55 protein-coding genes and 1 pseudogene (2 of these 56 running past the window's edge) are annotated in these 57,013 nt (G+C 59.4%); 30 read left to right on the top strand and 26 right to left on the bottom strand.

Annotated features, from left to right (window positions below):
* Positions 1-28: the 3' portion of a hypothetical protein gene (locus tag ACHZCU_RS08420; RefSeq protein WP_319518409.1), read on the top strand. The gene continues 527 nt to the left of window position 1, outside the view; 28 of the gene's 555 nt are visible here — the last part of the coding sequence; the start codon falls outside the window, past its left edge; its stop codon occupies positions 26-28.
* Positions 29-142: 114 nt separating this feature from the next.
* Positions 143-1,180 carry a DNA polymerase III subunit delta gene (gene holA / locus ACHZCU_RS08415; protein ID WP_319518408.1) on the top strand — a complete coding sequence of 346 codons (1,038 nt, stop codon included), beginning with the start codon at positions 143-145 and terminating at the stop codon, positions 1,178-1,180.
* Positions 1,181-1,416: 236 nt separating this feature from the next.
* Here holA and ACHZCU_RS08410 read toward each other — a convergent pair whose 3' ends face one another.
* From ACHZCU_RS08410 to hemE, 8 genes are all read right to left on the bottom strand, one after another.
* Positions 1,417-2,301, bottom strand: a complete 885-nt coding sequence (locus ACHZCU_RS08410) for a ParB/RepB/Spo0J family partition protein (protein ID WP_319518407.1) — start codon at positions 2,299-2,301, stop codon at positions 1,417-1,419.
* Positions 2,302-2,337: 36 nt separating this feature from the next.
* Complete coding sequence (locus ACHZCU_RS08405; RefSeq protein WP_319518406.1) at positions 2,338-3,129, bottom strand: ParA family protein; 792 nt, start codon at positions 3,127-3,129, stop codon at positions 2,338-2,340.
* An 18-nt stretch (positions 3,130-3,147) separates the two neighbouring features.
* Positions 3,148-3,771: a 16S rRNA (guanine(527)-N(7))-methyltransferase RsmG gene (gene rsmG / locus ACHZCU_RS08400; protein ID WP_319518405.1), complete on the bottom strand. Its 624-nt coding sequence runs from the start codon at positions 3,769-3,771 to the stop codon at positions 3,148-3,150.
* Positions 3,772-3,778: 7 nt separating this feature from the next.
* Positions 3,779-5,641, bottom strand: a complete 1,863-nt coding sequence (gene mnmG / locus ACHZCU_RS08395; protein ID WP_319518404.1) for a tRNA uridine-5-carboxymethylaminomethyl(34) synthesis enzyme MnmG — start codon at positions 5,639-5,641, stop codon at positions 3,779-3,781.
* Positions 5,642-5,760: 119 nt separating this feature from the next.
* Complete coding sequence (mnmE, locus tag ACHZCU_RS08390; RefSeq protein WP_319518403.1) at positions 5,761-7,080, bottom strand: tRNA uridine-5-carboxymethylaminomethyl(34) synthesis GTPase MnmE; 1,320 nt, start codon at positions 7,078-7,080, stop codon at positions 5,761-5,763.
* Between the two features lie 258 nt (positions 7,081-7,338).
* Positions 7,339-8,604, bottom strand: coding sequence for a transcription termination factor Rho (rho, locus tag ACHZCU_RS08385; protein ID WP_106309308.1), 1,266 nt, complete (start codon positions 8,602-8,604; stop codon positions 7,339-7,341).
* A 199-nt stretch (positions 8,605-8,803) separates the two neighbouring features.
* Positions 8,804-9,346, bottom strand: coding sequence for a protoporphyrinogen oxidase HemJ (gene hemJ, locus ACHZCU_RS08380; RefSeq protein WP_106309306.1), 543 nt, complete (start codon positions 9,344-9,346; stop codon positions 8,804-8,806).
* Between the two features lie 32 nt (positions 9,347-9,378).
* Positions 9,379-10,404, bottom strand: coding sequence for a uroporphyrinogen decarboxylase (hemE, locus tag ACHZCU_RS08375; RefSeq protein ID WP_319518402.1), 1,026 nt, complete (start codon positions 10,402-10,404; stop codon positions 9,379-9,381).
* A gap of 410 nt (positions 10,405-10,814) precedes the next feature.
* Here hemE and ACHZCU_RS08370 point away from each other — a divergent pair, with 410 nt between their 5' ends.
* Genes ACHZCU_RS08370 through dnaQ form a run of 5 tightly spaced genes read left to right on the top strand, consistent with a single transcriptional unit; the run spans position 10,815 to position 14,458 of the window.
* Entirely contained in the window at positions 10,815-11,636 is an 822-nt protein-coding gene (locus ACHZCU_RS08370) for a pyruvate, water dikinase regulatory protein (RefSeq protein ID WP_106309489.1), read from the top strand.
* Between the two features lie 39 nt (positions 11,637-11,675).
* Positions 11,676-12,287 (top strand): Maf family nucleotide pyrophosphatase, encoded by a 612-nt coding sequence (locus ACHZCU_RS08365; RefSeq protein ID WP_319518401.1) that lies wholly within the window; start codon positions 11,676-11,678, stop codon positions 12,285-12,287.
* The gene (locus ACHZCU_RS08360; RefSeq protein ID WP_319518400.1) at positions 12,280-13,140 is read left to right on the top strand and encodes a shikimate dehydrogenase; all 861 of its coding nucleotides are present in this window, start codon (positions 12,280-12,282) and stop codon (positions 13,138-13,140) included. The genes ACHZCU_RS08365 and ACHZCU_RS08360 overlap by 8 nt, the downstream gene beginning before the upstream one ends.
* Positions 13,137-13,745, top strand: a complete 609-nt coding sequence (coaE, locus tag ACHZCU_RS08355; RefSeq protein ID WP_319518399.1) for a dephospho-CoA kinase — start codon at positions 13,137-13,139, stop codon at positions 13,743-13,745. Before ACHZCU_RS08360 ends, coaE begins: the two co-directional genes overlap by 4 nt.
* Positions 13,745-14,458 carry a DNA polymerase III subunit epsilon gene (dnaQ, locus tag ACHZCU_RS08350; protein WP_319519768.1) on the top strand — a complete coding sequence of 238 codons (714 nt, stop codon included), beginning with the start codon at positions 13,745-13,747 and terminating at the stop codon, positions 14,456-14,458. Before coaE ends, dnaQ begins: the two co-directional genes overlap by 1 nt.
* Before the next feature lie 49 nt (positions 14,459-14,507).
* Here dnaQ and ACHZCU_RS08345 read toward each other — a convergent pair whose 3' ends face one another.
* Positions 14,508-15,398, bottom strand: coding sequence for an NAD(P)-dependent oxidoreductase (locus ACHZCU_RS08345; protein ID WP_319518398.1), 891 nt, complete (start codon positions 15,396-15,398; stop codon positions 14,508-14,510).
* A 172-nt stretch (positions 15,399-15,570) separates the two neighbouring features.
* On the opposite strand from ACHZCU_RS08345, the gene ACHZCU_RS08340 reads away from it, so the two are divergent.
* The 8 genes and pseudogenes from ACHZCU_RS08340 (at position 15,571) to ahcY (ending at position 26,033) form a co-directional block, all read left to right on the top strand.
* The gene (locus ACHZCU_RS08340; RefSeq protein ID WP_319518397.1) at positions 15,571-16,524 is read left to right on the top strand and encodes a sugar-binding transcriptional regulator; all 954 of its coding nucleotides are present in this window, start codon (positions 15,571-15,573) and stop codon (positions 16,522-16,524) included.
* Between the two features lie 586 nt (positions 16,525-17,110).
* A pseudogene (locus tag ACHZCU_RS08335) lies at positions 17,111-18,321 on the top strand (ABC transporter substrate-binding protein).
* A gap of 198 nt (positions 18,322-18,519) precedes the next feature.
* On the top strand, positions 18,520-19,392 hold the full coding sequence (locus ACHZCU_RS08330) for a sugar ABC transporter permease (RefSeq protein WP_319518396.1): 873 nt from the start codon (positions 18,520-18,522) through the stop codon (positions 19,390-19,392).
* A gap of 2 nt (positions 19,393-19,394) precedes the next feature.
* The gene (locus tag ACHZCU_RS08325) at positions 19,395-20,225 is read left to right on the top strand and encodes a carbohydrate ABC transporter permease (protein WP_319518395.1); all 831 of its coding nucleotides are present in this window, start codon (positions 19,395-19,397) and stop codon (positions 20,223-20,225) included.
* A gap of 11 nt (positions 20,226-20,236) precedes the next feature.
* A complete protein-coding gene (locus tag ACHZCU_RS08320; RefSeq protein ID WP_319518394.1) occupies positions 20,237-21,235 on the top strand; it encodes an ABC transporter ATP-binding protein in 999 nt (332 codons plus the stop codon).
* Between the two features lie 49 nt (positions 21,236-21,284).
* Positions 21,285-22,766: a mannitol dehydrogenase family protein gene (locus tag ACHZCU_RS08315; protein ID WP_319518393.1), complete on the top strand. Its 1,482-nt coding sequence runs from the start codon at positions 21,285-21,287 to the stop codon at positions 22,764-22,766.
* A gap of 127 nt (positions 22,767-22,893) precedes the next feature.
* Positions 22,894-24,498, top strand: coding sequence for an FGGY-family carbohydrate kinase (locus ACHZCU_RS08310; protein ID WP_319518392.1), 1,605 nt, complete (start codon positions 22,894-22,896; stop codon positions 24,496-24,498).
* Between the two features lie 134 nt (positions 24,499-24,632).
* A complete protein-coding gene (gene ahcY / locus ACHZCU_RS08305; RefSeq protein WP_319518391.1) occupies positions 24,633-26,033 on the top strand; it encodes an adenosylhomocysteinase in 1,401 nt (466 codons plus the stop codon).
* Positions 26,034-26,289: 256 nt separating this feature from the next.
* Here the strand turns inward: ahcY and ACHZCU_RS08300 are convergent, their stop codons facing one another.
* The 12 genes from ACHZCU_RS08300 to ACHZCU_RS08245 form a co-directional block, all read right to left on the bottom strand.
* Positions 26,290-27,633: a folylpolyglutamate synthase/dihydrofolate synthase family protein gene (locus ACHZCU_RS08300; RefSeq protein ID WP_106309261.1), complete on the bottom strand. Its 1,344-nt coding sequence runs from the start codon at positions 27,631-27,633 to the stop codon at positions 26,290-26,292.
* A gap of 129 nt (positions 27,634-27,762) precedes the next feature.
* Entirely contained in the window at positions 27,763-28,719 is a 957-nt protein-coding gene (accD, locus tag ACHZCU_RS08295; RefSeq protein ID WP_319518390.1) for an acetyl-CoA carboxylase, carboxyltransferase subunit beta, read from the bottom strand.
* Between the two features lie 42 nt (positions 28,720-28,761).
* On the bottom strand, positions 28,762-29,601 hold the full coding sequence (gene trpA, locus ACHZCU_RS08290; RefSeq protein WP_106309258.1) for a tryptophan synthase subunit alpha: 840 nt from the start codon (positions 29,599-29,601) through the stop codon (positions 28,762-28,764).
* Positions 29,598-30,059, bottom strand: coding sequence for a hypothetical protein (locus tag ACHZCU_RS08285; protein ID WP_319518389.1), 462 nt, complete (start codon positions 30,057-30,059; stop codon positions 29,598-29,600). The genes trpA and ACHZCU_RS08285 overlap by 4 nt, the downstream gene beginning before the upstream one ends.
* Before the next feature lie 41 nt (positions 30,060-30,100).
* Positions 30,101-30,385, bottom strand: coding sequence for a hypothetical protein (locus ACHZCU_RS08280; RefSeq protein ID WP_106309252.1), 285 nt, complete (start codon positions 30,383-30,385; stop codon positions 30,101-30,103).
* Between the two features lie 5 nt (positions 30,386-30,390).
* Positions 30,391-31,611: a tryptophan synthase subunit beta gene (trpB, locus tag ACHZCU_RS08275; RefSeq protein WP_319518388.1), complete on the bottom strand. Its 1,221-nt coding sequence runs from the start codon at positions 31,609-31,611 to the stop codon at positions 30,391-30,393.
* A gap of 11 nt (positions 31,612-31,622) precedes the next feature.
* On the bottom strand, positions 31,623-32,285 hold the full coding sequence (locus ACHZCU_RS08270; RefSeq protein ID WP_106309245.1) for a phosphoribosylanthranilate isomerase: 663 nt from the start codon (positions 32,283-32,285) through the stop codon (positions 31,623-31,625).
* 43 nt (positions 32,286-32,328) lie between these two features.
* Positions 32,329-33,066: a SprT family zinc-dependent metalloprotease gene (locus ACHZCU_RS08265; protein WP_319518387.1), complete on the bottom strand. Its 738-nt coding sequence runs from the start codon at positions 33,064-33,066 to the stop codon at positions 32,329-32,331.
* Positions 33,067-33,199: 133 nt separating this feature from the next.
* Positions 33,200-33,631 (bottom strand): DUF2852 domain-containing protein, encoded by a 432-nt coding sequence (locus ACHZCU_RS08260; protein WP_319518386.1) that lies wholly within the window; start codon positions 33,629-33,631, stop codon positions 33,200-33,202.
* 162 nt (positions 33,632-33,793) lie between these two features.
* A complete protein-coding gene (locus tag ACHZCU_RS08255) occupies positions 33,794-34,522 on the bottom strand; it encodes an anaerobic ribonucleoside-triphosphate reductase activating protein (RefSeq protein ID WP_319518385.1) in 729 nt (242 codons plus the stop codon).
* A 118-nt stretch (positions 34,523-34,640) separates the two neighbouring features.
* Positions 34,641-34,829, bottom strand: a complete 189-nt coding sequence (gene nrdD / locus ACHZCU_RS08250; protein WP_106309471.1) for an anaerobic ribonucleoside-triphosphate reductase — start codon at positions 34,827-34,829, stop codon at positions 34,641-34,643.
* A gap of 11 nt (positions 34,830-34,840) precedes the next feature.
* Positions 34,841-36,886, bottom strand: coding sequence for a ribonucleoside triphosphate reductase (locus ACHZCU_RS08245; protein WP_319518384.1), 2,046 nt, complete (start codon positions 36,884-36,886; stop codon positions 34,841-34,843).
* Between the two features lie 732 nt (positions 36,887-37,618).
* On the opposite strand from ACHZCU_RS08245, the gene ACHZCU_RS08240 reads away from it, so the two are divergent.
* The 6 genes from ACHZCU_RS08240 (at position 37,619) to ACHZCU_RS08215 (ending at position 41,799) form a co-directional block, all read left to right on the top strand.
* Positions 37,619-38,362 carry a glycosyltransferase family 2 protein gene (locus tag ACHZCU_RS08240; RefSeq protein WP_319518383.1) on the top strand — a complete coding sequence of 248 codons (744 nt, stop codon included), beginning with the start codon at positions 37,619-37,621 and terminating at the stop codon, positions 38,360-38,362.
* Between the two features lie 167 nt (positions 38,363-38,529).
* Positions 38,530-38,994: a phosphodiesterase gene (locus tag ACHZCU_RS08235; protein ID WP_319518382.1), complete on the top strand. Its 465-nt coding sequence runs from the start codon at positions 38,530-38,532 to the stop codon at positions 38,992-38,994.
* Positions 38,991-39,641, top strand: a complete 651-nt coding sequence (locus tag ACHZCU_RS08230; RefSeq protein WP_319518381.1) for an HAD family phosphatase — start codon at positions 38,991-38,993, stop codon at positions 39,639-39,641. The genes ACHZCU_RS08235 and ACHZCU_RS08230 overlap by 4 nt, the downstream gene beginning before the upstream one ends.
* Complete coding sequence (locus ACHZCU_RS08225) at positions 39,638-40,378, top strand: NTP transferase domain-containing protein (protein ID WP_319518380.1); 741 nt, start codon at positions 39,638-39,640, stop codon at positions 40,376-40,378. The genes ACHZCU_RS08230 and ACHZCU_RS08225 overlap by 4 nt, the downstream gene beginning before the upstream one ends.
* Positions 40,375-40,716, top strand: a complete 342-nt coding sequence (locus ACHZCU_RS08220) for a hypothetical protein (protein WP_319518379.1) — start codon at positions 40,375-40,377, stop codon at positions 40,714-40,716. The genes ACHZCU_RS08225 and ACHZCU_RS08220 overlap by 4 nt, the downstream gene beginning before the upstream one ends.
* 96 nt (positions 40,717-40,812) lie before the next feature.
* On the top strand, positions 40,813-41,799 hold the full coding sequence (locus ACHZCU_RS08215) for a WavE lipopolysaccharide synthesis family protein (RefSeq protein WP_319518378.1): 987 nt from the start codon (positions 40,813-40,815) through the stop codon (positions 41,797-41,799).
* 210 nt (positions 41,800-42,009) lie between these two features.
* Here ACHZCU_RS08215 and choV read toward each other — a convergent pair whose 3' ends face one another.
* The 3 genes from choV to choX all read right to left on the bottom strand — a co-directional run bounded on the left by choV (position 42,010) and on the right by choX (position 44,954).
* The gene (gene choV / locus ACHZCU_RS08210) at positions 42,010-43,044 is read right to left on the bottom strand and encodes a choline ABC transporter ATP-binding protein (protein WP_319518377.1); all 1,035 of its coding nucleotides are present in this window, start codon (positions 43,042-43,044) and stop codon (positions 42,010-42,012) included.
* A complete protein-coding gene (gene choW, locus ACHZCU_RS08205) occupies positions 43,037-43,879 on the bottom strand; it encodes a choline ABC transporter permease subunit (RefSeq protein ID WP_319518376.1) in 843 nt (280 codons plus the stop codon). Before choW ends, choV begins: the two co-directional genes overlap by 8 nt.
* A gap of 136 nt (positions 43,880-44,015) precedes the next feature.
* The gene (gene choX, locus ACHZCU_RS08200) at positions 44,016-44,954 is read right to left on the bottom strand and encodes a choline ABC transporter substrate-binding protein (protein WP_106309217.1); all 939 of its coding nucleotides are present in this window, start codon (positions 44,952-44,954) and stop codon (positions 44,016-44,018) included.
* A gap of 194 nt (positions 44,955-45,148) precedes the next feature.
* Here choX and betI point away from each other — a divergent pair, with 194 nt between their 5' ends.
* The 4 genes from betI (at position 45,149) to betA (ending at position 50,813) form a co-directional block, all read left to right on the top strand.
* The gene (gene betI / locus ACHZCU_RS08195; RefSeq protein WP_227023729.1) at positions 45,149-45,739 is read left to right on the top strand and encodes a transcriptional regulator BetI; all 591 of its coding nucleotides are present in this window, start codon (positions 45,149-45,151) and stop codon (positions 45,737-45,739) included.
* The gene (gene betC / locus ACHZCU_RS08190; protein ID WP_319518375.1) at positions 45,736-47,253 is read left to right on the top strand and encodes a choline-sulfatase; all 1,518 of its coding nucleotides are present in this window, start codon (positions 45,736-45,738) and stop codon (positions 47,251-47,253) included. Before betI ends, betC begins: the two co-directional genes overlap by 4 nt.
* A gap of 49 nt (positions 47,254-47,302) precedes the next feature.
* On the top strand, positions 47,303-48,760 hold the full coding sequence (gene betB / locus ACHZCU_RS08185; RefSeq protein WP_394706037.1) for a betaine-aldehyde dehydrogenase: 1,458 nt from the start codon (positions 47,303-47,305) through the stop codon (positions 48,758-48,760).
* Between the two features lie 439 nt (positions 48,761-49,199).
* On the top strand, positions 49,200-50,813 hold the full coding sequence (gene betA, locus ACHZCU_RS08180) for a choline dehydrogenase (protein WP_394706103.1): 1,614 nt from the start codon (positions 49,200-49,202) through the stop codon (positions 50,811-50,813).
* Positions 50,814-50,869: 56 nt separating this feature from the next.
* Here betA and secB read toward each other — a convergent pair whose 3' ends face one another.
* Positions 50,870-51,352 (bottom strand): protein-export chaperone SecB, encoded by a 483-nt coding sequence (gene secB, locus ACHZCU_RS08175; RefSeq protein WP_106309203.1) that lies wholly within the window; start codon positions 51,350-51,352, stop codon positions 50,870-50,872.
* 147 nt (positions 51,353-51,499) lie between these two features.
* A complete protein-coding gene (locus tag ACHZCU_RS08170; RefSeq protein ID WP_319518373.1) occupies positions 51,500-52,060 on the bottom strand; it encodes an FxsA family protein in 561 nt (186 codons plus the stop codon).
* Between the two features lie 141 nt (positions 52,061-52,201).
* Here ACHZCU_RS08170 and ACHZCU_RS08165 point away from each other — a divergent pair, with 141 nt between their 5' ends.
* The 5 genes from ACHZCU_RS08165 to gyrB form a co-directional block, all read left to right on the top strand.
* Positions 52,202-52,903 (top strand): Tim44/TimA family putative adaptor protein, encoded by a 702-nt coding sequence (locus ACHZCU_RS08165; RefSeq protein WP_319518372.1) that lies wholly within the window; start codon positions 52,202-52,204, stop codon positions 52,901-52,903.
* 66 nt (positions 52,904-52,969) lie between these two features.
* Positions 52,970-53,563, top strand: coding sequence for a Smr/MutS family protein (locus tag ACHZCU_RS08160; protein WP_106309194.1), 594 nt, complete (start codon positions 52,970-52,972; stop codon positions 53,561-53,563).
* A complete protein-coding gene (locus tag ACHZCU_RS08155) occupies positions 53,535-53,897 on the top strand; it encodes a helix-turn-helix transcriptional regulator (protein WP_319519766.1) in 363 nt (120 codons plus the stop codon). Before ACHZCU_RS08160 ends, ACHZCU_RS08155 begins: the two co-directional genes overlap by 29 nt.
* 217 nt (positions 53,898-54,114) lie before the next feature.
* Positions 54,115-54,321, top strand: coding sequence for a hypothetical protein (locus ACHZCU_RS08150; RefSeq protein WP_146132340.1), 207 nt, complete (start codon positions 54,115-54,117; stop codon positions 54,319-54,321).
* A 325-nt stretch (positions 54,322-54,646) separates the two neighbouring features.
* Positions 54,647-57,013: the 5' portion of a DNA topoisomerase (ATP-hydrolyzing) subunit B gene (gene gyrB, locus ACHZCU_RS08145; protein ID WP_319518371.1), read on the top strand. The gene runs 69 nt beyond the window's last position; only the first 2,367 of its 2,436 coding nucleotides appear in the window; the start codon lies at positions 54,647-54,649; its stop codon lies beyond the right edge, outside the window.

The following is a 57,013-nucleotide window of genomic DNA, read 5'->3' as shown; positions in this document are numbered from 1 at the left end:
GGAGCTGCCCAAACAGCCGGTAAAATAGGGCTGTACGGCGACAATGCGCGTGTGACCGCCCGGGCCTGATCGATATCCGCAGGCCCGGGTTTTAAAGCAACAGGCCTGAACGTCCGCAGCAACGATCGGAACCGGTTGAGCGATGACGGAAATCAAATCCTACAAGTTCGATGAGTTCCTCCGGCAGGACGCCTCACGTTACCGGTTGTTCCTGATCTATGGTCCCGACCGCGGACTTGTGAGCGAACGCGCAGGCCTGATTGCCAAAAGCACCGGTGTTCCGCTCGACGATCCGTTTTCCGTCATGAAGCTCGATATCGGCGATATCGAAGGGGATGCCGGCCGGGTCGTTGATGAAGTCAACGCAATCGGGCTTTTCGGCGGATCCCGCCTTGTCTGGGTGCGTGCCGGCGGCAATGACAAGGCGCTGACAAGCGCGCTCAACACCCTTTCCGAACGCCCGCCTGAAAGCGCCTGCCTTATCATCGAGGCCGGAGAGCTGCGCAAGGGCACGGCCATGCGCAAGGCCGCGGAGACCTCACGCCAGATCGCTGCAATCCCCTGCTACGCCGACGATGCGCGGGCGCTCAACGCGCTGATTGACCAGACGCTTGGCGAAGCCAATCTGCGAATAACACCGCAGGCGCGCCAGCTTCTTGTCTCCATGATCGGCGGCGACAGGCTGGCCACCCGCAATGAAATCGAAAAGCTTGCGCTTTATGGCCGCGGGCTCGAGGTCATCAATGAAGATGACATTACCGCCGTTATAGGTGACGCCAGCGCGATTTCCGCCGATGATGCCGTCGACGCCGTGCTTTCCGGTGACGTGGCCGCTCTCCGTCACTCCATGGCGAAGATTTCACAGTCCAAAACGCCGATTTTCCTGATCCTCAACGGCTGTATCCGACAGTTTCACCTTCTTGACCGCATGCGTGCCGACATGGAAAGCAAGCGTCAGCCGGCAAGTCAGGTGATGCAGACCCATGGAAAGCAGATATTCTTCCGCCGCAAACCGGTGTTTGAAAAGGCGCTGTCGGCCTGGGACGGCAATGCCACCGAGCGCGCGCTGCGTATGCTGTCGGAAGCCGTCCTCAACACGCGCCGTTATCCCGCCCTCGAGGAGAGCATCGCCATGCAGACCTTGCTGGCCCTCACGCTGAGATCGAACCGTCGCAAATAGAACGCTGCACAGCCTCCCCAGGCCTCAGACAGCCTGACTTCGATTTCCAGATCGATATTGAAACATAATAATAATAGGTGCGCTTACCGGTTCTCTCACTACAGATCGGCCGCAGGCACGATGTACAATCGTTCAGCGCCAGCAATCCGAACCAGAGTGAAAAACAAAGCACGCAGCATTAAGAGGCTGATGATAAATGATAAAATTGTATCACTTCAATTTGACATGATACAATTTTACGGGTTTCGCTCCAACCGCCTGCAGATATCATCCAGCTGATCCAGAGATGTATACGAAATACGAACCTGGCCACCGCTGCTCTTGTGATCGATCGTGATGGCAAGACCAAGCCGGTCTGACAGCGAACGTTCGAGCGCCAGTGTATCGGCATCTTTCTGCTTCTGCGGCCTGGAGGCGCGGGTGCCGCCGCCTTCAATTGCTCTTTGCGCCAGCTTCTCGGCCTCACGCACCGAAAGCCCCTTTTCAACAACGGTCCGCGCCAGAGCATCCGGATCCGGCGCTGAAATCAGGGCGCGGGCATGACCGGCGGACAACACTCCTTCCCCAAGCATGTCGCGCACGCTTTCCGGCAGTTTCAACAGACGCAGGCTGTTTGCAACATGGCTGCGGCTCTTGCCGATAATCTCGCCGAGGTCATTCTGGGTATAACCGTGTTCGGCCATCAGAAGCTCGTAACCATTCGCTTCTTCAAGCGGGTTGAGATCAGCGCGCTGCACATTCTCGACAATGGCGATTTCCAGCGCCGTTCTGTCATCGACATCCCGGATCAGCACCGGCACTTCCGAAAGACCGGCCAGCTGCGAAGCGCGCCAACGACGCTCACCGGCGATGATCTCGAAGCGGTTTTCGCCAATCGTACGCACCACAACCGGCTGAACAATCCCGTGCTGACGAACCGATGCAGCCAGATCGCGAAGATCATCCTCTTCAAAATGACGGCGGGGATTTCGCGGGTTTCGCGAAATGAACTCGACAGGGATACGCCTGTCTGCGGTCACCGGCGTTACGGACGCCTCCTCGGACGGCTCAGTCTTTTCAATATCACCGATCAGGGCTGCAAGGCCGCGCCCGAGCCGCCGTTTTGAAGTGTCTTCGCTCATATCATCACCTTACCGACAAATACGCATTACGGCCTGTCAGGCCGCCGCCAGCGCCCGTTCACGCTGGATGATTTCCGAAGCCAGCTGAATATAGGCCTGACTGCCCTGGCACTTCAGATCGTAAAGAATGACAGGCTTGCCGAAAGACGGCGCCTCGGAAACCCGAACATTGCGCGGAATCAGCGTCTTGTAGACCTTGTCCCCCATATATTCGCGCACATCCGAAACCACCTGCTGGGCCAGATTATTGCGCGAATCATACATGGTCAGAACCACGCCCTGAATTTCCAGCCCCGGATTGATTGTGCTGCGCACCTCCGAAACCGTGTCCAGAAGCTGGCTCAATCCTTCAAGCGCAAAAAATTCACACTGCAACGGAACGAGAACAGCCTGAGCTGCCCCCATGGCATTCATCGTCAGCAAATTGAAAGAAGGCGGGCAATCGCAAAAGACATAGCGATACCGACCAACATCGGACTGCCCCAAGGCATCACGCAGTTTGAAGACACGGCGCGGGTCTGTTGCGATTTCAAGTTCGAACCCCAGCAGATCAAGTGTCGAGGGGACAAGATCGAGATTGGGAACCGCCGTGGGTATTGCAGCCTCGGAAATTGTCTTGTCGCCGACCAGAACATCATAGGCCGATACGTCTCGCTGATCACGTTCGATGCCCAGACCGGTGCTGGCATTGCCCTGCGGATCGAGATCGAGCACCAGAACCTTCTCGCCGATCGCGGCAAGTGCGGTGGCCAGGTTGATAGCAGTGGTGGTTTTTCCGACGCCGCCCTTCTGGTTGGCAACCGTGATAACACGCGTTTTACGATTCATTAACCATTCCGCCATTGTCTAGAAGGCTGATGATGACGCAAGGCGCGAAATTTCCAGAACTACGGAGCCGGGTTCAACCTTGCTTTCATGTTTTACCAGATCGAAGTCCCACTGGTCACGCGCTTTGTCGATTTCGCGCTGATAATCCCGACCTTTGTGGAAAAACGCCTGAAATTCGGGATCAGCTTCAAACCATGGCTGCGCATAACCCAGCAAAAGCGAGAGATCGGCCAGCGCCCGTGCCGACATGGCTTTCGCACTTTCGATTTCAGCGAATGCCGTCTCTGCCCGAATAGCGTGGACGCTGGCGCGCGCCTCGGTCTGCCGGATCGCGGTGCGCAAAAACGAGGCTTTTTTATTGTTGCTTTCGACAAGATGAACCCAGCCATCGCCCTGTTCGGCCAGGAAAATAGCGGTAATCATCCCCGGAAACCCGCCACCGCTTCCAATATCGATCCATGTTTTTGGCGTTGGCGAGAGCTGATGTATCTGAGCACTGTCAGCAACATGGCGATCCCAGAACTGCTGGCGCGTTGATGGCGCTACAAGGTTGATGGACCTTGCCCATTTTTCAAAATGAGCCGCAAAGCGCTCAAGCCGTTCCTGTGTTTCACGTGAAACAGTTTGTCCGTTCAACTTCATTCTTAGCTCATGCCGCCGCTGAACGCGCGGTTTTCAAACGCACCAACAGCAGCGACAGCGCTGCAGGGGTCATGCCATCGATACGGCTGGCCTGGGCAATTGTTGCAGGACGCGCCCGTTCCAGCTTGCCTTTCAGTTCGTTGGAAAGGCCGGGGAGTACCGTATAGTCAAAATCCTCTGGTATCGCCCTGCCCTCATCCTTGCGAACCTGGGCAATATCGGCTGCCTGACGATCCAGATAAACGGCATAGGCCGCCTCGATCTCAATCGCATTGCGCACAACATTGCGGGTTCCGCCTAGTTCCGGCCAGATACCGACCAGCGATTGGAAGTCCTGATCCGGATAGGCCAGAAGATCATAGGCCGTCCGGCGTTGGCCATCCTGATTCAGTTTCAGCCCGTAAGTCGCCGCCTCATTCGGTGTCAACGAGCGCGCCTTCAATGCTTCCCGCGCCTCGCTCAACTCCGTTGTATAACGCTCGAAGCGTTTGCGGCGATCTGGCGAAGCGATACCAAGCGACAGCGCCAACGGCGTCAACCGTTCGTCGGCATTGTCGGCTCTCAGTGTCAGGCGATATTCAGCGCGCGATGTGAACATTCGATAAGGTTCGGCAACACCGCGCGACGTCAAATCATCGATCATCACGCCGATATAGGAATCCGTCCGCGACAGAATGACGGCTTCGGCATCGCCCGCAAGACGTGCGGCATTCAAGCCAGCAACAAGGCCCTGCGCGCCGGCTTCTTCATAACCGGTGGTGCCGTTGATCTGTCCGGCGAGAAACAGTCCCGGCATCTTCTTCAGTTCAAGCGACGGCTTCAGCTCCCGTGGGTCGACGTGGTCGTATTCAATCGCGTAACCAGGCTGTAAAATTTCGACCTTTTCCAGGCCGGGAATAGCGCGAATAAACGCCTGCTGGACATCTTCCGGCAACGAGGTGGAAATCCCGTTGGGATAGACCGTATCATCATCGAGCCCCTCCGGCTCAAGAAAAATCTGATGTCCGTCGCGATCGCCGAAGCGCATGATCTTGTCTTCAATCGAAGGACAATAGCGTGGCCCGACACCCTCGATCTGCCCCGAATACATTGCCGACAGTCCGATATTATCCCGGATGATTGCATGGACCTCGGGTGTCGTCCGCGTAATTCCGCATTCAATTTGCGGGTTCTGCACGCCATCGGTCATGAAGGAAAACGGCACAGCATCGTCGTCGGCCTTCTGTCGATCAAGTGACGTCCAGTCAATCGTGCGTCCATCCAGCCGCGCCGGCGTGCCTGTCTTCAAACGGCCGAGCGACAGGCCGAGCCGTGCGAGAGTATCGGAGAGGCCGACGGACGGCGCCTCCCCTACCCGACCAGCGGGAATCTGGCGTGTACCGAGATGGATCAGGCCACGCAGAAAGGTGCCGGTTGTCAAAACAGCAGCCCCGCAGGCATAACGGTGACCGTCCTTCGTGGTTACCGCGACAACCCGACCGTTCTGGGTTTCAATATCAAAGACATCGCCTTCCAGAACATCAAGTCCGGCAATTTCGGCAAGTGCCTGCTGCATGGTCTGACGATAGAGCTTGCGATCCGCCTGGCTGCGCGGCCCACGCACGGCCGGACCTTTGCGTCGGTTTAGCATGCGATACTGGATGGCAGCCGCATCGGCGACGCGCCCCATCAGCCCATCAAGTGCATCGATTTCGCGAACCAGATGCCCCTTGCCCAGACCACCGATCGCCGGATTGCAGGACATGACGCCGATGGTATCGCGTTTATGCGTGACCAATGCGGTTTTTGCGCCGCTGCGTGCTGCTGCGGATGCGGCTTCGCAGCCTGCGTGGCCACCGCCAATGACGATGACATCATAATGATCGGTCATGAAACTGCTCCATTCGCGGCCGGACGATAATCGCCCCTACCCCGATAATCTGGCGTCGGTTTTGCCGTCTCAACTGCGGCAAGTCAAGATTGTTTCACGTGAAACACTTTCGGGGATCGTTACTTGCCGACACAGAAGGATGAAAAGATCACGTCGAGAAGATCCTCAACATCGACCCGCCCGGTAATCCGTCCAAGAGACTCGGCAGCCCGTCTGAGCGATTCCGACGGCAGCTCCGGCGAAAGCGCACGTGCCGACGATGCTTCTTCAAGTGCGTCCAATGCCTGGCGCAAATAACCCGTCTGCCTCTGTCGCACCGGTAAACTGAGCGACGCCCCGGCAACACGTTCGGCCAATCGGTCCGAAATCGCCGCAATCAACCGATCCATCCCCGCCCCGCTTTGCGAGGACAACACCAGATCGAAAGCATCAGCCCTTTGCTGCACCGAAGACAGATCAGCCTTGGTGCCGATTTTCAAACAGTCCCTGTCGGGAAATATTTCGGCATCCGCCTCCCCGCTCATATCGGCAAGGGACAATACCAGATCCGCCGTTTCCAGCAGCGCACGTGCCCTGCGCACCCCTTCAAGCTCAACCGTATCGTCGGTCTCGCGCAATCCGGCTGTATCGTAAAGCCGGACGGCATAGCCGCCAATGTCCAGATGAACCTCGAGCACATCGCGGGTTGTGCCCGCCACATCGGTGACAATGGCAATGTCCCGCTTCGCCAGAGCATTGAGAAGACTTGATTTTCCCGCATTCGGCGGACCAGCGATAACCACCTGGTAACCATCACGAATGATTTCTCCGGTTCTGCTACCGGCCAGATGATGGCGAATGGATTCGGTAATCTCTTCGACACTTTTCCAGATGGTTTCCGATACAGAACCGGGAATATCCTCTTCATCCGAAAAATCGAGTTCGGCCTCTATCATCGCCCGGGCATGGGTCAGCGCCTGCGCCCATCCCTCATAGAGTTTAGAAAGATGACCGCTTGCCTGTTCCATGGCAAGGCGTCGCTGCATTTCCGTTTCGGCAACGATTACGTCGGAAAGACCTTCAGCCTCGACGAGATCCAGCTTTCCGTTCTCAAAGGCCCGCCGGGTAAACTCGCCCGCCTCGGCATGGCGCGTATCGGCAAAGGACGACAACAGATCAAGCATGGCGCGGACAACCGCACGGCCGCCATGAAGATGGAATTCGACACAGTTCTCACCGGTAAAAGAGGCCGGTCCTCGAAACGTCAGAACCAGCGCCTGATCGATGGCCGTGTCATCTGGGCCGCGCAATGTCAAAAGCTGCGCGCGCCGCAGTTCAGGCACATGACCGGCGACCGAGGCGCAGATATCGAAAGCGGTCGGCCCCGAAATGCGGATAACCGCAACGCCAGACGGCAAGGCGCCGCTTGAAAGTGCAAAAATGGTATCGGAAGCTCGCATCATCTACGCCTATGACGGCCTGACGGACAGTATGCTGTTTTGATTCAAAGCGTTAAGAGATTAGACCATATCTCTTGCTTGTGCAGGGCCATTTGAGCTGTCTGCGCAAAACAAAACAGGTATTTTGCGCCGCCTCCCCGGACAAAGGGCCCGGGGACAAATATTGTGGGACGGAATAACACACCTGCCCCGTCATGCTGCCAAGGCTTCCCCGGTGTGACAGACACACCGAACCGGCCTGTTTTCATCTCGCAGCTGTCAGGTATTCATCGACTCGAAGAACTCGGCATTGCTCTTCGTCTGTTTCAGCTTGTCGATCAGGAATTCGATACCATCGGTCGTTCCCATCGGGGCCAGGATCCGGCGCAGAACGAAGATCTTCTGCAAATCCTGACGCGGCACAAGCAGGTCTTCCTTGCGGGTGCCCGACTTGAGAATATCCATTGCCGGGAAAATCCGCTTGTCGGCGACCTTGCGATCGAGCACGATTTCGGAGTTACCCGTTCCCTTGAATTCCTCGAAGATAACTTCATCCATGCGGCTGCCGGTATCGATCAGCGCGGTGGCAATGATCGTCAGCGAACCGCCCTCTTCGATATTCCGCGCAGCGCCGAAGAAGCGCTTCGGGCGCTGCAGGGCATTGGCATCGACACCACCGGTCAAAACCTTGCCCGAAGACGGCACGACGGTGTTGTAGGCGCGCCCGAGACGGGTGATCGAGTCGAGCAGGATGACCACATCCCGGCCATGTTCGACCAGGCGCTTGGCCTTTTCGATGACCATTTCAGCCACCTGAACGTGACGCACGGCCGGTTCATCGAAGGTCGAGGAGACAACCTCGCCCTTTACCGAGCGCTGCATGTCCGTCACTTCCTCGGGGCGTTCATCGATCAGAAGAACGATCAGGAAACATTCGGGATGATTGGCGGTGATGGAATGCGCGATATTCTGCAGCAGAACCGTCTTACCCGTACGCGGCGGTGCAACGATCAGTCCGCGCTGTCCCTTGCCAAGCGGTGCAACGAGATCGATCACGCGCGGCGACAAATCCTTCGACGTCGGATTATCCAGCTCCATATTGAAGCGCTCATTCGGATAAAGCGGCGTCAGATTGTCGAAATGGACCTTGTGGCGGATCTTTTCCGGGTCATCGGAATTGATCGTGTTGACCTTCAGAAGGGCAAAATAGCGTTCGCCGTCTTTCGGTCCGCGGATCGGCCCTTCGACCGTGTCGCCGGTCTTCAGTGCGAAGCGGCGGATCTGCGAGGGCGAGATGTAGATATCATCCGGTCCCGGCAGATAATTTGCATTGGCCGAGCGCAGAAAACCGAAGCCGTCCTGGAGAACCTCGACCACGCCCTCACCGATGATTTCGACATCCTGTGTGGCCAGCACTTTCAGAATGGCAAACATCAGTTCCTGCTTGCGCATCGTGCTGGCGCCTTCGACCTCGAGCGATTCCGCAAAGGCCAGGAGATCGGTAGGTGTCTTGCTCTTCAGTTCCTGAAGCTTCATTTGTGACATGAAGAAAACCGTGAATTGTTGTGGTGATAAAGAAGGCTGGTTGCACTGGTACAGCAGTGCCAATTCGGATTGGCGCAGGAGATGAGTTTCGCACAGCCTTTAGGATGGGTTGGCTGGAAGATACTGATTTGCCGCGTGCGTTACAAGAGAAAAAGCGCGTTTTTAAGCCGGAAAACGCGGCAATCTATTCATCAAACGATTAAAACGGCTTCAGAATCACCATGATCACGGCAATAATCATCAACACTGTCGGCGCTTCATTGACGATCCGCCAGTGCCGCGCACTTGTTTTGCGCTTGTCGGCGGCAAAATCCTTCATCGCCTTGCTGAAATAGCCGTGAACGCCGGACATCAGAAAAACGGCGAAAATCTTCACATGAAGCCAGCCATCGACGAGCCAGCCGCCATCCCATGCCAGATAAAGACCAAAAATCCAGGTCAGGATCATCGCCGGGTTCATGATCACTCTCATCAGCCGGGATTCCATGACCTTGAAGGTTTCGGATTTTTCCGATCCCGGCGTACTGTCGGCGTGATAAACGAAAAGACGCGGCATATAGAACATACCGGCCATCCAGGAAATCACCGCCATCACATGAATGGCAGTCGCCCATAGATAGAAATTATCGTGGTCGAATTTGAACAAGCCAAGACAGATGAACAGAAACAAGAGAAGCGCCGTTGTCGCCCGGCTTGCCGATTTCTTTCCCGCGGTTTTTCCGGTTTCACCCTGATCCGCCATAGTATCCTCCACATCTATCTGTTTTCGTTATATTATTTTTCACCCCGAACGCGTTTTACCAGTGCAGCCACATTTTCAGGGTCCACATCCGGTGTAATTCCGTGTCCGAGATTGAAGATCATCGGTCCATCGGACAACGCTTCAACTATGGCTGTCGCCCGGTCTTCCATCATTTTGCCGCCCACAACCATGGCGAGCGGATCGAGATTGCCCTGTACCGGCCCTTCTTTTTGCAGGGTTTTGGCCACGCTTAACGGAACGGTCCAGTCGAGACCGATGGCATTGGCGTCGGTCACCTGCCGGTAGGTTGACAGATTTGCGCCCGCGCCCTTGGCAAAGGCGATGATCTTGGCGCCGGGAACCGCCATTCGTACTTTCTCGACAATCCTTGCCACCGGTTTGGCGGCAAAATCGGCAAAGTCGTCTTCTGTCAGAACACCGGCCCAGCTGTCGAAAATCTGCACCGCATCGGCGCCGGCTTCAAGCTGCCGGATCAGATAATCGGCGGAAAGATCGGCAATCAGATCGAGAAGCTGCAGGAATTCTTTCCTGTGCCGATAGGCAAACAGTCGCGCCGGGGCCTGATCGCTCGTGCCCTTCCCGGCAATCATATAGGTCGCCACCGTCCAGGGCGCGCCGCAGAACCCCAGAAGCGACGTTTCCTCCGGCAGACTGGCCCGTATACGTCGAACAGCTTCGATCACGGGATCAAGCGTATTGGCCGCATAGCGGGCTTCCAGCCTTGCTATATCGTCGGCGTTGATCGGATCCAGTCGCGGGCCTTCACCCTTTTCAAAGCGAACACCGCATTTCAACGCATCCGGAATGACCAGAATGTCGGAAAACAGGATGGCTGCATCAAAACCATAGCGTCTGATCGGCTGCAGCGTCACTTCTGTAGCAAAATCAGGATTGTAGCAAAGATTGAGAAAGCCGCCGGCCTTTTCTCTCAAGGCCCGGTATTCCGCAAGATAGCGACCGGCCTGACGCATCAGCCAGATCGGAGGCGGGTTGACGGTTTCGCCTTCAAGCACGCGTTCCAGCGTCCGTTTCACCATATCCCCAGCCCTTTTAAATAATGAATCTTTCTATCTTTGGATTCCTTTTATTTCTTAGAGTCTGTGAGGATCAAGGATTAAAGGTTTTTCGTGAAGTTTGAGTCTTTTCCACCGTTTCACATCACCGATGCGCCGGCAAAATCACGGCTGAATGAGAACTGTGGGGAAGACGGACGATTGATTTTTGGATTCAGATGGTTGGCCAATCCCCTCGTCAATATCCAGGCTGTGCAAAACTGCTGGATTTTTGAAGGAAAGACGCAGTTTTTCCCCGTTTTCAACAGCGGCGTTTGAACCTTTTCGACAAAAGGGGATATGTGGATAATTCACGACATCACCCACAGGCCAAAAAACGCGCTCGGCAGATGTCCCGGTTTGTCCAGCGTTATAAACAGGAGGCGAAGGACATCGTGGAAAACCGCAAAAACTTCTTTCACCTCCATCTGATCTCTGATTCGACCGGCGAAACCCTGATTTCGGCGGGACGGGCGGTTTCCGCCCAATTTGGCGGTTATGAGCCGATCGAACACGTCTATCCGCTGGTGCGCAGCCGCAAACAGGTGCTTGCCGTGTTGCGCGCAATCGATGAAGCGCCGGGGATCGTGCTTTACACGGTGGTAAACGAGGAACTCGGCGCGCTTCTGGACGAGATGTGCCGGGACATGAATGTGCCCTGCGTCAATGTTCTGGAGCCGGTTGCCGGTGTGTTTCAGTCCTATCTCGGCACGACCTCGCGCCGGCGTTCCGGTGCCCAGCACAGTCTGGACGAGGATTATTTTGCCCGGATCGAGGCGTTGAATTTCGCCATGGACCATGATGACGGGCAGATGCCGGAAACCTATGACGAGGCCGATGTCGTCATCCTCGGGATTTCCCGCACATCGAAAACCCCGACCTGCATGTATCTTGCCAATCGCGGTGTGAAGGCTGCCAATATTCCGATTGTGCCGGGGGCACAGCTGCCGGAAAGCCTTTACCGGGCGACAAAAACGCTTGTCGTCTGCCTGATCGCCTCGCCCGGCCGGATATCGCAGGTGCGCGAATTTCGCGAATTCGGCAGCGGCGCCGACGAGGGCAAGAGCGAATATACCGACCGCGCGGTGATCGCCGAGGAACTGAAACACGCAAGAAGCCTTGCCGCCCAGAATAACTGGCCGATCATCGATGTTACCCGCCGCTCGATCGAGGAAACGGCAGCCGCCATTCTTGCCCTGAAATATGAGATGAAATAGCAACGACGCCGGAACCTGGCGCAGGAGGGAAAGCGGGCAATGAAAAAAGCGATGAATATTCCGATCATTCTGGCTTCGACCAGCCCGTCCCGGCGTGCGCTTTTGACCAATGCGCGGCTTTCCTTTTCCAGCATGCGCCCGCATGTGGACGAACGCGCCGTGGAAGCGCCTTTCATCAAGACGGGCGCAACGCCGGATTTTCTGGCCGGGCTTTTGTCCCGGGCAAAGGCGCTTGATGTTTCAAAGCGCGCGCCGGGCGCTTTCGTCATCGGCGGCGACCAGGTGATGGCGTTTGAGGGACAGCCCTATTCGAAGCCGGAAAACCGGCAGGAGGCGCATGCGCATCTCAAGCGTCTTTCCGGCAAGACCCATTATCTGATGAGTGCCTTCGCGATTGCCCGCGATGGCGAAATCCTGTTCGAGGCCTGCGAAACGGCCGCCTTGCACATGCGTGTGCTCGAGGATGCGGAAATCGAGGCCTATCTGGCGTGTATTTCCGATGAGACGCTCTGTTCCTCCGGCGTTTACCAGCTGGAAGGACCGGGCGTGCGACTTTTCGACAGGATCGACGGCGATTTTTTCACGATCCTCGGCATGCCGATGCTTCAGCTTCTGGCGGCCTTGCGCAAACTCGGAGCACTGCATGATTGATCCACGTGAAACCGCGCCGCGACGGGCCTGTGTCATCGGCCATCCCGTTTCCCAGTCCCGTTCGCCGCTGGTTCACGGCTACTGGCTGAAGAAATACGGCATTGCCGGCGAATATCTGCGTCAGGATGTGGCGCCGGGCGACATCGCGGCCTTCATGGACAAGCTGCGCTCCGGCGAAACGGGTTTTGTGGGCTGCAATGTCACCATTCCGCACAAGATGGCTGCCTTTGAACTTGCCGATCATGCCGATGAAAACGCCACGCTTCTGGGCGCGGCCAACACGTTGTGGGTGGAAGATGGCCGCATTCATGCCACCAACACCGACGGTCTCGGCTTTGCCGGCAATCTCGATGCCGCCTGTCCCGGCTGGGACTATGTGGAAAAGGCTGTTGTTCTGGGGGCCGGCGGCGGTGCGCGCTCGGTGGCCATGGCGCTCAAGCAGCGCGGCATTTCCCACATCCATATCGTCAACCGCACCCTGGCGCGTGCATCCGAACTGGCCGCACGGCTGGGCGATCGCGTCGACGCCCATGATATGGACCGGCTTTCGGATGTGATGGCCGGTGCGGGGCTGTTCGTCAACACCACGTCGCTCGGCATGAAGGGCGGTTCGGTGCCCGATATCGATTTCTCTCTTCTGTCTGCAAATGCGGTTGTGACCGATATTGTCTATGTGCCGCTGGAAACGCCGATCCTGAAACAGGCGAAGGCGCACGGCCTGAAAACCGTCGACGGTCTCGGCATGCTCCTGCATCAGGCCGTGCCGGGGTTTGAGAAATGGTTCGGAACGCGACCTGAAGTGGATGCGGGACTTCGCGACGAAATCATTGCCGATCTTGAGGCGAACGGATGATCATTCTCGGCCTCACCGGATCGATCGGCATGGGAAAGTCCACAACAGCGGGCTTTTTCACCGAGGCCGGCATTCCGGTGCAAAATGCCGATGAGGTTGTCCATGCGCTTTACCGCGGAAGGGCCGTCGCGCCCGTGGAAGCGGCCTTTCCCGGCGTTGCTGTCGATGGCGTGATTGACCGCGCCCGTCTGAGCAAGGCGCTTGCCGGAAAGCCGGAGAATTTCGAAAGACTGGAGGCAATCGTTCATCCTCTGGTGCGTGAAGAACGCGACCGGTTCCTCGAAAAGGCCCGGGCCGACGGGGCGGCGATTGCGGTGCTCGACATTCCGCTTCTCTATGAAACTGGCGCCGACCGATCGGTCGATTGTGTGCTGGTGGTCACCTGCGATCCGCAAATCCAGCGCGAACGTGTGCTGGCGCGGCCGGATATGACAGTGGAAAAGTTCGAAACAGTGCTGAAACGTCAGCTTTCCGATGGCGAAAAACGCGCGCGGGCCAACTATATTGTCGATACCGGACACGGCATCGACCAGGCGCGAGCAGCGATCGGTCACATTATTGCCGCGCTTGAAGGCAAGGCAGCGGATAAAGACAGGGAGCGATGATGAAGGTCACGCGCGATATCATCTTCGATACCGAAACCACGGGTATGGACAAGAATGACGACCGGCTGATCGAGATCGGCGGCGTTGAGCTGATCGACCATTTTCCGACCGGCAAGACCTTTCATGTCTATATCAATCCGGATGGCAAGAGCGTGCATCCCGAAGCCCTGCAGGTGCACGGCATTTCGGACGATTTCCTGAAGGACAAGCCGGTATTTGCCGATGTTGTCGACGATCTTCTGGCGTTTTTCGATGGCGCCCGCTGGATTGCCCACAACGCCGCCTTCGACATGGGCTTCATCAATGTCGAACTCGGCCGTCTCGGCAAACCGCCGATCGATCAGGAAATGGTAGTCGACACCCTGGCGCTGGCGCGGCGCAAACATCCGATGGGCCCCAACAGTCTCGATGCGCTCTGCAAGCGCTATTCGATCGACAATGCCCACCGCACCAAGCACGGGGCGTTGCTCGATGCCGAGCTGCTGGCGGAAGTCTATATCGAGATGTCGGGCGGCCGGCAGGCCGCCTTCCGTCTCGTCAATGCCGGTTCAGCCGATGAATATGACAGCGACGGAAACCTGCGCAAGCTTCCGCCCCTGGTCCGCCCTCGCCCGCTGGCTTCGCGCGTTCACGCGGATGAGGTCGAAGCGCATGCGAAAATGCTTGCCGAGATCGGCGACAAGGCATTGTGGAACAGCGTTTCGGACAAGTAAGGATTTTGTCCGAATATGATCCGTGCAGTTTGTCGGATCATATTCGGTCCTATCCTACATATTTGCGCCAGTCGTGTTGTTCCTGAAACCCCAGAACCTCGCGGATCTTGCGGTTGGAGAGCGGCGCTTCATAGTCGCCCATCTCACGGGTGATCGGCGTGTTCGGTGCGTATTTCTTCAGGAAATCGACCGTCTTTTCGTTGGCGGTGATCGTGTCGTTGGTGGCGTTGAAAACCTCGAAGCCGAGCCCGTCCTTTTGCAGGCAAAGATCGACGATCTGGCCGAGATCGCGGGCATCGATATAGCTCCAGGCATTGCGCTTGCGCGATGGCGGATCGGCGAGGAAACCGGGGAAATTGCTGTAATCCTCCGGTGAAATGACATTGCCGATGCGAAGCGCGTAGATATCCGCGTCGTAACGCAGGGCAAAGGCGCGCGCGGTCTTCTCGTTGCAGACCTTGGAAAGCCCGTAGCTGTCCATCGGGTCGACATCGTAATCCTCTTCCAGCGGAAAGGCGTGAAAATCCTTGTCGCCCTCGGCAAAGCAGACGCCATAGGTGGTTTCGCTGGAGGCGATGATGACCTTGCGCACCCCAAGCTTCACCGCCGCTTCGATGACATTGTAGGTCGACATAACATTGGTCTGATAGGTGACGTTGTCGGGCGTGATCATCACCCGCGGAATGGCGGCGAAATGCACCACGGCATCGGGTGCGACGGGTGGTTTGCCATCTTCATAACGCTCCATGCCGAAATGCATGGACATGGCATTGAACACCTGTCCGCTGTCGGTGAGGTCGGTGATGAAGGTGTTGACGTCCGGATGGTCGAGCGCGACCAGATCGAGATTGAGAATATCGTGACCCTTGTCCAGAAGGTAGGGGATCACGTCACGGCCGGCCTTGCCGCTACCGCCGGTGAAAACGATGCGCTTGCTCATTTTTTCCTCGCTTTTGGGATGCTCCTCGAATGGCCGGATCGTGCATCCATCCGCGCGAGGCGTCAAACCGATTTGCCGGCTTTTTTCACGGTGGCTTGGCAGAGCGGCGGTGACATGGCTATTCTGGCCCGCATTATTGACGATGGCTCAATTGAGCGGGGTAGCGGAAAACATGGCGAAAAAATCCGGCAGCGCATCGCGCCTTGACGACGCCGCACGGGCCGGCTGGCTCTATTATGTCGCCGGCCGCACGCAGGATGAAATTGCCGCTGCCATGGGCATTTCCCGCCAGAGCGCCCAGCGTCTGGTGTCGCTTGCCATGTCCGAACGGCTGATCAAGGTGCGTCTCGACCACCCGATTGCCGAATGCATGGCGCTTTCGGCAGCGCTTCAGGAACGTTACCGCCTGAAACAGGTGCAGGTCGTGCCGAGCGATCCGAATTCCGATACCGCACCAACGGGAATCGCCGAGGAAGGCGCGGCCGAAATCGAGCGCTGGCTGAAGCGAGCCGAACCGACCGTGCTGGCCATGGGCACGGGGCGCACGCTGCGCTCGGCGGTGGAGCAATTGCCGCCGATGGCCTGTCCGCAACACCGCATCGTCTCGCTTACCGGCAATATCAGCCCCGATGGTTCGGCGGCCTATTACAATGTCATCTTCCTGATGGCCGATGCCATTCAGGCGCGACATTTTCCCATGCCCCTGCCGGTTCTGGTGTCCACGCCGGAAGAGCGCGCCCTGTTCCATGCCCAGCCGCTGGTGAAACCGACGCTGGAACTCGGCGGCAAGGCCGATGTCACCTTCGTCGGCATCGGTGAACTCGGCGCGAAAGGCCCGCTGCTGCTCGACGGCTTTCTCACGGCGGGCGAAATGGAGGAACTGGTTGCCGCCGGCGCGGCCGGCGAAATTTGCGGCTGGCTTTACAATGATGACGGCAGGCTGCTCGATCACCCGATCAACCAGCGTGTGGCCAGCATTCCCCTGCCCTTTGCCGATGACGCCATCATTTTCGGCATGGCCCGCGGCAAGCCCAAGCACCGCGCCATCCGCGGCGCGCTGAGGGGTGGATTGATCAACGCACTGATCACCGACGAGGACGCGGCGCGGTTCCTGCTGGAGGAATAGCTCTTTTCGGGGAGCATGGCGGCACGTTTTCCCGACCAGAGAGACCTGTTGCGCGCAAGCCCCTCTCCTTCCTCGGCGTCATTCTCGGGCTTGACCCGAGAATCCATTCACCCATCCGCACGACTGATGCTGACTGTGGTCTTCATGCTTTGCGATGCCGCAGGCAAAACCGCTGACGCTTCTCGCGACAGACGTGATTGGACCCTCGGGTCAAGCCCGAGGGTGACGAAAGTGGTGAGGCGATCGGATAGCCGGCACGTGTGAGACAAGCATGGAGCGTTGAGCCATGGCTTTTTGCTCAAGGCACGCAGGCCTGTCGAAACGAAAATCCGACCTTCGCGATGGCTTCAAAATTTCTTCTTTAAAAACATCGTATTAAAATATTCGCCCAAAGTATGAGCATTCGCCCACTTGACAGTTTGCAGTGAATAGTGGGTAATTGCTCACACAGTAAGCTATTGCTCAATCTGAGGGAGGAACGAGTATGAGACTGCACACGACACTTCTGGGCGCGTGCTCACTTGTGGCGCTGACCGGCGTCGCTTCGGCCGAAACGCTGACGATTGCCACCGTCAATAATGGTGACATGATCCGCATGCAGAAGCTCACTGACGATTTCACCGCGCAGCATCCCGATATCGACCTCGACTGGGTCACGCTGGAAGAAAATGTGCTGCGCCAGCGGGTGACCACCGACATCGCCACGAACAGCGGCCAGTACGACGTGCTGACCATCGGCAATTACGAAGTGCCGATCTGGGCCAAGCAGGACTGGCTCTTGGCGCTGGACGGCATGCCGGATGATTACGACGCCGGCGATCTTCTGCCGGCCATTGCCGGTGGCCTGTCGGTTGACGACACGCTCTATGCCGCCCCTTTTTATGGCGAAAGCGCCATGGTGATGTACCGCACCGATCTGGCTGAAAAGGCCGGCGTGACCATTCCGGCCGAACCCAAATGGGACGACATCAAGAAGGCCGCCGCCGCCATGACTGACAAGGACAATGGCATTACGGCATCTGCCTGCGCGGCAAGGCCGGCTGGGGCGAGAACATGGCCTTTATCACCGCCATGTCCAATTCCTATGGCGCGCGCTGGTTCGACATGGACTGGAAACCGCAGTTCGAGAGCGATGAGTGGAAGGCAACGCTCACCGATTATCTCGACCTGATGAACAATTACGGTCCGCCCGGCGCCTCCTCCAACGGCTTCAACGAAAACCTCGCCCTGTTCCAGCAGGGCAAGTGCGGCATGTGGATCGACGCAACGGTGGCCGCTTCCTTCGTGACCGACCCGGATGAATCCAAGGTCGCTGACTCGGTCGGTTTCGCGCTGTTCCCGGAAAAGGGCGATATCGGCAATCGCGGCAACTGGCTGTGGTCGTGGAACCTCGCAATCCCGGCGTCCACGCAGAAGGCGGATGCGGCCAAGGCGTTTGTCGCCTGGGCAACCTCCAAGCACTACACCGATCTTGTTGCAGAACAGGATGGCTGGCGCGCGGCCCCTCCCGGCACCCGCACCTCGCTTTACGAGAATGCGGATTACCAGAAGGCAGCCCCCTTCGCGGAAATGACGCTGGAATCGATCAATGCCGTCGATACCAAGAAGCCGTCGGTTCAGGACATTCCCTATACCGGGGCGCAGTTCGTCTCGATCCCGGAATTCCAGGGCATCGGCACGGCGGTCGGCCAGCAGTTTTCCGCAGCCCTTGCGGGCAATGTGACGGCCGATCAGGCGCTGTCCAATGCCCAGCAGATCACCGCACGTGAGATGATGAAGGCCGGTTATCCGAAATAGGCATTCCTCCGGCAGGTGGCCGGGCCCCGTGCCCGGCTGCCCGTTTCCGATTTTTCCTTTGAAGGCGTTTGTCGAGAACCGCCGTGCGTCCTGCCGACGGCGGTTCCCGTGATTTCCGCAAACCCGGGCACACCGGTGCGAAACCATTGAGACGTGATGCGGCCTTGAGGCCGGCCTCACCGAGCGGGGATAACCGAAATGGCGACGACCCATACAAAACATGCGGCGCGGCTGATGATGGCGCCCTCGGTCATTCTGCTATTGCTGTGGATGATCATTCCGCTGTCGATGACCGTCTATTTCTCGTTTCTGCGGTATAATCTCCTGATGCCGGGAACCGAGAGTTTCGCCGGCTTCATGAATTACCGTTTCTTCCTGACCGACCCCGCCTTCTTTCAGGCGATCGGCAATACGTTGATCCTGGTCGGCGGTGTGCTGTTTGCCACCGTTGTCGGCGGTATTGCGCTGGCGCTGCTGCTGGATCAGCCGATCTTCGGTCAGGGCATTGTCCGCATTCTGGTCATCGCACCGTTCTTCGTCATGCCGACGGTTTCGGCGCTGGTGTGGAAGAACATGCTGATGAACCCGGTCAACGGGCTGTTCGCCTCTCTGGCGCGCTTTATCGGCATACAGCCGATCGATTTTTTATCCTCGATCCCGCTGACGTCAATCAGCCTCATTGTCGCCTGGCAATGGCTGCCGTTCGCAACGCTCATTCTGCTGACCGCGCTGCAATCATTGTCCGAAGAGCAGAAGGAAGCCGCCGAGATGGATGGCGCCAATGCCTTCAACCGGCTGATCTACATCATCCTGCCGCATATGGCCCGCGCCATCACCGTGGTGGTGCTGATCGAGACCATCTTCCTGCTCTCCGTCTTCGCCGAAATTCTGGTGACCACCAATGGCGGACCGGGAACGGAAAGCACCAATCTGACCTACCTCGTCTACATGCAGGCATTGCTGCAGTTCGACGTGGGCGGCGCTTCGGCCGGCGGCATCATCGCTGTCATTCTCGCCAATATCGTTGCGATCTTCCTGGTTCGCATGATCGGCAAAAATCTGGAGGACTGACGATGGCACGCCGGGTTTCAACACAGAAAAAACTGGCCTTCACGCTTCTGGCATGGGTCGTGGCGCTTCTGATCTTCTTCCCGATCCTGTGGACGGTTCTGACCAGTTTCAAGACCGAAGGCGAGGCCGTTTCCTCGCCGCCGTCCTTCCTGTTCTTCCAGTGGACGCTGGAAAACTATGTGGAGGTGCAGGCCCGCTCCAGCTATTTCCACCACTTCTGGAATTCGGTGGCGATCTCGCTTGGTTCCACGGTGATCGGGCTTCTGATCTCCGTTCCCTCCGCCTGGGCAATGGCGTTCTCACCGACGAAACGCACCAAGGACATCCTGCTGTGGATGCTGTCCACCAAGATGCTGCCCGCCGTCGGCGTGCTGGTGCCGATCTACATCATCTTCCGCGACCTCGGCCTGCTCGACACCCGCATCGGCTTGATCATCGTGATGATGCTGATCAACCTGCCGATCATGGTGTGGATGCTCTACACCTATTTCAAGGAAATTCCCGGCGAGATCCTCGAAGCCGCCCGCATGGACGGGGCGACGCTCGGCAAGGAGCTGATCTATGTGCTCACCCCGATGGCGGTGCCGGGCATTGCCTCCACCCTTCTTCTCAACATCATCCTTGCCTGGAACGAAGCCTTCTGGACCCTGAACCTGACGGCTTCAAAGGCGGCGCCGCTGACGGCCTTCATCGCCTCCTATTCGAGCCCGGAAGGCCTGTTTTACGCCAAGCTTTCCGCCGCCTCGACCATGGCAATTGCGCCGATCGTCATCCTCGGCTGGTTTTCGCAGAAGCAGCTCGTGCGCGGGCTCACCTTCGGCGCGGTTAAATAAGGACAGGACCAATGGGCAGCATCAGACTTGAAAACGTCTCCAAGCATTTTGGCGAACATGCGGTCATTCCGTCGATCGATCTTGAAATCAATGATGGCGAGTTCGTCGTCTTTGTCGGCCCCTCGGGCTGCGGCAAGTCCACCCTTCTGCGCCTGATTGCAGGCCTTGAGGATGTTACCGGCGGCCGCATCCTGATCGATGGCGAGGATGCCACAGCCAAACCGCCGGCAAAGCGCGGCCTTGCCATGGTGTTCCAGTCCTATGCGCTTTATCCGCATATGAGCGTGCGCGCCAATATCGGCTTTCCGCTGAAAATGGCCAATTTCGACAAGGCCGAAATCGACCGCAAGGTTGAGGAGGCGGCAAAGATCCTGAACCTGACCGATTATCTGGAGCGCAAGCCGCGCGCGCTTTCCGGTGGTCAGCGCCAGCGCGTCGCCATTGGCCGCGCGATCGTGCGCGCGCCGGAATGTTTCCTGTTCGACGAACCGCTCTCGAACCTCGATGCAGCGCTTCGGGTCAATATGCGGCTCGAAATCTCCGAACTGCACCAGCAGCTTGGCGCAACCTCGATCTACGTGACCCACGACCAGGTGGAAGCCATGACCATGGCCGACAAGATCGTGGTCCTGCGCGCCGGCAATATCGAACAGGTCGGCTCGCCGCTCGAACTTTACCGCAGTCCCGCCAATCTCTTTGTCGCCGGTTTCATCGGTTCGCCGAAGATGAATTTCATCGACGGCGAGGCGGCTGCGGAATTCGGCGCCCACACGATCGGCATCAGACCCGAACATGTCGCCCTTTCCACCGAAAACGGCAAATGGAAGGGCAAGGTCGTCGTTTCCGAACATCTCGGTTCCGACACCTTCCTGCATGTCGATGTTCCCGGGCTCGGCCATATCACCACCCGCACGGATGGCGAGTTTCCGGTGCGCCACGGCGACATGGTGTTCATCTCGCCGGACCCCGAACGGCTTTACCGCTTCAACGCGGATGGCCTTGCCGCCTGACCGGCGCCGTCGACCAAACAGCGAAATGCGAAGACTGGACCTTGAGACCATGACCGAGCCCCTCAACCTCGAAAATCTTGATCAGCATGCGGACAAGGCGGCCGTGCCGGCCTATCAGCGCAGCGCCCTTTCCGCCGGGATCGTTCATTTCGGCGTCGGCAATTTCCACCGCGCGCATCAGGCGGTCTACCTGCATCAGCTTTTCAACAAGGGCCGCGATCTCGACTGGGCCATCATCGGCGCCGGCGTCATGCCCTCCGACACGAAGATGCGCGACGTTCTTGCCGGCCAGGATTTCCTGACCACCGTGGTGGACCAGGAGGCGGATGCCAGCGAAGCCACTATCACCGGTGCGATGATCGACATGATCGCCCCGCCCGATTACGCGGCGATGATCGAAAAACTCGCCGATCCGGCAATCCGCATTGTCTCGCTGACGGTGACGGAAGGCGGCTATTTCATCGATCCGGCCACCGGGAAATTCGACCCGACCCATCCGGCCATCGTCGCCGATGGTGAAAATCCGGATACCCCGAAAACGGCCTTTGGCCTGATCATCGCCGGTCTGAAGAAACGCCGCAGCGAAAACATACCGCCCTTTACCGTGATGTGCTGCGACAACATTCCGCATAACGGCGCGGTGACCAAGGCCACCGTCTCAGGCCTCGCCGAACTCTCCGATCCGGCCTTTGCCGGCTGGATCCGCGACAATGTTGCCTTTCCCAATGCCATGGTCGACCGGATCACGCCGGCCACCGGCAAGCGCGAACGCGATATCACGCGGGAGGAATATGGCATTGCGGACAATTGGCCGGTGTTCTGCGAGGGCTTCAAACAGTGGGTGCTGGAGGATGACTTTCCGCTTGGCCGCCCGGCGCTGGAGAAGGTCGGCGTCACCTTTGTCGAGGATGTCAGCCCCTATGAGGTGATGAAGCTCAGGATCCTCAACGGCGGCCATGCGGCCATCGCCTATCCCGGCGAACTGCTCGATATCCATTTCGTGCACGAGGCGATGGAGAACGAACTGATCGCCGCCTTTCTCGAAAAACTCGAGAAGGAGGAAATCATTCCCATCGTGCCGCCGGTGCCCGATACCGATCTTGCCGGCTATTACGAGCTGATTGCCCGGCGCTTCGCCAATCCCAAGATCGGCGACACGATTGAGCGGCTGGCGCTCGACGGTTCCAACCGGCAGCCGAAATTCATCCTGCCATCCACGGCGGCGCGGCTGGACAAGGGCCTTGATGTCGTCGGTCTCGCGCTGGTCTCGGCGCTGTGGTGCCGCTATTTCGAGGGGACATCCGACAGCGGCCGCGCCATCCGCTTCAACGATGAGGCCGCCGACCGTCTTCACAAGGCCGCACTTGCAAGCCGCGAAGACCCGATGATTTTCCTTGAGGACCGCGCCATCTTCGGCTCGATCTCCGACAATGAAACCTTCCGCAAGCGCTTCTCGGCAGCGCTGGAGAGCCTCAGAACCGCCGGGACCGCCGAAACACTGAAACGCTATATCGCCGGTGATCTGGCATAGTGTATCCGGCTACCGATGATTGGCCCGGCCCGCGCCCGGGAAAGCCCGGCGCGGACAGGATGTTTGACGAAATCTGCATTCTCGTCCACCTTGTGCGCAAAGACTGACAGGGTGGGGAGCGTGCAGGATGCGCGATCACGTGATTGCGGTCGATGTCGGCACGGCAAGCGTCAGGGCAGGCATTTTCGACAAAACCGGCACCATGCTGTCCCGCAGGGTCGAGCCGCTGCGGCTGCGCCGTCCGGGCGCGCGGCGCGGCGAATATGTGTCCGACGACATCTGGCAGACGACGGCGATGGCGGTGCGAAGTGCGCGCCTTGCAAGCGGTCTCGGCCCCGAGCGGATTGCGGGCCTCGCCTTCGGTGCCACATGCTCGCTGGTGCTGCTCGACCGGGCGGGCGATCCGCTGCCGCTTTTTACGGATGACAGCGGGTCCTATGACACCATCGCCTGGTTCGATCACCGCGCCAGAGACGAGGCGGCGGAGCTGAGTGCCACCGGTGAGGCCGCGGTCAGGCATTCCGGCGGGTCGATTTCGCCGGAAATGCAGGTGCCGAAGCTTTTGTGGCTGAAGCGGAACCGGCCGGAGCTTTGGCAAAAGGCTGGCGATTTCTTCGATCTCGCCGATTTCCTGAGTTTTCGGGCAACCGGCAGCCGGCAGCGTTCGCTTTCCACACTTGCCACCAAATGGTTTCATATGGCTGAGAATGCCGATCCCTGGCCGCGTGCGCTTTTCGACCGGTTCAGCCTTGGCGATCTGCCGGAAAAGGCCGGTGCCGGGATACCGCCGTGCCCGCCCGGCAAAGCCATCGGCAAGCTGACCGAAGCTGCGGCAGAAGCATTCGGGCTTGATTGCAACGTGACGGTTGCCGCCGGCATGGTGGATGCCTATGCCGGCGCGCTCGGCGCGTTGCCGCACCCCGGAATGAAGGCACCCGGCGAATTCGCGCTGATCGGCGGAACCTCCAGCTGCCTTATCGGCTATGGGCCCGATCCCGTCTTCGCCGGAAGCGTATGGGGCCCCTATTTTTCCGCGATCTATCCGCACCAATGGCCGTTCGAGGCCGGACAGTCCGCAACTGGCGGCCTGCTCAACCACCTGCTTGAAATCCATGCCGAGGGCGGCCCGGCAACGGAAGCCCGTCACGAGCAGGTCAATGCCCGGATTGCTTCCATGATTGCGGCAGACGGCCCCGGTTTTGCTGACGGGCTGGATATCCTGCCCGATTTTCACGGCTCCCGCTCGCCCTTTGCCGACCCGGCCATGACCGGCATGGTCGCGGGCCTCACCCTCGACAAGTCTTTCGACGGGCTTTGCCGGCTTTACTGGCGCGCCTGCATTGCCATTGCACTGTCGCTGCGGCAGATCCTCGAACATCTTGCCGAAAACGGCATTCCCGCAACCGCGCTCCACCTTGCCGGCGGCCATCGGCGCAATCCGCTTCTCTCAAGGCTTTACGCCGATGTCACCGGCCGCCCGGTGCATGTTTCCCCGACGGAAGACGTGGTGCTGCTGGGTTCTGCGGTAAACGCCGCCGCGGCATCGGGCCTTCATGCGGGTCTCGAGCAGGCCGCCACCGCGATGCGGACCACCGGACACACCCATAATCCCGATCCGGCGCTTTCGGATTATTACGAAAGTCAGTATGTCCGTCTTGAAATCCTGCAGGCCTGCCGCGACGCGCTGCGCAGCGTTGACCCGGCCGCTCAACGGGGGCAGAGAAAGACATAAAGATTTCTTTATGTCTTTCTTGTCAGCGACGCCCAAGGCTGTTACTAACGAAGCAAACCGAACGCAGCGTGTTGCCCGCCTGACAGTGCCGGCCGCGATCTGCCGCACCCATTTTTTGCCTCGGGAGTTTTTCAATGAGCGCCACAGAAGATTTCATCGTCGCCGATATCGCGCTGGCCGATTACGGCCGCAAGGAACTGGAGATTGCCGAAACCGAAATGCCGGGCCTGATGGCCGCGCGCGAGGAATTCGGTGAAAGCCAGCCGCTGAAGGGCGCGCGCATTTCCGGTTCGCTGCACATGACGATCCAGACCGGCGTTCTGATCGAAACCCTTAAAGTCCTGGGCGCCGATGTCCGTTGGGCGTCCTGCAACATCTTCTCCACCCAGGATCACGCCGCTGCCGCCATTGCCGCCACCGGCACGCCGGTGTTTGCGGTCAAGGGCGAAAGCCTTGCCGAATACTGGTCCTATACCGACCGGATCTTCCAGTGGAACGATGGCGGACAGTCGAACCTGATCCTCGATGATGGCGGCGACGCCACCATGTATATCCTGATCGGCGCGCGCGCCGAGGCTGGCGAGGATGTGCTGTCCAAGCCGGGTTCGGAAGAAGAGGAAGTGCTGTTCGCGCAGATCAAGAAGCGCATGGCCGAAACGCCCGGCTTCTTCACCAAGCAGCGCGATGCGCTTCTGGGCGTGACGGAAGAAACCACCACCGGCGTCAACCGGCTCTACCAGCTTGCCCGTGCCGGCCAGCTCCCCTTCCCGGCCATCAATGTCAACGACTCGGTCACCAAGTCGAAATTCGACAACAAGTATGGCTGCAAGGAATCCCTCGTCGACGGTATCCGCCGCGCCACCGATGTGATGATGGCCGGCAAGGTCGCCGTCGTCTGCGGTTACGGCGATGTCGGCAAGGGCTCGGCCGCCTCGCTTTCCGGCGCAGGTGCGCGCGTCAAGGTGACCGAAGCCGATCCGATCTGCGCCCTGCAGGCCGCCATGGACGGCTTCGAGGTCGTGCAGCTGGAAGATGTTGTCTCGACCGCCGATATCTTCGTCACCACCACCGGCAACAAGGACATCATCCGCCTGGAACACATGCGCGAGATGAAGGACATGGCGATTGTCGGCAATATCGGCCATTTCGATAACGAAATTCAGGTCAATTCGCTGCGCAATTACAAATGGACCAACATCAAGCCGCAGGTCGACATGATTGCGTTTCCCGACGGCAAGCGGCTGATCCTGCTGTCGGAAGGCCGCCTTCTGAACCTCGGCAATGCCACCGGCCACCCCTCCTTCGTGATGTCGGCGTCGTTCACCAACCAGGTGCTGGCGCAGATGGAAATCTTCCAGCACCGCGACAAATACGAAAATGCCGTTCACGTTCTGCCCAAGCATCTCGACGAAAAGGTCGCCCGCCTGCATCTCGACAAGCTCGGCGCCAAGCTGACCGTTCTGTCGGAAGAACAGGCCGCCTATATCGGCGTGACGCCGGAAGGCCCGTTCAAGCCGGAACATTATCGTTACTGATCGACAAAAAAGCCGCAGCGAATGAAACACGTCGCTGCGGCGCTATGAAGAGGCGTGGTTTTCGATCTTCAGCACCACGCACGCGCGCCACCCTCGGGCTTGACCCGAGGGTCCAGTCCCGGTCGGCATCTTACGCGTGAAAAGGTCTAGGGATCCTCGGGTCAAGCCCGAGGATAACGCCAAAGCAGGGGAAAGTCTGGCAAAACGGACGCCCTGGTTCCCGGAAATCCGTTCCCAAACCGGAAAATTTACAAACTCAAAGCGGCGGCGTGCCGTTTTCAAAAAGCGCATTGCCGGCGAAATAGAGCGAGCCGCCGATCAGGATGCGTGGCGGCGGCTGGTCGACGCGGGCGCGCAGGCAGATGGCGGCCAGCGCCTCGCCGATCGAGGAGACCGGCTCGGCCGAAAGACCGGCATCGGCGGCTGAAGATGCCAACGCCACGGGGTCGATGAACGCTTCCGTGCCCTTGATCGGCGCGCAATAGACATAATTGGCAAGCCCGGCGAAATGCTCGAAAAAGCCGAACGGGTCCTTGGTGTTGATCATCCCGATGATCAGGAACAGCGGGCGCGGGTCGTGCTCCTCGAAGCCGGCCAGCGCTTCGGCAATCACCTCGCCAGCGCCGGGGTTATGCCCGCCATCCAGCCAGATTTCGCTGCCTTCGGGGGCTGCCGTCACCAGATCGCCTTCCGTCAGCTGCTGCAGGCGGGCGGGCCAGAACACATTGCGCATCGCCGTTTCGACAGCGCTCTCGTCAATCGCGAAACCGGCGGCCTTGACGGCCGAAATGGCAGCAGCCGCATTGGCGTATTGGTGGCGGCCGGGCAGTGCCGGCAGCGGCAGGTCCATCAGCCCGTCGCCGTCCTGATAGACGAGACGGCCGTGCTCCTCATGGGCGCTGTAATCCTGGCCGTAGAGGTGGAGCGGACAGCCAAGCCTGTCGGCCGTGGCGATCAGCACCTCTTCGGCGGCCTCATATTCCTGCTGGCCGATCACGACCGGCACGCCCGGTTTCATGATCCCGGCCTTTTCGGCCGCAATCAGCTCGACGCGGTCGCCGAGATAGGCCTGATGGTCGAGCGAGATCGGCATGATCACGCTGACGGCGGGCTTGTCGATGATGTTGGTGGCATCGAAACGGCCACCAAGGCCGACTTCCAGAATAACGACGTCGGCGGGAATTTCCGCAAACAGCACAAAGGTCGTTGCCGTCAGCAGCTCGAACACCGTGGCCGTCGCGCCGGCATTGGCCGCTTCCACGCGCTTCAGCGTCTCAGCCAGCAGCGTGTCGTCGACATAGCCGCTGGCGCCGCCGGGGCCGCCGATGCGGAAGCGCTCGTGCCAGCGCACCAGATGCGGTGAGGAATGGACATGAACCGAAAGCCCGGCAGCTTCCAGCAATGCGCGACTGAAGGCGCTTGCCGACCCCTTGCCGTTTGTCCCGGCAATATGGATCACCGGCGGCAGCGCCAGATGCGGATTGCCGAGTTTTTCAAGAAGGTTCCGGATCCGGTCGAGCGACAGATCGAACCCCTTGGGATGCAATTGCATCAGGTGATCGATCACGCGCTCGGCCGCGCCGAGGGAATGGTTGTCCATGATGGGTCCGATTTCCGGAGCGCTGGGCCTCTATCGGCCGCGCCCTGCTTCATCTTTTTTGTTTCCGGGCAGCCTGTCGCCACCCGGAAATTGCTGTCGGGACCGGTGCTGCCCGGGGCCTGAACGGCCTCAGCTCTGCGGGGCCGGCGCCTGATCGCTCTCGATCTTTTCGTGCGGTGTCTCGTCGGCGATGGCATCGTGATGTTTCGGCGGTTCCAGCATGGCATTTGCCGTCGGCGGCGCGCCGGTCATGATCTTCAGCACGCGCGCCAGCGTTTCGGGAATGTCGTGGCGCCTGACGACCATGTCGATCATGCCGTGATCCAGCAGGTATTCCGCGGTCTGGAAGCCGTCGGGCAGCTGTTCGCGAATGGTCTGCTCGATCACGCGGCGGCCGGCAAAGCCGATCTCGGCGCCCGGCTCGGAGATGTGCAGATCGCCCAGCATCGCATAGGAGGCCGAAACCCCGCCGGTCGTCGGGTTGGTCAGAACGACGATATAGGGCAGGCCCGCCTCGCGCATCATCTCGACCATCACGGTCACGCGCGGCATCTGCATCAGCGACAGCACGCCTTCCTGCATGCGTGCGCCGCCGGAAGCCGGGAAGATCACCAGCGGGCAGTTTTCCTTGAGCGCCCGTTCGAAAGCCTGAATGATCGCCTCGCCTGCGGCCATGCCCAGCGAGCCACCGAGGAATTTGAACTCATGAACCACGGCCACCAGCTTGAGGCCCTCAAGCGTGCCGACACCGGCGACGATCGTGTCGTCCTGTCCGGTCTTGGTGCGGTTTTCCTTCAGACGGTCGGCGTATTTCTTGGAGTCGCGAAACTTCAGCGGGTCCTGCGCCACCTTCGGCTGCGGCAGGTCCTCGAACTGGCCGTTGTCGAACAGGTCAATCAGCCGCGCGCGCGCCGGCATCTTCATGTGATAGCCGGACGAGGGAATGACCCATTTGTTTTCTTCCAGATCGGTGTGAAACACCATCGCGCCTGTTTCGGGGCACTTGATCCACAAATTCTCGGGCACTTCGCGCCGGCCGAACATGGAATTGATCCGCGGCCGCACATAATTGGTTATCCAGTTCACCAAATGAACCTCCTGAATAGCATTGCCTGCGGTTTGCCAGATTTACTCCGCCGCCGCAAGGCGGGCGTCCCGTACGCCGCTTGAAAGCCCGCGCACGAAGGTCGAAACCGCATCAACCGTGTCCTTGCCGCCCTTGCCGTTCCCATCGAGACTGCCGGCGATCTGGTTGACCACTGCCGTGCCGACCACGACGCCATCGGCCGCCGCACCGATCAGGCGGGCATGTTCGGCCGTCTTCACGCCGAAGCCGACGCAGACGGGAAGATCGGTATGCGCCTTGATGCGCGAAACGGCTTCGCCCACCTTCGACGGGTCGGGCAGCGCCGAGCCGGTAATGCCGTTCATCGACACGTAATAGACGAAACCGGATGTGTTCTGCAGAACCGCCGGCAGGCGCTTCTCATCGGTCGTCGGCGTGGCCAGACGGATGAAGTTGAGGCCCTTTTCGAGTGCGGGAATGCACAGCTCGTTGTCCATTTCCGGCGGCAGGTCAACGATGATCAGCCCGTCGATCCCGGCCTCAAGGGCGGTGTCCACAAAGCGCTCGACGCCGTAGATGTAGATCGGATTGTAATAGCCCATCATCACGATCGGCGTATCGGCATCCTCTTTGCGAAAACGACGGGCCAGTTCCAGCGTCTTTTCCAGCGTCTGCCCGCCTTTCAGCGCCCTGAGACCCGCCATCTGGATGGCCGGTCCGTCGGCCATCGGGTCGGAAAACGGCATGCCGAGTTCGATCACGTCGGCGCCCGCCTTCGGAAGCGCCTTCATGATCTCAAGCGAGGTGTCGAAATCGGGATCGCCACCCATGAAATAGGTGATCAGCGCCGGCCGGCCCTCGGCCTTCAGGGCTGCAAAGCGTTTTTCCATGCGTTCGGTCATACTGTACTCCGTGGCATCCTCGATGCGAGATAGTCGGCAAGCGGCGCGCCGGACAGGGCTGTATCCATAAACGCCCGCCGCTCGAAATCAATAACGCCCAGTTCCCAGACACAGGCCAGAACCCCTGCCGGAACCGGTGAAAACTCTGGCCGCGCCGTCCCGAGACCGGCCCGCCACATGGCATGCGAGGCAATGCCGCCGTCAAGCCACCAGTGAAGCAGCAGCCATAAGGCCTCCTCTCCGCGATGCAGAACGGCAAAGCCGACCTTCAGATGCGGCTTGCCAAGCGTCGACTGCTCGAGAACCGTCGCGGCTGCGTCCGTCTCGGCGTCGGTAAGGTCGAGATCCGGTGACGTCGAAATGCCGTTCAGCTTGATCACGCCGCCATCTGCGGAAACCGCCCGGAGAAACCCGGCCGCTCTCGGCGCGTAACGTTCTGAAAGCCTTTCCGATGTCATGGCCTCCCTTTCATGATCTGCGGCCGGATGAAAAGCAGCGCCTATTCCGCTTCGTTCCAGGCCGAAATCGCCTTCACCAGTGATTTGTGAACGGCCTTCATGTTCAAAACGAGACTGTCCAGCTCGGCCTCGGGTCGCCGCCCCTCCGAAAGCGCCGAAAGGGCCGCCGCCATCTCGATATTGTAGAGGTTCTGGTGCGCCAGTGCTTCCACCACGGCGTGGCGGATATCCGGCACGTCCGCATTCTCCTCCTCGATAATGTCGAAAAGGGCCTCCGCCAGTTCCGACATCTCCTCAATGGTTTCCGCGCGCGAACCTGTCGTCATGGACCTTACATCTCCATGCCGAGAATCTTGCCGACCGTGTGCACATCCTTGTCGCCGCGACCGGAAAGATTGGCGAGGATGATCTCGTCCTTGCCCATTTTCGGTGCGCGCTTGATGATTTCGGCAATCGCGTGGCTGGCTTCAAGGGCTGGAATGATGCCCTCGAGCCGGGTCATCAGCTGGAAGGCTTCCAGCGCCTCGGTGTCGAGGATCGGCACATAGTCGACCCGGCCGATGTCGTTGAGCCATGAGTGCTCCGGTCCGATGCCCGGATAATCGAGCCCGGCGGAGATCGAATGGCCTTCCTTGATCTGGCCGTCATCATCCTGCAGCAGATAGGTGCGGTTGCCGTGCAGCACGCCCGGCGCGCCCGCCGTCAGCGAGGCACAATGCTCCTCGCCGTCAAGCCCGCGCCCGCCCGCTTCCACGCCGACGATCTTCACATCCTGATCGTCGAGGAAGGGATGGAAAATGCCGATGGCATTCGAACCGCCGCCGACGGCTGCAATCACCAGATCGGGCAGTCGGCCTTCGGCCTCCAGGATCTGCTCTTTCGCCTCCGTGCCGATCACGGCCTGAAAATCGCGCACCATTTCCGGATAGGGATGCGGGCCTGCGGCCGTGCCGATCAGGTAATAGGTGTCGTCGACATTGGTAACCCAGTCGCGCAGCGCTTCGTTCATGGCGTCTTTCAGCGTGCCATGGCCGGCCGTCACCGGCTTCACCTCGGCGCCGAGGAGCTTCATGCGGAACACGTTGGGCGCCTGCCGTTCGACATCGGTCGCGCCCATATAGACCACGCAAGGCAGGCCGAAGCGGGCGGCCACGGTGGCCGATGCCACGCCGTGCTGGCCGGCGCCGGTTTCGGCGATGATCCGGGTCTTGCCCATGCGCTTGGCCAGCAGGATCTGGCCGAGGCAATTGTTGATCTTGTGCGAGCCGGTGTGGTTCAGCTCCTCGCGCTTGAAATAGATCTTCGCGCCGCCGAGATGCTCGCTGAGCCGTTCGGCATAATAAAGCGGGCTCGGGCGGCCGGTATAGTGCTTGCCCAGCGATGTCAGTTCCGCCTTGAAGGCCGGATCGGTCTTGGCCCTGTCCCATTCCGCCTGCAGGTCGAGGATCAGCGGCATCAGCGTTTCGGCCACGAAGCGTCCGCCGAAAATGCCGAACAGGCCGCTTTCGTCGGGGCCGGATTTGAAGGAGTTTGGTTTTGGCGTCTCGTTCACGTCAGTCTCCATCAGGCCGTCTGGCGCATCCGCGCCTTGTCGACGGCATCAAAAAAGGCATCGATCCGGGCCGGATCCTTTATGCCCGGCGCGCTTTCCACACCGGATGATACGTCAAGGCCCGGCGCGTGGATGTCATTGAGCGCGGTCCCCGCATTATCCGCGTTCAGGCCCCCGGACAGAAACCAAGGGATAGTCGCCTGATAGCCGGCAAGCAAGCGCCAATCGAAGGCAACGCCGTTTCCGCCGGGCAGTTCGGCATTTTCCGGTGGCTTTGCATCGAACAGAATGCGGTCGGCAACATCTTCATATTCGCGCGCAAAGGAAAGGTCTTCCGGCGTGCGGATCGAAAATGCCTTGATCACCGGCAGTCCGTAAAGCGCCTTGACGGTGACCACCCGGTCGGGGCTTTCCTTGCCGTGCAGCTGCAGCATGTCGGGTTTCGCGCCATAGACGATTTCCTCGAGCAGCTCGTTATCGGCATTGACGCTCACGGCCACGGTTTTCGCCCGGCCGCGCACATGGTCGATCAGGTCGGCGGCAACATCGACGTCCACATGGCGCGGGCTCTTCTCGAAGAAGATGAAGCCGACATGGCTGGCGCCCCGGGCAATCACGTGGTCGAGCGTTTGTCTGGTACTGATACCGCAGATCTTGATTTCGGGTCTTTTCATGAGGCTTTTCTATCACAAACAGGGGCGGACTGCGAAGGCTTGATCAGGCAAGGGGCGCCTCGAAACGCACCGCATGCAGGAAGGAGCCTTCGTTTTTCAGCCATTGCCGCGCTTGCGGCGTCTGCGGGCAAAGCTTTTCGCACAATGCCCAGAAGCGCGGCCCGTGGTTCATTTCGGAGAGATGGGCGACCTCGTGGGCCGCCAGATAATCGACCACGAACAGGGGCGCCATGGCGATCCGCCAGGAAAAGTTGAGATTGCCGGCCGACGAGCACGAACCCCAGCGCGAGCGGGTGTCCTTGAACGAAATCGCCGAATAGGACCTTCCGCTGGCCGCCGCATGCACCTTCACCCGTTCGGTGATTTCGCGCCGGGCTTCCTTCTTCAGGTAATCGGCGACCCGGCGGCCAATGCTTTCGGCCGGGCCGGAGACGCGCAAAACCTTGCCGTCGCCCTCATCGCGGATCGTGGTCAGCCCGCGCAGATTGCCGCTGTGGCGGATAGTGTGGGCAATGCCGAAGATTGAAACCGAGCCGCCGTCGCAGACATGGGTATCGCGACCCTCGAACCGCGCCATGCGCTCCAGCAGCCAGTCATGATGGCGGCGCAGAAACCCGTCGACTTCGTGGCGTGCGAGGCCGGGGGGAACGGTGAGGCTGACGGCGTGGCCGCCGGGTTCGATCTTCAGCGTCATCCGCCGCGCGCGCGCATTGGTCTTCAGGTTGAGCGGCAGCACCTTGCCGCCGAGATCGATGGTCGTGGGTCTTGCGCGTTTTTCCACGGATCAGCTCATTTTCCTTAAGGTTCCGGCAAGGGGTAGCGCTTTTCTTCTCCGCGCACCAGAAGCGGGCACAAAAAAACGGCACCGCCCTGGGGGAAAGGGCAATGCCGGAAAGTCAGAAGGTCATTCAGTGTTATGCTTCGGGCGCAGGGTTCTGCCCGGAAGCATTGAAATTGCCGCCACGCTCGCGCATGAACCGCTCGAATTCCTCGCGGTCGCGCGCCTTGCGCAGTTCATCGGTGTAGCGGTCGAATTCGGCGCGCATCTCGTCAAGCTTGCGGCGCTCTGCCTCGATCCGCTCCATTTCGCTGCGGCGCCATTCATCGAAAGCGGCATTGCCGGTCGAATGCATGGTGTAATCCGCATTGCGCATGTTGCGCTTGCAGGAGCCGAAGGCCCGTTTGGCCGAATGCTTCCATTCGTCCTTCGTCATATTCAGCCGGTCGCCCCAGATGATGTATGCAAGCATGACAAGGCCGAGCGGCCAGAAGACGACAAAGCCGATCACCATCAGGGCGATCGTAAGTGGCGTCCACGCCGGACGCAGCAATGCGGTCTCGTTCATCTCAAGTTTTCCTCGCTTTGTTACGGCATAAAGCATGCCGACAGAGACTATATGGAAATGAACTGTTTCGGCTTCAAGTTCTTCCGCCTGTTTTCGAGTATTGTGTCAGAACAAGGCGAAAATGGGTCCGGAACCGGCTTTTGCTGCCGATGGCCTGCCGGTTCAGCCGTCGGCCAGCGCGTTTTCATGCTCCTTCAGTGCCTTGTCCATCCGGGTCATATCGACGCCGGTGGTGCGGAAGGTCTGGATCTTGTGGCCGGAAATACCGTAGCCGGCGAGTTCCTTGCGAAGCGCTTCAAGATCTGCGTCATCCATCAGCCCCTTATGCACAGTGGTGCGGATCTGGTAGTCGACACCGCTTTCAAGCACATGGCGGAGGCTTTCAAACGCACGGGCAGCACTTTTCGGCGTTCCCGTCATCCGGTCATAGGCATAGGACGGCGCCTTGACGTCGAAGCCGATCCAGTCGGTCAGGGGCAGCACGTCGCGCAGGCGTTCGGGATAGGCGCCGCCGGAATGCAGGCCCACCTTGAAGCCCATTTTCCGTACAGCCTTCATCGCTGGCAGCAATGCTTTTTGCAGGGTGGGTTCGCCACCGGAAAAGACGACGCCATCGAGAAGTCCGCGTCGGCTTTCCAGAAATTCGAGAATGCCGTCGAAAGTGAAACCGGTCTTCGCCGCGGCATCCAGCAGGCCGGGATTATGGCAATAGGGGCAGCGCCACGGGCAGCCCTGAAGAAAAAGCGTGGTAACAATCCTGTCCGGCCAGTCGCAGAGTGAAAACGGCTCTAAACCGCCGACGCGGAGATCGATCTTGGCGGCAGAGGCGACGTCCGATACAGGTTCTTTCCCTCTTGCGTCGTCCTCGGGCTTGTTGCGGAGCCCGTGCACGTCCTCTCTCTCCGTGTCATCCTCGGGCTTGACCCGAGGATCCATGCCGCGCGGCACGGCTTCAGTGGACCCTCGGGTCAAGCCCGAGGGTGACGCGGGAAGAGGCTGTTCGGCTGCGTTATGCCCGTTCACCGCCCTGTTCCCTGAAATAGCGGCGTTCGGCGAATTCGCCTTTCTTGCCGCGGTTGAAGGAGGAAACCGGACGGTGATAGCCCATCACCCGTGTCCAGATTTCGCAGGGCTGACGCTCCTCGTCGGTCAGCGTGATTTCGGTGTCGGCAACGACGTCTTTCTCAATCAGTGACATGATCTTTCCTTTCATTCAGCGGCAATGAGTGTCGCGCGTTTCTTCGCCAGCCGGTCGGCATCGCATTTCGGGCAGAACTGGTGCTCGCCCTCGATATAGCCATGCGTCGGGCAGATGGAGAATGTCGGCGTGACGGTGATGTAGGGCAGGCGGAAATTCGTCAGTGAACGGCGGACAAGGTTCTTGCAGGCCTCGCCGGAGGACATGCGGCTGCCCATGTAGAGATGCAGCACCGTGCCGCCGGTATATTTCTTCTGCAGCACTTCCTGCCGTGAAAGCGCATCGAAGGGATCATCGGTAAAGCCGGCGGGAAGCTGGCTGGAATTGGTGTAATAGGCGTTTTCCGGCGTGCCAGCCTGGATGATGCCGGGAAAGCGCTTGGCGTCCTCGCGGGCAAAGCGGTGCGCGGTGCCTTCCGCCGGCGTTGCTTCCAGATTGTAGAGGTGTCCGGTTTCCTCCTGATAGGAAACGATCTTCTCGCGCACATGGTCGAGCAGTCTCAGCGCCAGCGCATAGCCCTCTTCGGTGGTGATGTCCTCGCGGTCGTCGGTGAAGTTGCGGATCATCTCGTTGACGCCGTTGACGCCGAGCGTGGAGAAATGATTGCGCAGCGTGCCGAGATAGCGCTTGGTATAGGGGAAAAGCCCCTCGTCGATCAGCCGCTGGATCACCTTGCGCTTGATTTCGAGGCTGTCGCGACCAAGGTCGAGCAGTTCGTCGAGGCGGGCCAGAAGACCGGCCTCGTCGCCCTTGTGGGTAAAGCCGAGGCGGGCGCAGTTGATGGTGACGACGCCGAGCGAACCGGTCTGTTCGGCCGAGCCGAAAAGCCCGTTGCCGCGTTTCAGAAGCTCCGTCAGGTCGAGCTGCAGCCGGCAGCACATCGAGCGCACCATATTGGGCGACAGGTCGGAATTCAGAAAATTCTGGAAATAGGGCAGGCCGTATTTGGCCGTCATCTCGAAAAGTCGCGTGGCATTTTCGCTTTCCCAGGGGAAGTCCGGCGTGATGTTGTAGGTCGGGATCGGGAAGGTGAACACCCGGCCCTTGGCATCGCCCTTGGTCATCACCTCCATATAGGCGCGGTTGATCATGTCCATCTCGACCTGCAGCTCGCCATAGGCAAACGGCATTTCCTCACCGCCGATGATCGGGCGCTGTTCCTTCAGGTCGTCCGGGCAGACCCAGTCGAAGGTGAGGTTGGTAAACGGCGTCTGCGTGCCCCAGCGCGAGGGGACATTCAGATTGTAGATCAGTTCCTGGATCGACTGCAGCACATCCTCATAGGAAAGACCGTCCTTGCGGATGAAGGGGGCCATATAGGTATCGAAGGAAGAAAATGCCTGTGCGCCGGCCCATTCATTCTGCAGCGTGCCGAGGAAATTGACGATCTGGCCGACGGCCGACGACATATGCTTCGGCGGATCGGCCTCGACCTTTCCCGGCACACCGTTCAGCCCCTCGGTGATCAGCGTGCGAAGCGACCAGCCGGCGCAATAGCCCGACAGCATGTCGAGATCGTGGATATGCAGATCGCCGGCGCGGTGCGCAGCGCCAATCTCGGGCGCATAGACATGGGAAAGCCAGTAATTGGCGACGACCTTGCCGGAGACATTGAGGATCAGCCCGCCCAGCGAATAGCCCTGATTGGCATTGGCATTGACGCGCCAGTCGGAGCGGTCGAGATATTCATCGATCGATGAAATCACATCGACAGCGACCTTGCCGCTCTCGCGCAGCTTGGCATGCTTTTCGCGGTAAACGATATAGGCACGCGCGGTCTCGAAGAAGTTGGCCGAAATCAGCACCTGTTCGGCGATGTCCTGAATGCGCTCGATTTCAATCGTCTCACCGGCCGTGCTGTGAGCGATTACCTTGACGACCTGATCGCAAAGCCTGCGCGCCTCGCCGGCGCCGAAAGCATGTGATGCCTCGCCGGCCTTCAGGATGGCGCGTTCGATCTTGCCGGCATCGAATGGCTTGCGCACTCCGTTGCGTTTGACGACGAAAGGCGGCAGGTGTTCTTCGGTGTAGGCGTTTTCGATCACGACATCAGACATGTTGGGCTCCTGGGGTCAGGCCGCACTTCATCTGGTGTATCTAGACGAAAAATCGTCAACATATAGTGGTTGCGGCCATGGCTATCGATGAACTGATTCGAGCTGTCGCGCCTTGTTGATTGTCAGGTCGTGGGACGGTTCCACGAAAAAAGCCACGATGCAGACGTTCTCCTGAAAGGTCCGGGCACTCTCTTTCATCACGTCGGACACCGGCGATTGAGGTCGAGTATGACGACTGAGGAGGAGAGAGGGTGGAACGCCGAACAACGAGCTGCCTCGCAGCCGAAAACGCGGGTCGTGCTGAAGCAAAGCACCACCTTCTATCGTGTTGTTGGCCTGCGGCCTGAGTGCGCCAATCAAAGGTTCCAACGCAACAACACTGGCGCCGGGAAACGCCCGTTTCTCATGGCGCTCTCTCCCATCTGGCATGTTCCAATTTTATCGCTTCTTCATGTGGTTCGGAGAGCCTGTGTCAATTCCCTCTCATGAAATGATAACGATCAGGAAAATGGTATATTAGATCATGTGCACGTATAAATTAGAAATAACGTTTGAAATCTACTTCAATTTATGAATACATTTAATATAATTTTATACACGTAGATAAATATAAGACGTGTATAATGGATATACGTTATTTTAGGTATCATTACATGATGTGTTACTTAAATTTGACGTTGCTGTAATAACTATACGTCTGGGTGCAATGCTCGTTGTGAATAGAGGTGTAGCGTGCTGAACATTGTCATTCCGATGGCAGGCAGGGGCAGTCGTTTTGCGGAGGCGGGCTATCTGACTCCCAAACCCTTTCTCGAAGTGCACGGCAAGCCGATGATCCAGGTGGTCATGGAGAATCTGGCGCCCGTGGTGCCGCATCGATTTATCCTGATTTGTCAGAGCAGCCATATCCGCCAATACCGACTTGAACAGAGCTTGAGTGCGATTGCAGGCGACATCGAGTTGATCGGCATCGACCACGTGACCGAAGGACAGGCGTCGTCCGTTTTGCTCGCCAGCCCCTTTCTCGGCAATGACGATCCGGTGATGACTGCCAATTCGGATCAATTCATCGATGCCGACATCGACAGCTATCTCGACCATATGGAACGTGAATCGCTGGACGGTTTGATCATGACGATGAAGGCGTGCGATCGGAAGTGGTCTTTCGTGCGCAGCGAAAACGGTCGCGTCGTGGAAACAGCTGAAAAGCGTGTGATCTCGCATGATGCCGCCGTCGGCATCTTCAATTTTCGTCGGGGCGGCGATCTGATCAACGGGATCGAAGCCATGATTGCGGACGATCATCGCGTCAATGGCGAGTTTTATGTCTGCCCCGTCTACAATTACCTGATCCGTGCGGGCAGCAAGGTGGGGCACTATAGCATCGGCGCCGAACGTGACGGCATGTACGGGCTCGGTATTCCCGGCGATCTCGATTTCTTTCTGCAGCATCCGGTTTCAGAAAAGGTCCGATGATGGAGGTTCTGTCTCATCGCGGTTTATGGGTAACGGCGGAGGAGAAGAATACCGCCGCCGCCTTCCGGCGTTCGTTCGATCTTGGCTTCGGAACCGAAACCGATATCCGGGATCATGACGGGGAAATCGTCATCGCCCATGACATGCCGGCCGGGAACGAAATGCGGTTGGCTGAACTGCTGGCGCTGATGGCAGGCCGAAACCTGGTGCTTGCGCTGAATATCAAGGCGGACGGGCTGGGTGAGCGCACACGGGAAATCCTGGCCGCGTTCGGCCATACGAATTACTTTGTTTTTGATATGGCCCTGCCCGATCTCGTGCATCAGCTTGGCTGCGGGCTGCCGGTGTTCACAGGATTGAGCGATCTTCAGCCCTATCCGCCCCTGCTGGCGGAGTGTGAGGGCGTCTGGCTTGACTGTTTCCGCTCGGACTGGTTCGGACCGGGCCTGCTCGACGGACTGACGGGCGACGGCAAGCGTGTCTGTATTGTCTCGGCCGATCTTCACCAGCGCGATATTGATACGCAGTGGTCGATCATAAAACTTGCCAAATGCGTCAATGAGAACTCGCTCCTTTTGTGCACCGATGTGCCTGAGAAGGCGAGGAGTTATTTCGGGGAGGCACGACTATGACTATAAAAGCCGTTATTTTCGACATGGACGGGGTGCTGATCGAGGCCAAGGAATGGCACTATGACGCGCTGAACAAGGCGCTCGGTCTTTTCGGTTACACGATCGAGCGTCATGAACATGCCACGGTCTATGACGGTCTGCCGACGAAGGTGAAGCTTCAGCGTCTCAGCATCGACAAGAACCTGCCGACCTATCTCCACAATTTCATCAACGAGATGAAGCAGCGTTACACACTCGAGATTATCGTCGAGCGTTGCCGTCCGCGGTTCGATCATGAATACGCGCTGTCGCGGCTTCAGATGGAAGGCTATCGGCTTGCCGTCGCGTCCAATTCGACACGCGATACGGTTCAGCAGATGATGTCGAAGGCGAGCCTCACGCCCTATCTCGAATTTATGCTGTCCAACCAGGATGTGACGCGGGCCAAGCCTGATCCCGAGATCTATCTGAAGGCCATCAAGATGTTCAAACTGCATCCGAAGGAATGCCTGATTGTCGAGGACAATCCCAACGGACTGAAGGCGGCGGCGGCCTCGGGCGCTCATGTCCTGTCGGTCAAGAATGTCGACGATGTCAATTTTGCGCACATCAAGCGGCGGATTGCCGAGGTGGATGCCGCCGGTAAATCCATGGGGTCTGCGGCATGAAGATCGTTGTTCTGATGGGGGGCGAAAACCTCGATATCAAAGGCGAGCGCTATCCGCTCTATATGACGGAATTCAACGAGAAACTTATTCTCGAGCGTCAGATCAGGGCTTTGCAGACGCTTGGGCCGAGCGAGATCATTTTCTGTGTCAGACGTTCCGACGTCCAGGACTTCAACGTTGACGATGTGATCAGGCAAATCGCTGAAAACGCGGTTTGCGTGGAGGTCTCCGGCTCGACCACCGGATCGGTGTGCACCGCGCTTCTGGCGGCCGAGCGGATCGACAGGGACGAGGAGGTCGTTCTTGTGGCGGTCGATGAGCTGATTGACGCCGATCTCGCCAGGATCGTGAAGAGGTTTCGCGAAAAGGACGGCGATGCCGGTGTTGTGTCTTTTCGTTCGGTCCATCCGCGTTATTCCTTCGCGCTTCTCGACGAGGACGGTTTCGTCTGCGAAGTCGCGGAAAAGCGGCCGGTCAGCAAGCATGCACTGGCAAGCTTCTATTATTTTCGAAGAGGCAGCGATTTCGTTCTCTGTGCACAAAGCGTGGTACGCAAGGATCGGAAGATCAGGGATACCTTCTTCATCAGCCAGACCATCAACGAGATGGTGCTGCGTCACAAGAAGGTTGCCATCGAGTTCATAGAGAACGACCAGTTTCACCCGATGAAGACGGAGATGCAGCTGGCCCAGTACATTTCTCAGTTGCATGAACAAAAGGAGACGTTTCTGCATTGAGGACGGCGAAGCTTGAAGACATGGTCAAGGGCTGGTTCATCGGCAATTTCGATCCAAGCCTTTGTCGGACCGGCGATGTCGAGGTGGCCGTCAAGCGCTACCGGTGCGGAGACAGCCAAGCAGTGCATCATCATCGCATCGCGACCGAGTACACGGTTGTCGTTTCCGGGCGGGTTGCAATGAATGGCGTGGAATATGGCGAGGGCGATATCATCGTCATGGAGCCGGGCGAGGCGACCGACTTTGAATGCCTTGCCGATGGAACCGTCAATGTGGTGGTGAAATTGCCGGGTGCCACAGCAGACAAATATCCCGGCAGTGCAAACGGGGCGGGCTGAAACGCGTCTGTTGCGCCGGATTTCGGTGTGTCACCCGTGCCTTCTGTTGAATAGCCGATTGTCGCGGTGCAGGGAGCCAGTCAATTGCAGATGGACATGAAAGATATCACATTCCTGTTCCAGGGGGTTGTGGACAAGGCCTTTGTTCACGACAGCCTTGCGATGGTGCGAAAGATGTTCCCGCAATCGCGGATCATCCTGTCCAGTTGGGCCGGAACCGATGTCGCGGGCCTTGATTTCGATGAACTGGTGCTCTGCGAAGATCCGGGGTTCTTTTATTATTCCGATCAGCCCGGAGAAAAGATCAACAACGTCAACCGTCAGATTGTCGGGATACGCGCCGGGTTGGAGAAGGTCGAGACGCCCTTTTGTTTCCGCTTTCGCACGGATTTCAGGCTGAATGGGGGCGGCTTTCTCGATTTCTTCGATGCCTTTCCCGAACGCGACGATGCCTATGCGCTATTTTCGCGCAAACTGTTGGCCTGCAGCTATTTCTCCCGCAATCCAAGATCGCGGCTGCACTTTCCGTTCCATCCTTCGGATCTTGCCTTTTTCGGGCGGACGGATGACATCCGCAAACTCTACGATGTGCCGCTGATGACGGAGGAGGATGCTCGCTGGAATACCGGTGATCGCCGCCATAATCGCTACACTCCCGAACAGCATATTTTCATCAACGCCCTCCGTCGCGACGGCCGATCGGTGCCGTGTGAATACTACAATGATGGCAATGAGGCGGCCGTTCTGGCAACGGAACGCTATTTTGCCTCCAATTTCGTGTTCCTGTCGTTCGACCAGTTCAACCTAGAACCATCGAAGCCGATCTTCTTCATGAAGGTCCATCCCAATTCCTTCAGGACCTGCTACACGCACAATGAATGGATCGGGCTTTACCAGAAGCATGTCGACCCGAAGGCGGTCGTGCCGGAACACGACGGCGAGCGCGAAAAGATCGATCGCTACTATCGTCCCTACAAGGTCTGCCGCCTGCTTGGAAACATGATGTCACTGCCGTTCAAGAGCAAGGTCAAACGCCGGGCGATCCGTACCGGCGTGCTGGAATTCTTCCTGATGCCGCGCTGATGTTTGCGTCCTTCGTACATTGAAAAAGGCGCCCCGAAGGAGCGCGCCAGATTGTTGACAAACCCTGTAACCAATCACAACTTTGCCTATCCCCCGCCGTCATACCGGCTCAAGGTCGGTATGACGAAAGAACCCGGGACGAGCTTTGTCAACGAACTAAGGCGCCCCGAAGGAGCGCCCTTTCGCGACCTGTTGTCAGTCTGAAACGCTTTACCCGAGCGGTATCGCCGGATTGAGCGCGGTGACGACATTGGACGGGCGGACGCTGCCGACGGTGTTGCCGTTGCCGTCAACCACGCTCAGGGTCGCGCCCTTGCCGAGCGCATCCATCATGTCCGCCAGCTTGGTGTTGATATTGACGGGGTGCGCGCCGTCCGGCGCATCGTCGTCGCTCATCACATCGGCGGCTCTGAGAACGCCAAGCGGGTTCACATTGGCGACGAAGTCGGCGACATAGGCGTCGGCGGGCTGGCGCACGATTTCCGACGGCGTGCCGCACTGGACGATCCGTCCGCCTTCCATGATCGCGATCCGGTCGCCGATCTTGAAGGCTTCGTCGAGGTCGTGGCTGACGAAGATGATGGTGCGTTTCAGATTGCGCTGCAATTCGATCAGTTCGTCCTGAAGTCGGGTGCGGATCAGCGGGTCAAGCGCTGAAAACGGCTCGTCCATCAACAGGATCGGCGCTTCGGTGGCAAAGGCGCGGGCCAGACCGACGCGCTGCTGCATGCCGCCGGAGAGTTCGCCCACAAGCTGGTTGCCCCAGTCCTTCAGGCCGACAAGTTCCAGCTGGGCTTCGGCCTTTTCCAGCCGTTCCTTCTTGCTCAGGCCGGCAAATTCCAGACCGAGCGCGACATTGTCGCGAACATTGCGCCAGGGCAGCAGGCCGAACTGCTGGAACACCATGGAAACGCGCTGCAGGCGGATATGGCGCAGCGTCTTGCTGTCGGCCGAGGTCACATCGGTCATCTGCGTGCCGTCATTGACCAGAACGCGGCCGCGGCAGACCGGATTGAGCCGGTTGACGGCCCTGAGCAGGGTCGATTTTCCCGAACCCGAAAGGCCCATCAGCACCAGAAGCTCGCCTTCGCCCACCGTCAGCGAACAATTATGCACGCCGAGCACCTGGCCGGTTTCGTCCTGCACTTCCGCGCGGTCCTTGCCGGCGTCCATCAGGGGCAGGGCGGTTTCCGGCCTGTCGCCGAAAACGATATTCACATCTTCAAAGACAACCGCATCAGCCATTATTGCGCCCTCCGATCTTGAGAACCCGGTCGAGAATGATGGCGACGACGACGATGACGAAGCCGCTTTCGAAACCGAGCGCGGGATTGACCTGGTTAAGCGCGCGCACCACCGGCACGCCGAGGCCGTCGGCGCCGACAAGGGCGGCGACAACCACCATCGACAGCGACAGCATGATGGTCTGGTTCAGACCCGCCATGATCTGCGGCAGCGCATAATGCAACTCGACCTTGGTCAGCTTCTGCCAGCCGGTGCCGCCAAAGGCATCGGCCGCTTCCAGCAGCGGCTTGGGCACCGAGGAAACGCCCAGATGGGTGAGGCGGATGGAGGCCGGGATGACGAAGATGACGGTTGCCAGCAGGCCCGGCACCATGCCGATACCGAAGAAGATGATTGCCGGAATGAGATAGACGAAGGGCGGCAGCGTCTGCATCAGGTCGAGAACCGGCTGCAGCACCTGATAAAAACGCGGCCGGTGGGCAGTGAAAATCCCGATTGGCACGCCGATGGCCATGCAGATGATGCAGGCGGAGATGACCAGCGCCAGGCTTTCGGTGGTTTCTTCCCAATAGCCCTGATTGATGATGAACAGAAAGCCGAGAAACACGAACAGCGAAACCTTCCAGTTGCGCTGCATCCAGTAGGCGAATGCGGCAACGATGATCGCCACCACGATGGGGCCGGGAGCCTGTAGCAACCACAGGAGTCTGTCGATCAGCCAGCCCATGATCTCAGCCAGACCGTCGAAAAACCAGCCGCCATGCATCTGCAGCCAGTCGAAGATGTCCTGGGCCCAGCGCCCGAGCGGGATCTTGTAGTCTGTCAGCCAGTGCAAGAGGGTGCTCCTTTTCTTGTCCCCCGGTGGCCTGGGTCTCGCCCAGACCGCGCTGCCGCGGCAGCACATTCATCATAGCGCGCTTGGATATGGAAAGGCCCGGAAAGCATTGCGCCGTTCCGGGCCCTTTATGTCGTTAGAGGCCGAGCGAGGCCTTGACGGCCGGCAGTCCCGGCTCGCCGGCGGTGGTGGTCACACCGTCCAGCCAAGCGTCGAGCACATCCGGATTGGCCTTGATCCATTCGGCCGTGGCGTCGCCCTCGTTCTCGCCGTCATTGAGGATCTTGCCCATGATTTCGTTTTCCATTGGCAGGGAGAATTTGAGGTTTGTCAGAAGCTTGCCGACATTCGGGCATTCTTCTGCATAGCCCTTGCGGGTTACCGTGCGGACAATGCCTTCGCCGCCGAAGAAGTCCTCACCGCCGGTGAGGTATTTCAGCGAGTAGGTGGCGTTCATCGGGTGCGGTTCCCAGCCGAGGAAGACGATCGGCTGTTCCTGGCGGTATTTGCGGCCGACCATGGCCAGCATGCCCTGTTCGGAGCTTTCGACAACCTCGAAGTCACCGAGGTCGTATTTGTTCTCGTCGATCAGCGAAACGAGATAGGCATTGCCTTCATTGCCCGGCTCGATGCCGTAGATCTTGTCGTCGAGCTCATCGGCGAACTTGGCGATGTCGGCATAGGTCTTCAGACCCTTTTCATAGGTGTAGGTCGGCACGGCCAGCGTATATTTCGTGCCTTCGAGATTGGTGGCGACAACGTCGATCTCACCCTCGTCGATGTAAGGGGAAATCGCGCCGCTCTGGGCCGGCATCCAGTTGCCGAGGAAGATGTCGACATCGTCGCTCTTCAGCGATGCGAAGGTGACCGGAACGGACAGAACCTTGACGTCGACATCGTAACCGAGGCCTTCCAGCAGGTGTTTCGCCGTTGCCGTCGTGGTGGTGATGTCCGTCCAGCCGACATCGGAGAAGCTCACGCTGTCACAGGCCGTTTCCTGGGCTGCTGCAGCGCCGGCGGAAAGGGTTGTGGCGGCGGCAAGCGCTGCGAGGATCATTCGGAAGTTATCAGACATGTCAGCGTTCCTTTCGGGTCCGTTGCAAGATTGCCATTGCGCCTTGAAACGACGCGGCGAAAAACTGTTGGCTTCTTTGATTGATCAGTCAATCAATATAACATATGTTAATTCCTGTAAACGGCGAAGCAGGCAAAGTTGCATATTTCTTCGCCATTATACGTCTCTGAGCATTTTTTCAGCGGGTTAAGCCGATGCCGAAAACCGGAATGGAAACGATCCGTCGCGATGCCCTTGTCCGGGCCGCGATCGAGGAAGTCGGCAAGGTCGGCATGGTCGAGGTCACGGTCGCCAAGATCGCGCAGCGGGCCGGCGTCTCGCCTGCGCTCGCGCATCATTATTTCGGCTCCAAGGACAAGATACTGTTCGCGGCCATGCGGCGCATCCTCGACGCGTTCGGCGCTTCGGTCAAGGCCCGCTACAAGACCGCCCGCACACCGGAGGAGCGGCTGGTGGCCGTGATCGAGGCCAGTTTCGGCCCCGACCAGTTCGATCCCGCCGTGGTGGCCGCCTGGCTTGCCTTTTACGTTCAGGCTCAGCGCAAGAGCGATGCTAGCCGGCTTCTGTCGATCTACGAGGCGCGGCTGCGCTCCAATCTCGTCTTTGCGCTGCGCCAGCGCGTCAGCCGGGACGCCGCAAACCGCATCGCCGCCGGTCTCGGCTCGATGATCGACGGGTTTTACCTGCGTGCGGCGCTGAAGGATTTCGGCACCAGCCGCAAGGGCGCCATCGAAATGACCAGAGAATATCTCGAACTCACACTCGCCAAGGAGATGTCTTCATGACCGCGCGGCCGGACATTCTCGTTCTCATGGTCGACCAGCTTGCCGGAACCCTGTTTCCCGATGGCCCGGCCGACTTTCTGCACACGCCGAACCTGAAGAAACTCAGCCAGCGTTCGACGCGCTTTCAAAATGCCTATACCGGCTCGCCGCTGTGTGCGCCGGCGCGCGCCTCGTTCATGAGCGGTCAGTTGCCGCGCCGCACCCGCGTTTACGACAATGCCGCCGAGTTCTCGCCCGACATCCCGACCTATGCCCATCATCTGCGTCGCGCCGGTTACCAGACATCGCTTGCCGGCAAGATGCACTTCGTCGGTCCCGACCAGCTCCATGGTTTCGAGGAGCGGCTGACCACCGATGTCTACCCCGCCGACTACGGCTGGACGCCGGATTACGGCAAGCCGGGCGAGCGCATCGACTGGTGGTATCACAATATGGGATCGGTGACGGGGGCAGGCGTCGGCGAGATCTCCAACCAGCTCGAATATGACGACGAGGTTGCCTATGAGGCGGTGCGCAAGGTCTATGATCTCGGCCGCCGCAAGGATGACCGTCCGTTCATGCTGACCGTCTCCTTTACCCACCCGCACGATCCCTATGTGGCGCGGAAGAAATACTGGGATCTCTACGAGGATTGCGACCATCTGGAGCCGGAGGTCGGCACCATCGATTATGACGCGCAGGACGGCCATTCGAAGCGGATTTTCGATGCCAATGACTGGCAGAAATTCGATATCTCGAAGGAAGATGTCCGCCGCGCGCGTCGGGCCTATTTCGCCAATGTCTCCTATGTCGACGACAAGATCGGTGAAATTCTCGAAGCGCTCGAAGGCGTCGGTCTGGCCGAGGATACGGTGATCGTGTTCCTTTCCGACCATGGCGACATGCTCGGCGAACGCGGGCTGTGGTTCAAGATGAGCTTCTATGAGGGCTCGTCGCGCGTGCCGCTGATGATTTCCGCTCCTGGCATGAAACCCGGTCTTGTCAAAACCCCGGCCTCGACTGTCGATATTGCGGCAACGCTTGCCGATCTTGCCGGCATCGACACCGCGGCGGTTTCTCCGTGGAGCGATGGCGAAAGTCTTGTGCCGGTGGCTGCGGGCGCGGAACGGAAAATGCCGGTGCGCATGGAATATGCCGCCGAAGCCTCCGAGGCGCCGCTGGTTTCGATCCGCGAGGGCCGGTTCAAGTATAATCACTGTGAACTCGATCCCCCGCAGCTTTTCGATCTCGAGGCTGATCCGCACGAGCTGACCAATCTGGCAGACGACCCCGCCCATGCCGAAACCGTTGCCGGTTTTGCAGCGAAGGTGCGCGAATACTGGGACATGGCCGCCTATGACGCCGAGATCCGCGAAAGTCAGGCGCGCCGCCATATCGTTTATGAGGCGCTGAGGGCCGGCGACTATCGGCCGTGGGACTACCAGCCGATGAAGGATGCCTCGGAGCGGTTCATGCGCAACCACATGGACCTCAACATTCTGGAAGCCAGCCAGCGCTGGCCCCGCGACGAATAGGCGCTTTAGCGCGGTGAAAGAACGAACGCTGACCAAGCGGAGAATGACAATGCGTGCACAAGCCAGCCATTTCATCGATGGCGACTATGTCGAGGATGACGCCGGCCGGGCCTTTGACAGCATCAACCCGGCCACCGGCGAGGTGATCGCCACACTTCATGCCGCCACACCGGAAATCATCGAACGCGCCATGACGGCTGCCGAACGCGCCCAGCGCGAATGGGCGGCGTGGCTGCCGGTCGAGCGCGCCCGCGTGCTGCGAAAGGCGTCCGACCTGATGCGCGCGCGTAATGACGAACTGTCGGAACTGGAAACGCTCGACACCGGCAAGGCCATTCAGGAAACCCTGGTGGCCGATGCCGCTTCGGGCGCGGATGCGCTTGAGTGGTTTTCCGCGCAGGCCGCCGGTCTTTCCGGTGAAAGCGTGCCGCTTGCCGAAGGCTTTGCCTATACCAAACGCGAGCCGCTCGGCGTCTGCGTCGGCATCGGTGCGTGGAACTATCCGATCCAGATCGCCTCGTGGAAGGCCGCACCTGCGCTTGCCTGCGGCAATGCCATGGTGTTCAAGCCGTCTGAAATGACGCCGCTTTCGGCGCTGAAACTGGCCGAAATCCTCATGGAGGCCGGTGCGCCGAAGGGGCTTTTCAATGTGGTGCAGGGCTTTGGCGATGTCGGTGCCGCCCTTTCCACCCATGAAAAGACTGCAAAGGTGTCGCTCACCGGTTCGGTCCCGACCGGCGGCAAGGTCTATGCGGCGGCGGCCTCCGGCATGCGTCACGCCACCATGGAACTTGGCGGCAAATCGCCGATGGTGGTGTTCGAGGATGCCGATCTGGAAGACGCGATCGGCGGCGCCATGCTCGGCAATTTCTATTCCACCGGCCAGATCTGCTCCAACGGCACCCGCGTCTTCGTGCAGAAATCCATTCTGGACGCGTTTCTCGCCCGGCTTGTCGAACGCACGAACACGATCCGGCTCGGCGATCCGCTGGACCCGGAAACCCATCTCGGACCGCTGATTTCCGAAGCGCAGCGACAAAAAGTGCTGTCCTATATCGCGGCGGGCAGAGGCGAGGGCGCGCGGCTGGTGATCGGCGGCGGCGTTCCTGCGGGCGAGGCTTTCGCCCGGGGCGCCTATATCGAGCCCACCGTCTTTGCCGATGTCACCGACGAGATGACGATCGCGCGCGAGGAAATCTTCGGGCCGGTGATGAGCGTGCTCGCCTTCGAAACGGAAGAAGAAGTGATCGCGCGCGCCAACGGCACCCCATTCGGTCTGGCGGCCGGCGTGTTCACGCAAAATCTTGCCCGCGGCCATCGCGTGGCCGACGCGCTTCAGGCCGGCATCTGCTGGATCAACACCTATAACCTGACCCCGGTCGAAATCCCCTTCGGCGGCGTCAAGCAATCCGGCTTCGGCCGCGAAAACGGACGCGCGGCGATGGAGTTTTATTCTCAGCTGAAGACCGTGCAGGTGGCGCTCGGCAAGGTCGACAGTCCGTATTGAGTGGGAGGGCTTGATCAGTTGCGCCTCATGCGATGGCTGATGAAAGCAAGACCTTCGCTTCCGGTGTCATCCTCGGGCTTGACCCGAGGATCCAGGCGCAAGGGGAGAGGCTTCATGGATATTCGGGTCAAGCCCGAAGATGACGCAAGGTGGATAGGGGGGAGAGTTCAACGCCGGCTGGTCGCGAGCGGAGTAGGCGGTTCTTGCAGTGAAATACCCTGGCGGACAGCCGGTACGCGTCTCGTGTGGAAAGGGGACTAGATCCTCGGGTCAAGCCCGAGGATGACGCAGGGAGGGGGAGAGCGTGTCGGGTAACGAGGGGGCGGTTCATCGCCGCAAGCGGCGCCTCGTAAAACATTTGCCCATCGCGGCAATGAAAGGTTCGAAATTGACTGAAGCAGATTTTGTCATTGTTGGTTCGGGTTCGGCAGGCTCGGCAATGGCCGCGCGCCTCTCTGAAGACGGCAAGCATTCCGTGCTGGTGCTGGAATTCGGCGGGACCGATATCGGCCCCTTCATCCAGATGCCGGCCGCCCTTTCCTATCCGATGAACATGAAGCGCTATGACTGGGGTTTTGTTTCCGAGCCGGAGCCGCATCTGGGCAATCGCCGTCTGGTGACCCCGCGCGGCAAGGTGATCGGCGGGTCCTCATCGATCAACGGCATGGTTTATGTCCGGGGACACGCGCGCGACTATGACCACTGGGAGACAAGCGGCGCGACCGGCTGGGGTTATGCGGATGTGCTGCCCTATTTCAAGCGCATGGAGCACTGGCATGAGGGCGGTCATGGCGGCGATCCGTCGTGGAGGGGCAAAAACGGGCCGCTGCATGTCACGCGCGGGCCGCGCAAGAACCCGCTGTTTCATGCCTTCGTCGAGGCGGGCAAACAGGCGGGCTTCGAGGCGACGGGCGATTATAACGGCGAGAAGCAGGAAGGCTTCGGGCCGATGGAGCAGACGGTCTGGAAGGGCCGGCGCTGGTCGGCGGCCAATGCCTATCTCAAGCCGGCGCTCAAACGGCAAAACCTCGACCTGATCCGCTGTTTTGCCCGCAAGGTGATCATCGAGGATGGCCGCGCCATCGGCGTCGAGATCGAGCGCGGCGGCCATGTCGAGACGATCCGCGCCCGCCGTGAGGTCATTCTGGCGGCGTCTTCGATCAACACGCCGAAACTGCTGCTGCTTTCCGGCATCGGTCCGGGCAGTGAACTGGCCGAGCACGGCATTCCCGTTGTGGCCGACCGGTCCGGCGTGGGCAAGAACCTGCAGGATCATCTGGAAGTCTATATCCAGCAGGCCAGCACCCAGCCGATCACGCTCTACAAGCACTGGAACATCTTCGGCAAGGGGCTGGCCGGTGCGCAGTGGCTGTTGTTCAAGAACGGTATCGGTGCTTCGAACCAGTTCGAAAGCGCGGCCTTCGTGCGCTCGCGGCCAGGCGTCGAGTATCCCGATATCCAGTATCATTTCCTGCCGATGGCCGTGCGTTACGATGGCACGGCACCTGCCGAGGGCCACGGTTTCCAGGCCCATGTCGGGCCGATGCGCTCGCCCTCGCGCGGGGAAATAACGCTGAAGGGCACCGACCCGAAGGACGCGCCGAAGATCGTCTTCAACTATATGAGCCATGAGCAGGACTGGGCCGATTTCCGCCATTGCGTGCGGCTGACGCGGGAGATTTTCGCACAGTCCGCCTTCGATCCCTATCGCGGCAAGGAGATCCAGCCGGGCGGCGATGTTCAAAGCGATGACGAGATCGACGGCTTTATCCGCGAACACGCCGAAAGCGCCTATCACCCCTGCGGCACGGCGCGGATGGGCCGCGCCGATGACCCGATGGCCGTGGTTGATCCCGAATGCCGGGTGATCGGTGTCGAGGGCTTGAGGGTCGCCGACAGTTCGATCTTTCCGCGCATCACCAACGGCAATCTCAATGCCCCGTCGATCATGGTCGGCGAAAAGGCCAGCGACCACATCCTCGGCCGTCAGCCGCTGGCACCGGAAAATGCCGCCCCCTGGCTCAATCCGCGCCGGGAAACATCGGATCGCTGAAACAATAAAAAACCCGGCTCGGCGGCCGGGTTTTTTTGAATGATCGCGTGCCCTGCTCAGTTGGCGGGCTGCTGCACCTTGGCGCGGGCCTGTTCCTCGGCCATGCGCTTCTGGAACATCTGTGCAAAGTCGATCGGGTCCACCAGAAGCGGCGGGTAACCGCCATTGCGGGTGGCATCGGCCACGATCTGGCGGGCAAACGGGAACAGCAGGCGCGGGCATTCGATGAACAGCATCGGCAGCACATGCTCCTTGGGGAAGTTCGCGACCCGGAAGACGCCGCCATAGACCAGTTCGCACAGGAACAGCGTCTTGTCGTTGGACTTGGCTTCGGCTTTCAACGAAAGGAGAACATCGTAATTGTCTTCGCCAAGCGGATTGGCATTGACGTTGACACTGATGTTGATGTTCGGCTGGCCGTCACGCTTCTGCAGCGAAGCCGGGGCACCGGGATTTTCGAAGGAAAGATCCTTGATGTACTGGGTCAGAATGCTCAGCGAAGGGCTTTCCTTTTTCTCCGCACCATTTTCTTCTGCCATTTCGCGTCCTTTCGAGTGGGGCAATTTGGGTTGCCAGTTAGCATTTAGGGAGCCGCCGCACAACCCTCGGGCGGGCCGCCGAAAAGCCCGCAGCACAGGGCGTGGGGCGATTGCGGCCGGGCGGTCTCGGCAAATGCAGCAGACAGGCTAACGGTCCTTGCCGTTGCGTTTGTCATCATCGTTGCGGTCATCGTCCAGCCGGTCATGTTCGGCCCAGGGCGAATCCGGGTCGCCGGAGCCGGAGGAAAAATCCTCGGCATCGAGATCGACCACGGTCGGTCCCTTGCCGCCCGGCTTGCGCGGTCCGCGCGCACCGCCCGGTCCGGGGCCAGCGCGAAAGAAGCCGGAGCCCTGTGAGACCACGACCATGTTCTTGCTGATCCGCCGCCACACGAAATCCCTGAATGGCGGGATGAACAGCAGGAAGCCGATAATGTCGGTGACGAAGCCGGGGATCAGCAGGAGAATGCCCGCAAACACGATCATCGCGCCATGCACCATCTCGCGGCCCGGATCGCCGCCGTCGCGCACATCCGTCTGCAACCGCTGCAGCACGCCGAAGCCCTGGATGCGCAGAAGGATCGCACCGATGACGGCGGTAAGGACGATCAGCCCCAGTGTCGGAAACAGGCCTATGGCGCGACCGACGATGATGAATCCGGCGATTTCCACGAAAGGGAAAAGGATAATAGTAATCAGAAGCGGCAAATCGGTTTCCTGTTCGGTCCGTCTTTGGTTATGATCATGACGAAATGAACGCCTTCATCCGAAGTGTTACATTTGAATCATGGCCCTGTGAAGTCTATATGGGGGTGGGAAACAACAAGGAAAACGGCGGTTAACACCAAAATGGGCACAAGCGATCTGATTACACTCTTCTTCCTGATTGCTGCGGTGGTGATTTTTTTTCAGCTCCGCAATGTTCTGGGCCGCCGTACGGGCAATGAGAAACCGCGTTACGAGCAAAGCCCGATGCGCTCGCGCACCGATGCGACGGATGACGCCCGTCCGGAGAGCAATGTGATCACGCTGCCTGGCGCGGAAAAGGACGACAAGGCCGCCCGCATGGCCGCTGTCGACAAGATCGCGCCGGAAGGAAGCGCGGTCAATACCGGGCTCAGGACGATTGTCGAAGCCGACCCGCAATTCGACCCCGATGCGTTCCTCAAGGGCGCGCGTTCGGCCTATGAGATGATCGTCATGGCCTTTGCCGATGGCGACCGGCGTACGCTGAAGAACCTGCTGTCCAAGGAAGTCTATGAGGGCTTCAACACCGCGATCAGCGAGCGCGAGGCGGCCGGCGAATCCGTCAAGGCAAGCTTTGTCGGCATCGAGAAGGCCGATGTCACCGAGGCGGAAGTTGAAAAGACCGAGGCCCGGATCACGCTTCGGATCGTCAGCCAGATGATTTCCGCGACCTATGACAAGGATGGCGGGATTGTCGACGGCGATGCCGAGCAAATCGCCGAAGTCCGTGATCTGTGGACCTTTGCGCGCGACACGCGGGCGCGGGATCCGAACTGGAAGCTGATCGCCACGGCCTCCGAATAGGTCTTGTTTCTGTCCGATGAAAGCGGCGCCCGAGCGCCGCTTGTTTTGCCGGGAGTTTCTGTCAAGATGAGCCGCCGGAAGCTCTCGTCCGAAGAACGGGAATTGTGGAACAAGGTCGCCCGCACCGCGCGGCCACTGCCCGGCAAAAAGCTGGAAAAGCCCGTCGCACGCGCGGAAAGTTTTCCCGACCTGATGAATGGCATTGCCGCCGATGGCAAAAAGGCCGACACAGGAAAAACCAGCGTTTCACCCCTCGCCTTGCCGAAAAAACAGGCGCAGGATCAGGTCCGCAGGCACCATCCGCTCGAGCGGCCCGTCAAGCGCAAGCTGGCCAACGGGCGGCTGTCGATTGATGCCAGGATTGACCTGCACGGCCTGTTTCAGGACGAGGCGCATGCGCTGCTTCTGGCGTTTCTGCGCCGCGCACATGACAGGGGGCATCGGCATATTCTGGTGATCACCGGCAAGGGCGGGTCGATCGGCAGTGATGGCGTGTTGAAACGATCGGTGCCGATCTGGTTTTCGCTGCCGGACTTCAGGCCGCTGATTTCTTCCTACGAGACGGCGGCCCGGCAGCATGGCGGCGAGGGCGCGCTTTATGTGCGCCTTGCCCGGAGAAAGGGACATGAGCATGACGCCGTTCGGAGAAGCCGTTCGTAAGCTGAGGGCAGAGCGCGGCGTTTCGCAAAAACAGATGGCCGAAGCCATCGGCGTGTCGGCGGCCTATCTGTCTGCGCTCGAACACGGGCGGCGCGGCAAGCCGAGTTTCGATTTCCTCCAGCGCGTCGCCGGTTATTTCCACATCATCTGGGACGATGCCGAAGCATTGTTCGCCATCGCTGACCAGTCGGACCCGCGCGTGGTGGTCGACACCGCCGGTCTGCCGGCCGCCCACACCGCCTTTGCCAACCGGCTTTCGCGAGTCATCGGCCAGCTCGACGAGGAGACGATCGGTGCACTCGATTTATTGGTCGACCAAAAACTGGCGCGTTAAGCCCGAAAAATGACGATTTGCACGGGATTTGAGGGAGATCAAGGAAGAATGCGGTCCGCTTTACTAGCCTGAAACTGCATTCGGGGCCTCGATACAGCTTCTGGCCAAGAGGTTCTTCTGCATCCGGCCCTGCAAGTTTCGTATGGAGCCTCGAATGCGAAAGACGTTTCCCGCCTGAAGCGCCTCCCAAAACGCCAAGTATCCCATGGAGAAGGAAATGGCCCTGATGGCCGCCCATTCCGATCGTGTACGCAGTACCGCTGCCAAACTACCCTCGACCAACCAGATCATTCGTGACAGCTATCTCTACCTTCATTGGAACGGTATCCTGACCCATGACAGGGCCGAACACGAGATGGCAACGTTCGCCGATGCGGCGCTGATTGAACCCAGCGAACGCTGGATCCGCCGCAAGGCAGGCTGAGCCCGCTCAGGCGCTGTCGCAATACTGAACCGAAATTTCCAGGCGGCGCTCCCCGTGAGGAGCGCCGCCTTTGCCGTGTTTTGCGGGACTGAAAGGGCACTTTCCGGCAAAAACCGCCTGTCTGCGGCACCCCATTGCTGCCGGCTGTGTCAGGGCTTGCGGGCGCGTCATTGAAACGGGCTAGGTTTATCCCCAATTTGGCTGTAAAAGGGGCCGCAGAGATTTGAGCGGAAACGGCTTTTCCCCTAAGCTCGACGCTTGAAAAAGCAGTGATTCGGCGTGTTTTGAGCCGCCGTACCCCTGACACATTCGGAAAGACCTGTTGATGAGCGAAACACCAGAAACAGCCGTCGGCCTTCCGGCCGAATACGGCGCCGATTCGATCAAGGTTCTCAAGGGCCTCGACGCCGTGCGCAAACGTCCCGGCATGTATATCGGCGATACGGATGATGGCTCGGGTCTGCATCACATGGTCTACGAGGTGGTCGACAACGCCATCGACGAGGCGCTTGGCGGCTATGCCGACCTTGTGACCGTGACCCTGAACCCCGACGGCTCTGTCTCCGTGACCGACAATGGCCGCGGTATTCCCACCGATATCCATACCGGCGAGGGGATTTCGGCAGCCGAAGTGATCATGACCCAGCTGCATGCGGGCGGCAAGTTCGACCAGAACTCCTACAAGGTCTCCGGCGGCCTGCACGGCGTGGGCGTTTCCGTGGTCAACGCGCTTTCGGTCTGGCTGAAGCTGAAGATCAAGCGCAATGGCAAGCTGCACGAGATTTCGTTCACCCATGGCGTTGCCGACAAGCCGCTGGAAGTGATCGGCGATGCGGGCGACGAGACCGGCACGGAGCTCACCTTCATGCCGAGCCATGAAACTTTCACCATGGTCGAATTCGACTATGACACGCTGGAAAAGCGCCTGCACGAACTGGCCTTCCTGAATTCCGGCGTGCGCATTCTTCTGACCGATAACCGCCATGCCGAACCGGTCTCCAAGGAAATGCATTATGACGGCGGCCTGGCCGCCTTCGTGACCTATCTCGACCGTTCGAAAAAGCCGCTGGTTGACGAGCCGATCGCCATTTCCACCGAGAAGGACGGCATTACCGTCGAGGTGGCGATGTGGTGGAACGACAGCTACCACGAAAATGTGCTGTGCTTTACCAACAACATTCCCCAGCGTGACGGCGGCACCCACATGGCCGGTTTCCGCGGCGCGCTGACCCGGCAGATGGTGTCCTATGCCGACACTTCCGGCATTCTGAAGCGCGAAAAGGTGACGCTGACCGGCGATGACTGCCGCGAGGGCCTGACGGCTGTACTTTCGGTCAAGGTGCCGGACCCGAAATTCTCCTCGCAGACCAAGGACAAGCTGGTCTCCTCCGAGGTGCGTCCGGTGGTCGAAAGCTGTGTCAACGAGGCGCTCGGCCAGTGGCTGGAAGAGCATCCGAACGAGGCCCGCGTGCTGGTCACCAAGGTTGCCGAAGCCGCTTCCGCCCGTGAGGCGGCGCGGCGTGCGCGCGAACTGACGCGGCGCAAGGGCGCGCTCGATATCGCCTCGCTACCGGGCAAGCTTGCCGACTGCTCCAACCGCGATCCGTCGAAATCCGAACTGATCCTGGTGGAGGGCGATTCCGCCGGTGGCTCCGCCAAGCAGGGCCGTTCGCGCGAAACCCAGGCCATCCTGCCGCTGCGCGGCAAGATCCTGAACGTCGAACGCGCGCGTTTCGACAAGATGCTGTCGAGCCAGGAAATCGGCACGATGATTACCGCACTCGGCACCGGCATTGGCAAGGACGAGTACAATCCGGAAAAGCTGCGCTACCACAAGATCATCATCATGACCGATGCTGACGTGGACGGCGCGCATATCCGCACCCTGCTTCTGACCTTCTTCTTCCGGCAGATGCCGGAGCTGATCGAGCGCGGGCATCTCTATATCGCCCAGCCGCCGCTCTACAAGGTAACGCGCGGGAAATCGACGCAATACCTGAAGAACGAGCAGGCGCTCGAGGATTACCTGATCGATCAGGGCCTTGAGGATGCAGCCCTGCACCTGGCTTCCGGCGAGGTGCGTGCCGGAGCGGATTTGCGTCAGGTGATCGTCGATGCAATCCGCATGCGCAACCTCATGGAAGGCATCCATTCGCGTTACGACCGCGCAGTGGTCGAGCAGGCGGCCATTGCCGGCGCTCTCAACGCCGAACGGGTGACGGATCAGGCGGAAGCCGAGCGCCTTGCCGCCGATATCGCCGCCCGGCTCGACGTGATCGCCGAGGAAACCGAGCGCGGCTGGGAAGGCTTCGTGCGTGACGATGGCGGACTGCGCTTCGAGCGCACGGTGCGCGGCGTCAAGGAAGTCGCCTCGCTCGACATGGGGCTGATCGGCTCGACCGATGCGCGCTATATCGACCAGATGCAGCAGCGCCTGTTCGATATCTACGACAAGCCGCCGCTCCTGCACCGCAAGAATGGCGACCTCACCATCTACGGCCCGCGCGCCATGCTGGAAGCCGTGTTCGAGGCCGGACGCCGGGGACTGACCACACAGCGCTACAAAGGCCTCGGCGAAATGAATGCCGAGCAGCTCTGGGAAACCACGATGGATCCCAATGTCCGCTCGCTGCTGCAGGTGAAGGTGTCGGACGCCACCAGCGCCGACGGTCTGTTCTCGCGCCTGATGGGC

It is taken from the genome of uncultured Martelella sp., from assembly GCF_963677965.2.
GTDB classification, from domain to species: domain Bacteria; phylum Pseudomonadota; class Alphaproteobacteria; order Rhizobiales; family Rhizobiaceae; genus Martelella; species Martelella mangrovi.
Note: the sequence above shows the minus strand (reverse complement) of the source record. Positions and strands in the feature narration are given on the sequence as shown.

What these genes read in the sequence shown, in the direction of transcription:
- holA (WP_319518408.1), top strand. Translation starts at nt 143, where the DNA reads ATGACGGAAATCAAATCCTACAAGTTCGATGAGTTCCTCCGGCAGGAC.
- ACHZCU_RS08410 (WP_319518407.1), bottom strand. Translation starts at nt 2,301, where the DNA reads ATGAGCGAAGACACTTCAAAACGGCGGCTCGGGCGCGGCCTTGCAGCC.
- ACHZCU_RS08405 (WP_319518406.1), bottom strand. Translation starts at nt 3,129, where the DNA reads ATGAATCGTAAAACGCGTGTTATCACGGTTGCCAACCAGAAGGGCGGC.
- rsmG (WP_319518405.1), bottom strand. Translation starts at nt 3,771, where the DNA reads ATGAAGTTGAACGGACAAACTGTTTCACGTGAAACACAGGAACGGCTT.
- mnmG (WP_319518404.1), bottom strand. Translation starts at nt 5,641, where the DNA reads ATGACCGATCATTATGATGTCATCGTCATTGGCGGTGGCCACGCAGGC.
- mnmE (WP_319518403.1), bottom strand. Translation starts at nt 7,080, where the DNA reads ATGCGAGCTTCCGATACCATTTTTGCACTTTCAAGCGGCGCCTTGCCG.
- rho (WP_106309308.1), bottom strand. Translation starts at nt 8,604, where the DNA reads ATGTCACAAATGAAGCTTCAGGAACTGAAGAGCAAGACACCTACCGAT.
- hemJ (WP_106309306.1), bottom strand. Translation starts at nt 9,346, where the DNA reads ATGGCGGATCAGGGTGAAACCGGAAAAACCGCGGGAAAGAAATCGGCA.
- hemE (WP_319518402.1), bottom strand. Translation starts at nt 10,404, where the DNA reads ATGGTGAAACGGACGCTGGAACGCGTGCTTGAAGGCGAAACCGTCAAC.
- ACHZCU_RS08365 (WP_319518401.1), top strand. Translation starts at nt 11,676, where the DNA reads ATGAAAAAAGCGATGAATATTCCGATCATTCTGGCTTCGACCAGCCCG.
- ACHZCU_RS08360 (WP_319518400.1), top strand. Translation starts at nt 12,280, where the DNA reads ATGATTGATCCACGTGAAACCGCGCCGCGACGGGCCTGTGTCATCGGC.
- coaE (WP_319518399.1), top strand. Translation starts at nt 13,137, where the DNA reads ATGATCATTCTCGGCCTCACCGGATCGATCGGCATGGGAAAGTCCACA.
- dnaQ (WP_319519768.1), top strand. Translation starts at nt 13,745, where the DNA reads ATGAAGGTCACGCGCGATATCATCTTCGATACCGAAACCACGGGTATG.
- ACHZCU_RS08345 (WP_319518398.1), bottom strand. Translation starts at nt 15,398, where the DNA reads ATGAGCAAGCGCATCGTTTTCACCGGCGGTAGCGGCAAGGCCGGCCGT.
- ACHZCU_RS08340 (WP_319518397.1), top strand. Translation starts at nt 15,571, where the DNA reads ATGGCGAAAAAATCCGGCAGCGCATCGCGCCTTGACGACGCCGCACGG.
- ACHZCU_RS08330 (WP_319518396.1), top strand. Translation starts at nt 18,520, where the DNA reads ATGGCGACGACCCATACAAAACATGCGGCGCGGCTGATGATGGCGCCC.
- ACHZCU_RS08325 (WP_319518395.1), top strand. Translation starts at nt 19,395, where the DNA reads ATGGCACGCCGGGTTTCAACACAGAAAAAACTGGCCTTCACGCTTCTG.
- ACHZCU_RS08320 (WP_319518394.1), top strand. Translation starts at nt 20,237, where the DNA reads ATGGGCAGCATCAGACTTGAAAACGTCTCCAAGCATTTTGGCGAACAT.
- ACHZCU_RS08315 (WP_319518393.1), top strand. Translation starts at nt 21,285, where the DNA reads ATGACCGAGCCCCTCAACCTCGAAAATCTTGATCAGCATGCGGACAAG.
- ACHZCU_RS08310 (WP_319518392.1), top strand. Translation starts at nt 22,894, where the DNA reads ATGCGCGATCACGTGATTGCGGTCGATGTCGGCACGGCAAGCGTCAGG.
- ahcY (WP_319518391.1), top strand. Translation starts at nt 24,633, where the DNA reads ATGAGCGCCACAGAAGATTTCATCGTCGCCGATATCGCGCTGGCCGAT.
- ACHZCU_RS08300 (WP_106309261.1), bottom strand. Translation starts at nt 27,633, where the DNA reads ATGGACAACCATTCCCTCGGCGCGGCCGAGCGCGTGATCGATCACCTG.
- trpA (WP_106309258.1), bottom strand. Translation starts at nt 29,601, where the DNA reads ATGACCGAACGCATGGAAAAACGCTTTGCAGCCCTGAAGGCCGAGGGC.
- ACHZCU_RS08285 (WP_319518389.1), bottom strand. Translation starts at nt 30,059, where the DNA reads ATGACATCGGAAAGGCTTTCAGAACGTTACGCGCCGAGAGCGGCCGGG.
- ACHZCU_RS08280 (WP_106309252.1), bottom strand. Translation starts at nt 30,385, where the DNA reads ATGACGACAGGTTCGCGCGCGGAAACCATTGAGGAGATGTCGGAACTG.
- ACHZCU_RS08270 (WP_106309245.1), bottom strand. Translation starts at nt 32,285, where the DNA reads ATGAAAAGACCCGAAATCAAGATCTGCGGTATCAGTACCAGACAAACG.
- ACHZCU_RS08260 (WP_319518386.1), bottom strand. Translation starts at nt 33,631, where the DNA reads ATGAACGAGACCGCATTGCTGCGTCCGGCGTGGACGCCACTTACGATC.
- nrdD (WP_106309471.1), bottom strand. Translation starts at nt 34,829, where the DNA reads ATGTCACTGATTGAGAAAGACGTCGTTGCCGACACCGAAATCACGCTG.
- ACHZCU_RS08245 (WP_319518384.1), bottom strand. Translation starts at nt 36,886, where the DNA reads ATGTCTGATGTCGTGATCGAAAACGCCTACACCGAAGAACACCTGCCG.
- ACHZCU_RS08230 (WP_319518381.1), top strand. Translation starts at nt 38,991, where the DNA reads ATGACTATAAAAGCCGTTATTTTCGACATGGACGGGGTGCTGATCGAG.
- ACHZCU_RS08225 (WP_319518380.1), top strand. Translation starts at nt 39,638, where the DNA reads ATGAAGATCGTTGTTCTGATGGGGGGCGAAAACCTCGATATCAAAGGC.
- ACHZCU_RS08215 (WP_319518378.1), top strand. Translation starts at nt 40,813, where the DNA reads ATGAAAGATATCACATTCCTGTTCCAGGGGGTTGTGGACAAGGCCTTT.
- choV (WP_319518377.1), bottom strand. Translation starts at nt 43,044, where the DNA reads ATGGCTGATGCGGTTGTCTTTGAAGATGTGAATATCGTTTTCGGCGAC.
- choX (WP_106309217.1), bottom strand. Translation starts at nt 44,954, where the DNA reads ATGTCTGATAACTTCCGAATGATCCTCGCAGCGCTTGCCGCCGCCACA.
- betI (WP_227023729.1), top strand. Translation starts at nt 45,149, where the DNA reads ATGCCGAAAACCGGAATGGAAACGATCCGTCGCGATGCCCTTGTCCGG.
- betC (WP_319518375.1), top strand. Translation starts at nt 45,736, where the DNA reads ATGACCGCGCGGCCGGACATTCTCGTTCTCATGGTCGACCAGCTTGCC.
- betB (WP_394706037.1), top strand. Translation starts at nt 47,303, where the DNA reads ATGCGTGCACAAGCCAGCCATTTCATCGATGGCGACTATGTCGAGGAT.
- betA (WP_394706103.1), top strand. Translation starts at nt 49,200, where the DNA reads ATGGCCGCGCGCCTCTCTGAAGACGGCAAGCATTCCGTGCTGGTGCTG.
- secB (WP_106309203.1), bottom strand. Translation starts at nt 51,352, where the DNA reads ATGGCAGAAGAAAATGGTGCGGAGAAAAAGGAAAGCCCTTCGCTGAGC.
- ACHZCU_RS08165 (WP_319518372.1), top strand. Translation starts at nt 52,202, where the DNA reads ATGGGCACAAGCGATCTGATTACACTCTTCTTCCTGATTGCTGCGGTG.
- ACHZCU_RS08160 (WP_106309194.1), top strand. Translation starts at nt 52,970, where the DNA reads ATGAGCCGCCGGAAGCTCTCGTCCGAAGAACGGGAATTGTGGAACAAG.
- ACHZCU_RS08155 (WP_319519766.1), top strand. Translation starts at nt 53,535, where the DNA reads ATGACGCCGTTCGGAGAAGCCGTTCGTAAGCTGAGGGCAGAGCGCGGC.
- ACHZCU_RS08150 (WP_146132340.1), top strand. Translation starts at nt 54,115, where the DNA reads ATGGCCCTGATGGCCGCCCATTCCGATCGTGTACGCAGTACCGCTGCC.